The sequence below is a fragment of the Streptomyces sp. S4.7 genome (assembly GCF_010384365.1).
Lineage (GTDB): Bacteria > Actinomycetota > Actinomycetes > Streptomycetales > Streptomycetaceae > Streptomyces.
Window position 1 is genome coordinate 5,886,637 of sequence record NZ_CP048397.1, and the last position, 55,251, is coordinate 5,941,887.

At 70.4% G+C, this 55,251-nt stretch carries 58 protein-coding genes and 2 pseudogenes (1 of these 60 only partly in view); 27 read left to right on the forward strand and 33 right to left on the reverse strand.

The features are described from left to right. Positions 1-155: 155 nt before the first annotated feature. Both SSPS47_RS26215 and SSPS47_RS26220 read right to left on the reverse strand, forming a co-directional pair. Positions 156-827 (reverse strand): TrkA family potassium uptake protein, encoded by a 672-nt coding sequence (locus SSPS47_RS26215; RefSeq protein WP_164253106.1) that lies wholly within the window; start codon positions 825-827, stop codon positions 156-158. After that, positions 827-1,495, reverse strand: a complete 669-nt coding sequence (locus tag SSPS47_RS26220) for a TrkA family potassium uptake protein (RefSeq protein WP_164253107.1) — start codon at positions 1,493-1,495, stop codon at positions 827-829. Before SSPS47_RS26220 ends, SSPS47_RS26215 begins: the two co-directional genes overlap by 1 nt. 292 nt (positions 1,496-1,787) lie before the next feature. On the opposite strand from SSPS47_RS26220, the gene SSPS47_RS26225 reads away from it, so the two are divergent. The 8 genes and pseudogenes from SSPS47_RS26225 to SSPS47_RS35590 form a co-directional block, all read left to right on the forward strand. Continuing rightward, positions 1,788-2,129: a winged helix-turn-helix domain-containing protein gene (locus SSPS47_RS26225; RefSeq protein WP_164253108.1), complete on the forward strand. Its 342-nt coding sequence runs from the start codon at positions 1,788-1,790 to the stop codon at positions 2,127-2,129. Further along, positions 2,126-2,392, forward strand: coding sequence for a hypothetical protein (locus SSPS47_RS26230; RefSeq protein ID WP_147878707.1), 267 nt, complete (start codon positions 2,126-2,128; stop codon positions 2,390-2,392). The genes SSPS47_RS26225 and SSPS47_RS26230 overlap by 4 nt, the downstream gene beginning before the upstream one ends. A 169-nt stretch (positions 2,393-2,561) precedes the next feature. Beyond that, on the forward strand, positions 2,562-4,670 hold the full coding sequence (locus SSPS47_RS26235) for an MMPL family transporter (protein WP_164253109.1): 2,109 nt from the start codon (positions 2,562-2,564) through the stop codon (positions 4,668-4,670). Positions 4,671-4,804: 134 nt separating this feature from the next. Next, positions 4,805-6,856: an APC family permease gene (locus tag SSPS47_RS26240; RefSeq protein ID WP_164253110.1), complete on the forward strand. Its 2,052-nt coding sequence runs from the start codon at positions 4,805-4,807 to the stop codon at positions 6,854-6,856. Positions 6,857-6,967: 111 nt separating this feature from the next. Continuing rightward, positions 6,968-8,320, forward strand: coding sequence for a TRAM domain-containing protein (locus SSPS47_RS26245; RefSeq protein WP_164253111.1), 1,353 nt, complete (start codon positions 6,968-6,970; stop codon positions 8,318-8,320). A 305-nt stretch (positions 8,321-8,625) separates the two neighbouring features. Then, a complete protein-coding gene (locus tag SSPS47_RS26250; protein WP_031089472.1) occupies positions 8,626-8,820 on the forward strand; it encodes a ribbon-helix-helix protein, CopG family in 195 nt (64 codons plus the stop codon). Beyond that, a complete protein-coding gene (locus SSPS47_RS26255) occupies positions 8,817-9,209 on the forward strand; it encodes a Fic family protein (protein WP_164253112.1) in 393 nt (130 codons plus the stop codon). Before SSPS47_RS26250 ends, SSPS47_RS26255 begins: the two co-directional genes overlap by 4 nt. Positions 9,210-9,415: 206 nt before the next feature. Beyond that, a pseudogene (locus SSPS47_RS35590) lies at positions 9,416-9,670 on the forward strand (hypothetical protein); the annotation flags it as partial. 39 nt (positions 9,671-9,709) lie between these two features. Here the strand turns inward: SSPS47_RS35590 and SSPS47_RS26260 are convergent. Continuing rightward, positions 9,710-10,147, reverse strand: a complete 438-nt coding sequence (locus SSPS47_RS26260) for a hypothetical protein (RefSeq protein ID WP_164253113.1) — start codon at positions 10,145-10,147, stop codon at positions 9,710-9,712. A 10-nt stretch (positions 10,148-10,157) separates the two neighbouring features. After that, a complete protein-coding gene (locus tag SSPS47_RS26265) occupies positions 10,158-10,361 on the reverse strand; it encodes a hypothetical protein (protein ID WP_164253114.1) in 204 nt (67 codons plus the stop codon). Between the two features lie 1,171 nt (positions 10,362-11,532). On the opposite strand from SSPS47_RS26265, the gene SSPS47_RS26270 reads away from it, so the two are divergent. Beyond that, a complete protein-coding gene (locus tag SSPS47_RS26270; protein WP_164253115.1) occupies positions 11,533-11,940 on the forward strand; it encodes an SHOCT domain-containing protein in 408 nt (135 codons plus the stop codon). A gap of 16 nt (positions 11,941-11,956) precedes the next feature. On the opposite strand, the gene SSPS47_RS26275 is transcribed toward SSPS47_RS26270, so the two are convergent. Next, complete coding sequence (locus SSPS47_RS26275) at positions 11,957-12,640, reverse strand: pyridoxamine 5'-phosphate oxidase family protein (RefSeq protein ID WP_239065049.1); 684 nt, start codon at positions 12,638-12,640, stop codon at positions 11,957-11,959. Between the two features lie 143 nt (positions 12,641-12,783). Continuing rightward, positions 12,784-13,476, reverse strand: a complete 693-nt coding sequence (locus SSPS47_RS26280; protein WP_203558108.1) for a ScbR family autoregulator-binding transcription factor — start codon at positions 13,474-13,476, stop codon at positions 12,784-12,786. 123 nt (positions 13,477-13,599) lie between these two features. Here SSPS47_RS26280 and SSPS47_RS26285 point away from each other — a divergent pair, with 123 nt between their 5' ends. The 3 genes from SSPS47_RS26285 to SSPS47_RS26295 all read left to right on the forward strand — a co-directional run bounded on the left by SSPS47_RS26285 (position 13,600) and on the right by SSPS47_RS26295 (position 16,410). Then, positions 13,600-14,502, forward strand: a complete 903-nt coding sequence (locus SSPS47_RS26285; protein WP_239065050.1) for a ScbA/BarX family gamma-butyrolactone biosynthesis protein — start codon at positions 13,600-13,602, stop codon at positions 14,500-14,502. A gap of 231 nt (positions 14,503-14,733) precedes the next feature. Continuing rightward, positions 14,734-15,426, forward strand: a complete 693-nt coding sequence (locus tag SSPS47_RS26290) for an HAD family phosphatase (protein WP_164253118.1) — start codon at positions 14,734-14,736, stop codon at positions 15,424-15,426. A gap of 90 nt (positions 15,427-15,516) precedes the next feature. After that, positions 15,517-16,410, forward strand: a complete 894-nt coding sequence (locus tag SSPS47_RS26295; protein WP_164253119.1) for an oxygenase MpaB family protein — start codon at positions 15,517-15,519, stop codon at positions 16,408-16,410. A gap of 144 nt (positions 16,411-16,554) precedes the next feature. On the opposite strand, the gene SSPS47_RS26300 is transcribed toward SSPS47_RS26295, so the two are convergent. After that, on the reverse strand, positions 16,555-16,980 hold the full coding sequence (locus SSPS47_RS26300; RefSeq protein WP_164253120.1) for a hypothetical protein: 426 nt from the start codon (positions 16,978-16,980) through the stop codon (positions 16,555-16,557). A 150-nt stretch (positions 16,981-17,130) separates the two neighbouring features. Between SSPS47_RS26300 and SSPS47_RS26305 the strand changes: the two genes are divergently transcribed. From SSPS47_RS26305 to SSPS47_RS26315, 3 genes are all read left to right on the forward strand, one after another. Then, positions 17,131-17,811 carry a DUF998 domain-containing protein gene (locus SSPS47_RS26305; RefSeq protein ID WP_164253121.1) on the forward strand — a complete coding sequence of 227 codons (681 nt, stop codon included), beginning with the start codon at positions 17,131-17,133 and terminating at the stop codon, positions 17,809-17,811. Positions 17,812-17,854: 43 nt separating this feature from the next. Continuing rightward, on the forward strand, positions 17,855-18,226 hold the full coding sequence (locus SSPS47_RS26310) for a YciI family protein (RefSeq protein WP_164253122.1): 372 nt from the start codon (positions 17,855-17,857) through the stop codon (positions 18,224-18,226). Positions 18,227-18,314: 88 nt separating this feature from the next. Then, on the forward strand, positions 18,315-19,574 hold the full coding sequence (locus SSPS47_RS26315) for a sigma-70 family RNA polymerase sigma factor (protein ID WP_239065337.1): 1,260 nt from the start codon (positions 18,315-18,317) through the stop codon (positions 19,572-19,574). Positions 19,575-19,633: 59 nt separating this feature from the next. Here SSPS47_RS26315 and SSPS47_RS26320 read toward each other — a convergent pair whose 3' ends face one another. The 7 genes from SSPS47_RS26320 to SSPS47_RS26350 form a co-directional block, all read right to left on the reverse strand. Next, complete coding sequence (locus SSPS47_RS26320) at positions 19,634-20,083, reverse strand: hypothetical protein (RefSeq protein ID WP_164253123.1); 450 nt, start codon at positions 20,081-20,083, stop codon at positions 19,634-19,636. Positions 20,084-20,229: 146 nt separating this feature from the next. Then, on the reverse strand, positions 20,230-21,756 hold the full coding sequence (locus tag SSPS47_RS26325; protein ID WP_164253124.1) for a carboxylesterase family protein: 1,527 nt from the start codon (positions 21,754-21,756) through the stop codon (positions 20,230-20,232). A 62-nt stretch (positions 21,757-21,818) separates the two neighbouring features. Next, a complete protein-coding gene (locus tag SSPS47_RS26330; RefSeq protein ID WP_164253125.1) occupies positions 21,819-22,778 on the reverse strand; it encodes an MBL fold metallo-hydrolase in 960 nt (319 codons plus the stop codon). A gap of 69 nt (positions 22,779-22,847) precedes the next feature. After that, complete coding sequence (locus SSPS47_RS26335; RefSeq protein WP_239065051.1) at positions 22,848-23,909, reverse strand: hypothetical protein; 1,062 nt, start codon at positions 23,907-23,909, stop codon at positions 22,848-22,850. A gap of 99 nt (positions 23,910-24,008) precedes the next feature. Continuing rightward, positions 24,009-24,944, reverse strand: coding sequence for a helix-turn-helix transcriptional regulator (locus SSPS47_RS26340; RefSeq protein WP_164253126.1), 936 nt, complete (start codon positions 24,942-24,944; stop codon positions 24,009-24,011). 186 nt (positions 24,945-25,130) lie between these two features. Continuing rightward, entirely contained in the window at positions 25,131-25,853 is a 723-nt protein-coding gene (locus tag SSPS47_RS26345) for a cation transporter (RefSeq protein ID WP_164255025.1), read from the reverse strand. Beyond that, positions 25,853-26,188: a metalloregulator ArsR/SmtB family transcription factor gene (locus SSPS47_RS26350; RefSeq protein WP_164253127.1), complete on the reverse strand. Its 336-nt coding sequence runs from the start codon at positions 26,186-26,188 to the stop codon at positions 25,853-25,855. Before SSPS47_RS26350 ends, SSPS47_RS26345 begins: the two co-directional genes overlap by 1 nt. Positions 26,189-26,412: 224 nt before the next feature. On the opposite strand from SSPS47_RS26350, the gene SSPS47_RS26355 reads away from it, so the two are divergent. The 4 genes from SSPS47_RS26355 to SSPS47_RS26365 all read left to right on the forward strand — a co-directional run bounded on the left by SSPS47_RS26355 (position 26,413) and on the right by SSPS47_RS26365 (position 28,338). Beyond that, entirely contained in the window at positions 26,413-26,781 is a 369-nt protein-coding gene (locus tag SSPS47_RS26355; protein ID WP_147875249.1) for a BlaI/MecI/CopY family transcriptional regulator, read from the forward strand. Further along, a complete protein-coding gene (locus SSPS47_RS36290; RefSeq protein ID WP_343234905.1) occupies positions 26,778-27,245 on the forward strand; it encodes a hypothetical protein in 468 nt (155 codons plus the stop codon). Before SSPS47_RS26355 ends, SSPS47_RS36290 begins: the two co-directional genes overlap by 4 nt. Next, positions 27,182-27,682: a M56 family metallopeptidase gene (locus SSPS47_RS36295; protein WP_343234906.1), complete on the forward strand. Its 501-nt coding sequence runs from the start codon at positions 27,182-27,184 to the stop codon at positions 27,680-27,682. The genes SSPS47_RS36290 and SSPS47_RS36295 overlap by 64 nt, the downstream gene beginning before the upstream one ends. Before the next feature lie 209 nt (positions 27,683-27,891). Further along, entirely contained in the window at positions 27,892-28,338 is a 447-nt protein-coding gene (locus SSPS47_RS26365) for a hypothetical protein (protein WP_164253128.1), read from the forward strand. A 61-nt stretch (positions 28,339-28,399) separates the two neighbouring features. On the opposite strand, the pseudogene SSPS47_RS26370 reads toward SSPS47_RS26365, so the two are convergent. Next, a pseudogene (locus tag SSPS47_RS26370) lies at positions 28,400-29,003 on the reverse strand (NlpC/P60 family protein); the annotation flags it as partial. Between SSPS47_RS26370 and SSPS47_RS36040 the strand changes: the two are divergent. From SSPS47_RS36040 to SSPS47_RS26390, 5 genes are all read left to right on the forward strand, one after another. Continuing rightward, a complete protein-coding gene (locus SSPS47_RS36040; protein ID WP_275405173.1) occupies positions 28,999-29,121 on the forward strand; it encodes a hypothetical protein in 123 nt (40 codons plus the stop codon). The pseudogene SSPS47_RS26370 and the gene SSPS47_RS36040 overlap by 5 nt on opposite strands. Positions 29,122-29,391: 270 nt before the next feature. After that, positions 29,392-29,646, forward strand: coding sequence for a hypothetical protein (locus SSPS47_RS26375; RefSeq protein WP_164253129.1), 255 nt, complete (start codon positions 29,392-29,394; stop codon positions 29,644-29,646). Positions 29,647-29,824: 178 nt separating this feature from the next. Next, a complete protein-coding gene (locus SSPS47_RS26380) occupies positions 29,825-31,231 on the forward strand; it encodes a family 2B encapsulin nanocompartment shell protein (protein ID WP_164253130.1) in 1,407 nt (468 codons plus the stop codon). A gap of 105 nt (positions 31,232-31,336) precedes the next feature. Next, entirely contained in the window at positions 31,337-32,575 is a 1,239-nt protein-coding gene (locus tag SSPS47_RS26385; RefSeq protein WP_239065052.1) for a family 2 encapsulin nanocompartment cargo protein terpene cyclase, read from the forward strand. 81 nt (positions 32,576-32,656) lie between these two features. Continuing rightward, on the forward strand, positions 32,657-33,514 hold the full coding sequence (locus SSPS47_RS26390; RefSeq protein WP_203557931.1) for a geranyl diphosphate 2-C-methyltransferase: 858 nt from the start codon (positions 32,657-32,659) through the stop codon (positions 33,512-33,514). A 71-nt stretch (positions 33,515-33,585) separates the two neighbouring features. Here SSPS47_RS26390 and SSPS47_RS26395 read toward each other — a convergent pair whose 3' ends face one another. Beyond that, positions 33,586-34,101, reverse strand: coding sequence for a GNAT family N-acetyltransferase (locus SSPS47_RS26395; protein ID WP_164253132.1), 516 nt, complete (start codon positions 34,099-34,101; stop codon positions 33,586-33,588). 159 nt (positions 34,102-34,260) lie between these two features. Here SSPS47_RS26395 and SSPS47_RS26400 point away from each other — a divergent pair, with 159 nt between their 5' ends. Next, positions 34,261-34,584: a hypothetical protein gene (locus tag SSPS47_RS26400; protein ID WP_239065053.1), complete on the forward strand. Its 324-nt coding sequence runs from the start codon at positions 34,261-34,263 to the stop codon at positions 34,582-34,584. Between the two features lie 111 nt (positions 34,585-34,695). Here SSPS47_RS26400 and SSPS47_RS26405 read toward each other — a convergent pair whose 3' ends face one another. Next, positions 34,696-35,013 (reverse strand): hypothetical protein, encoded by a 318-nt coding sequence (locus SSPS47_RS26405; protein ID WP_164253133.1) that lies wholly within the window; start codon positions 35,011-35,013, stop codon positions 34,696-34,698. Between the two features lie 27 nt (positions 35,014-35,040). Here SSPS47_RS26405 and SSPS47_RS26410 point away from each other — a divergent pair, with 27 nt between their 5' ends. Beyond that, positions 35,041-35,286 carry a hypothetical protein gene (locus SSPS47_RS26410; protein ID WP_164253134.1) on the forward strand — a complete coding sequence of 82 codons (246 nt, stop codon included), beginning with the start codon at positions 35,041-35,043 and terminating at the stop codon, positions 35,284-35,286. Positions 35,287-35,352: 66 nt separating this feature from the next. On the opposite strand, the gene SSPS47_RS26415 is transcribed toward SSPS47_RS26410, so the two are convergent. The 16 genes from SSPS47_RS26415 to SSPS47_RS26485 all read right to left on the reverse strand — a co-directional run bounded on the left by SSPS47_RS26415 (position 35,353) and on the right by SSPS47_RS26485 (position 51,679). Next, the gene (locus SSPS47_RS26415) at positions 35,353-37,116 is read right to left on the reverse strand and encodes a protein kinase (RefSeq protein WP_239065054.1); all 1,764 of its coding nucleotides are present in this window, start codon (positions 37,114-37,116) and stop codon (positions 35,353-35,355) included. Between the two features lie 433 nt (positions 37,117-37,549). Beyond that, complete coding sequence (locus SSPS47_RS26420) at positions 37,550-38,482, reverse strand: NADP-dependent oxidoreductase (RefSeq protein WP_164253136.1); 933 nt, start codon at positions 38,480-38,482, stop codon at positions 37,550-37,552. 55 nt (positions 38,483-38,537) lie between these two features. Continuing rightward, positions 38,538-39,401 carry an oxidoreductase gene (locus tag SSPS47_RS26425; protein ID WP_164253137.1) on the reverse strand — a complete coding sequence of 288 codons (864 nt, stop codon included), beginning with the start codon at positions 39,399-39,401 and terminating at the stop codon, positions 38,538-38,540. Positions 39,402-39,550: 149 nt separating this feature from the next. Then, the gene (locus SSPS47_RS26430; RefSeq protein ID WP_239065055.1) at positions 39,551-40,075 is read right to left on the reverse strand and encodes a discoidin domain-containing protein; all 525 of its coding nucleotides are present in this window, start codon (positions 40,073-40,075) and stop codon (positions 39,551-39,553) included. Between the two features lie 572 nt (positions 40,076-40,647). Then, positions 40,648-41,256, reverse strand: coding sequence for a phage tail protein (locus SSPS47_RS26435; protein WP_164253139.1), 609 nt, complete (start codon positions 41,254-41,256; stop codon positions 40,648-40,650). Between the two features lie 4 nt (positions 41,257-41,260). Beyond that, complete coding sequence (locus SSPS47_RS26440; RefSeq protein WP_164253140.1) at positions 41,261-43,315, reverse strand: putative baseplate assembly protein; 2,055 nt, start codon at positions 43,313-43,315, stop codon at positions 41,261-41,263. Then, the gene (locus tag SSPS47_RS26445) at positions 43,312-43,743 is read right to left on the reverse strand and encodes a GPW/gp25 family protein (protein WP_147875236.1); all 432 of its coding nucleotides are present in this window, start codon (positions 43,741-43,743) and stop codon (positions 43,312-43,314) included. Before SSPS47_RS26445 ends, SSPS47_RS26440 begins: the two co-directional genes overlap by 4 nt. Positions 43,744-43,752: 9 nt before the next feature. Next, positions 43,753-44,037, reverse strand: a complete 285-nt coding sequence (locus SSPS47_RS26450; protein WP_147875235.1) for a PAAR domain-containing protein — start codon at positions 44,035-44,037, stop codon at positions 43,753-43,755. A 61-nt stretch (positions 44,038-44,098) separates the two neighbouring features. Continuing rightward, on the reverse strand, positions 44,099-46,099 hold the full coding sequence (locus tag SSPS47_RS26455; protein WP_164253141.1) for a VgrG-related protein: 2,001 nt from the start codon (positions 46,097-46,099) through the stop codon (positions 44,099-44,101). Beyond that, positions 46,096-46,938 (reverse strand): LysM peptidoglycan-binding domain-containing protein, encoded by an 843-nt coding sequence (locus tag SSPS47_RS26460; RefSeq protein WP_164253142.1) that lies wholly within the window; start codon positions 46,936-46,938, stop codon positions 46,096-46,098. Before SSPS47_RS26460 ends, SSPS47_RS26455 begins: the two co-directional genes overlap by 4 nt. A gap of 5 nt (positions 46,939-46,943) precedes the next feature. Next, entirely contained in the window at positions 46,944-47,381 is a 438-nt protein-coding gene (locus tag SSPS47_RS26465; RefSeq protein WP_147875232.1) for a phage tail protein, read from the reverse strand. A 52-nt stretch (positions 47,382-47,433) separates the two neighbouring features. Further along, positions 47,434-47,970, reverse strand: a complete 537-nt coding sequence (locus SSPS47_RS26470; RefSeq protein WP_164253143.1) for a hypothetical protein — start codon at positions 47,968-47,970, stop codon at positions 47,434-47,436. Positions 47,971-49,071: 1,101 nt separating this feature from the next. Next, complete coding sequence (locus SSPS47_RS34920) at positions 49,072-49,215, reverse strand: DUF6760 family protein (RefSeq protein ID WP_007457431.1); 144 nt, start codon at positions 49,213-49,215, stop codon at positions 49,072-49,074. After that, the gene (locus SSPS47_RS26475; RefSeq protein ID WP_164253144.1) at positions 49,212-49,646 is read right to left on the reverse strand and encodes a hypothetical protein; all 435 of its coding nucleotides are present in this window, start codon (positions 49,644-49,646) and stop codon (positions 49,212-49,214) included. Before SSPS47_RS26475 ends, SSPS47_RS34920 begins: the two co-directional genes overlap by 4 nt. Further along, a complete protein-coding gene (locus SSPS47_RS26480; RefSeq protein WP_078074591.1) occupies positions 49,646-50,089 on the reverse strand; it encodes a phage tail protein in 444 nt (147 codons plus the stop codon). The genes SSPS47_RS26475 and SSPS47_RS26480 overlap by 1 nt, the downstream gene beginning before the upstream one ends. A 42-nt stretch (positions 50,090-50,131) precedes the next feature. Continuing rightward, on the reverse strand, positions 50,132-51,679 hold the full coding sequence (locus SSPS47_RS26485) for a phage tail sheath subtilisin-like domain-containing protein (protein WP_164253145.1): 1,548 nt from the start codon (positions 51,677-51,679) through the stop codon (positions 50,132-50,134). A gap of 268 nt (positions 51,680-51,947) precedes the next feature. Here SSPS47_RS26485 and SSPS47_RS26490 point away from each other — a divergent pair, with 268 nt between their 5' ends. Next, positions 51,948-55,251, forward strand: the 5' portion of a protein-coding gene (locus SSPS47_RS26490) for a DNA/RNA non-specific endonuclease (protein ID WP_164253146.1). 647 nt of this gene lie beyond the right edge of the window; the window shows 3,304 of its 3,951 coding nt (coding positions 1-3,304); its start codon is at positions 51,948-51,950; its stop codon lies beyond the right edge, outside the window.

Below are 55,251 nucleotides of genomic sequence, written 5' to 3' on the forward strand. Positions count from 1 at the left end.
TGACCTCGGAGCGGCGCCCGGCCACCACCGCGACCACCCCGAGCCCGGCCGGCGATTGAGGCCAGAACCGGCCCGCACGGCCCGCACGGCGCGGACCCGGCAACCGAGCCCGGCCCGCAGGGCCGCCCCCCGCCGGGGACGGCGACCCCGCAGCGCTACGCGTCTTCCCGGCGCACCGACAGCAGGTCCTCCAACTGCTCCTCCCGCGCCTGCGCCGCCACGAACAGCAGCTCGTCCCCCGCCTCCAGCGTCTCCTCCGCGTGCGGCGTCAGCACCCGCGAGCCCCGGATGATCGTCACCAGCGACGTGTCCTCCGGCCAGTTCACGTCCCCGACCTGGGTCCCCGTCACCGCCGACTCCGGCGGCAGCGTCAGCTCCACGAGGTTCGCGTCGCCGTGGCTGAAGCGCAGCAGCCGTACGAGATCGCCGACGCTCACCGCCTCCTCCACCAGCGCCGACATCAGCCGCGGCGTCGACACCGCGACGTCCACGCCCCAGGACTCGTTGAACAGCCACTCGTTCTTGGGGTTGTTGACGCGGGCGACCACCCTCGGTACGCCGTACTCCGTCTTGGCCAGCAGCGAGACGACCAGGTTGACCTTGTCGTCGCCGGTCGCCGCGATCACGACGTTGCAGCGCTGGAGCGCCGCCTCGTCCAGCGAGGTGATCTCGCAAGCGTCGGCCAGCAGCCACTCCGCCATCGGGACCCGTTCGACCGAGATGGCGGTGGGCGCCTTGTCGATCAGCAGGATCTCGTGGCCGTTCTCCAGCAGTTCGCCCGCGATGGAACGACCCACCGCGCCTGCTCCGGCAATCGCGACGCGCATCAGTGACCGCCCTCCTCGGGGCCCTCGGCGAAAGCCGCCTCGACCTTCTGGATGTCGTCCGTACGCATCATCACGTGGACGAGGTCGCCCTCCTGGAGCACGGTCTGCGACGTGGGCAGTATGGCCTCGCCGAGCCGGGTGAGGAACGCGACCCGGACGCCCGTCTCCTCCTGGAGGGTGCTGATCTTGTGGCCGATCCAGCCGGCCGACGTGTGGACCTCGGCGAGCTGTACGCCGCCGCTCGGGTCGCGCCACAGCGTCTCCGCGCCGGACGGCAGCAGCCGCCGGAGCATCTGGTCGGCGGTCCAGCGGACGGTCGCCACGGTCGGGATGCCGAGCCGCTGGTAGACCTCCGCGCGCCGGGGGTCGTAGATGCGCGCGGCCACGTTCTCGATGCCGAACATCTCGCGGGCCACCCGGGCGGCGATGATGTTCGAGTTGTCGCCGCTGCTGACCGCGGCGAACGCGCCCGCGTCCTCGATGCCCGCGTCGCGCAAGGTGTCCTGGTCGAAGCCGACGCCGTTGACACGCCGCCCGCCGAAGCCGGAGCCGAGCCTGCGGAACGCCGTGGGGTCCTGGTCGATGACCGCGACCGTGTGCCCCTGCCGCTCCAGGCTGGTCGCGAGCGCGGCTCCCACTCGGCCGCAGCCCATGATGACGATGTGCACGTCCTCTTTACCCCGCAGTCCTGTTCGCCGAGCTGACCTGCGTAAACACCTGGTTCACTCTTCCTTCTCCGTGCGCCGGGCCACGGACGGGGACAACCGTACGGGGCGCCGCCCGGTGATGAGCTTATGCGTCCGTGTCCGCCGTGCCGTCACCCGTGTCGGGGAGGCGTCGGGGGGACCCTGAGACGACCCCGACTTCCCCTCAGTCCACCCTGATATGTGTCAGGTTTCTTTGACAGGTCCGGGAGCTACTGTCAGTCTTCTCTGACAGGTGCTGATGAAGGGCGCTGCGATGCAACAGGTCCCGACCGGCGACGAGCTGCTGAAAGTGCTCGGCGCGCTCGGCAATCCACACCGGATGCGGATCGTCGGCGCGCTCCTGGAGGGCCGGAACTACGTCAGCAGGCTCGCCCGCGAACTCGGCATCGGCCGTCCGCTGCTGCACATGCACCTCCAGCGGCTGGAGGCGGCCGGTCTGGTCGTCGGGACGCTGGAGCTGTCCGAGAGCGGCAAGGCGATGAAGTACTTCGAGCTGACGCCGTTCTGTTTCGCCCTGACCCCCCAGTCCGTCGCCACGGCGGCGCAGACGCTCACCCAGGAAGAGGGAACGACCATGAAGGAGTCCGCGAAATGAACGATTCGGGATGGACGGACCTGGCCGGGGCCATCGGCGCCGGCGGCGTCTTCCTGTTCCTCATCGTGGTCGTCTGGCAGGTCGCGGCGACCTGGCGCGCGCGCATGCTGGCCGCGCGTGAGGAGCAGTACAAGCAGCTCGCCATGAAGTACGCGCAACTGTTGGAGGACAACGTCGAACTGCACCGTCGCACGCTCGACGAGCTGACGCAGGCCCGCGGCTCGATCGCGTCGATGGAGAAGATGATGCGCGAGATCGAGTAGGACCGGCGCCAAGTGAAGTCGTACGGCCGGGAGTTCCAGCTCCCGGCCGTACTGATGGAGATCCGTCACCCGGGGCACCACCCCCACGCGCCGCGGCAGGTCGGCAAACCATCACGCCGCGGTGCGGGAGGAGTGTGCCCCTCACTCACTCCATACGAGGAGATTACTCATGACCACGTTGCCGAAGCGGCTCGCCGGGGCACCCGGCGGCAGCCGCGGGAAGTGGTTCGTCCTGGTCGCCTGGCTCATCCTCGTCGTCGCGCTCGGCCCGCTCGCGGGCAAGCTCGGCGAGGTCGAGGAGACGGGGCCGAACGCGTTCCTGCCCCGTGGCGCGGAATCGGCCCGGGTCAACACCGAGCTGGAGAGGTTCCGCACCGACACGCTGATGCCGGCGGTCGTCGTCTACACCGGCGAGGGGGCCGCGGCGAAGGCCGGCGCGGACCGCGAGCGCTTCGCGCCGTACGTCGCCGAGGGCGAGCAACTGCCGCCCGCCGTACGGTCCGAGGACGGCGAGGCCCTGATGGCCGTCGTGCCCCTGTCGTACGAGGACGAGATCACCGACACGGTCGACAGGCTCCGCGACATCGCCGGCGCCAACGCCCCACCCGGTGTCGAGGCCGAGGTCGGCGGCCCCGCCGCCTCCCTGACCGACTCCGTCGCCGTCTTCGGCACCCTCGACGCGACCCTGATGATCGCGACCGGGCTCGTCGTCGCCGTCCTGCTGCTGATCACCTACCGCAGCCCCCTGCTGTGGCTGTTCCCGTTGCTGTCCGTCGGCTTCGCCGCCGTACTCACCCAGGTCGGTACGTATCTGCTCGCCAAGTACGGCCATCTGCCGGTCGATCCGCAGAGCGCGGGCATCCTGATGGTGCTCGTCTTCGGCGTCGGCACGGACTACGCACTGCTGCTCATCGCCCGCTACCGCGAGGAACTGCACCGCCTGGAGGACCGGCACGAGGCGATGCGGACCGCGCTGCGCCGCTCCGGCCCGGCGATCCTCGCCTCGGCGGGCACCGTCGCGATCGGGCTGGTCACTCTGGCGTTCGCCGACATCAACTCCTCACGCTCCATGGGGCTGGTCGGCGCCGTCGGGGTGGTCTGCGCGTTCCTCGCGATGGTCACGGTGCTGCCCGCGCTGCTGGTGATCGCCGGCCGCTGGGTCTTCTGGCCGTTCGTCCCGCGCTTCGGCACCCCCGTCCGCAAGGAGGCCACCGTGTGGTCCCGGATCGGCGCCCTGGTCGCCCGGCGCCCGCGCTGGTCCTGGCTGATGTCGGTGGGCGTCACCGGAGTCCTCGCGCTCAGCGCGGTCGGCATCGACATGGGGCTGCGGCAGTCGGAGATGTTCCAGGAGAAGCCCGAATCGGTCGTGGCGCAGGAACTGATCTCCGCGCACTACCCGTCGGGCGCCTCCGATCCGGCGAAGGTCGTCACCCGCGCCGACCGCGCCGCCGACGTCGGGGCGGCCCTGCGGGACGTCGAGGGCGTCGCACGCGTGGAGGACGGCGACCGTACGCCCGACGGACGCCTCGCCACGCTGTCGGTGGTGCTGACCGACACCCCGGACAGCGCTGCGGCCAAGGCCACCGTCGACCGGCTCAGGGACGCCGTACGGACGGTGGACGGCGCCGACGCCCTCGTCGGCGGGGCGACCGCGCAGACCCTCGACACCCAGCGGGCCGCCGACCGCGATCTGCGCACGGTCATCCCCGTGGTGCTGGTGGTGGTGCTGGTCGTACTGATCCTGCTGCTGCGCGCCCTGGTCGCACCGGTGCTGCTGCTCGCGACGGTCGTCCTGTCGTACTTCGCCGCGCTCGGCGCGTCGAACCTCCTGTTCGAGCACGTCTTCGGCTTCGCCGGTGTCGACTGGTCGATCCCGCTGATGGGCTTCGTGTTCCTGGTCGCGCTCGGCATCGACTACAACATCTTCCTGATGCACCGGGTCCGCGAGGAGGCGCTGCGGATCGGCCACAGGCGCGGCGTACTGGAGGGCCTGACCAGCACCGGAGGTGTGATCACCTCGGCGGGCGTGGTGCTCGCCGCGACCTTCGCCGTCTTCGCGGCGCTGCCGCTGGTGACGATGGCGCAGATGGGGGTGATCGTCGGGATCGGAGTCCTGCTTGACACCTTCCTGGTCCGTACGGTGCTGGTGCCCGCCCTCGCGCTGGACCTGGGGCGCCGGTTCTGGTGGCCGGGGCTGCTCTTCGCCCGGGGCGCCCACGACGGTCCGGCGGGGCCGTCCGAGCGGCCGGCGGGGGAGCGCTCGCCCGAGCACGTCTGACGCCGTTCGCTCGGGCCGCGCCGCCCCGCTCGCCGGAGCCCCAACGCCCGCCGCGCGGGGCGGTGGGGCTCCGGCCCCGTCCGGGCGGGGTGGTGCTTGCGAGGGCCGAGCCCGTACGGCTTACGATCCTCATCGTGCCGAAACTGACCGACGTGCCCAAACGGATCCTGATCGGGAGGGCGCTGCGTAGCGACAGGTTGGGAGAAACGCTCCTTCCCAAACGCATCGCACTGCCCGTCTTCGCCTCCGACCCGCTCTCCTCGGTGGCCTACGCGCCGGGGGAAGTCCTCCTGGTGCTCTCCATCGCGGGCGCTTCGGCGTACCACTTCAGCCCGTGGATCGCACTGGCCGTGGTGGTCCTGATGTTCACCGTCGTCGCCTCCTACCGTCAGAACGTGCACGCCTATCCGAGCGGCGGCGGCGACTACGAGGTCGCCACCACCAACCTCGGGCCCAAGGCCGGTCTGACCGTCGCGAGCGCCCTGCTCGTCGACTACGTCCTGACCGTGGCCGTCTCGATCGCCTCCGGCGTCGAGAACCTCGGCTCGGCGGTCCCCTTCGTCATCGAGAACAAAGTCCCGTGCGCGATCGGGATAATCGTCATCCTGACGCTGATGAATCTGCGCGGCGTACGGGAGTCGGGCAAGCTCTTCGCCATCCCGACGTACATCTTCGTCACCGGCGTCTTCATCATGATCCTGTGGGGCGCCTACCGAGGGCTCGTACTCGACGACACCATGAGCGCGCCCACCGCCCACTTCGAGATCAAGGCGGAGGAGAGCGGACTGGCCGGGTTCGCGCTGGTCTTCCTCCTGCTGCGCGCGTTCTCCTCCGGCTGTGCGGCCCTCACCGGCGTCGAGGCCATCAGCAACGGCGTCCCCGCCTTCCGCAAGCCCAAGAGCAGGAACGCGGCCACCACGCTGGCGATGATGGGCACCCTCGCCGTCACCATGTTCTGCGGCATCATCGGCCTGGCCATGGCCACCGATGTGAAGATGGCCGAGTTCCCCGGCAAGGACCTGCTGCGCGACGGTGTGCCGGTCGGTGACGGCTACGTCCAGAACCCGGTCATCACCCAGGTCGCCGCCGCCGTCTTCGGGGCGGACACCTTCTTCTTCGTCCTGCTCGCCGGCGCCACCGCGCTCGTGCTGTTCCTGGCCGCCAACACCGCGTACAACGGCTTCCCGCTGCTCGGCTCGATCCTCGCGCAGGACCGCTATCTGCCGCGCCAGCTCCACACCCGCGGCGACCGCCTCGCCTTCTCCAACGGCATCGTGCTGCTGGCCGGCGCCGCCATCCTGCTGGTGTGGCTCTACGGGGCCGACTCGACCAAGCTGATCCAGCTCTACATCGTCGGTGTCTTCGTCTCGTTCACCCTCAGCCAGACGGGCATGGTCCGGCACTGGAACCGCCATCTGCGGACCGAACGCGACAAGGCCAAGCGCCGCCGCATGATCCGCTCACGCGCGATCAACGCCTTCGGCGCCACCTTCACCGGGCTCGTCCTGATCGTCGTGCTGGCCACCAAGTTCACGCACGGGGCATGGGTCGCCCTGCTGGGCATGGTGATCTTCTACGGGACGATGAGCGCGATCCGCCGGCACTACGACCGCGTGGCCGAGGAGATCGCCGCCGCCGAGGCCCCCGGCCCCGACAGCGTACGGCCCTCCCGCGTCCACACCATCGTGCTCGTCTCCAAGGTCCACAAGCCGACGCTGCGCGCGCTCGCCTTCGCGAAGCTGACACGCTCCGACCGGCTGGAGGCGCTCTCCATCAACGTCGACCCCGCCGAGACGAAGCAGTTGAGGGAGGAGTGGGAGCGGCGCGGCATCAATGTCCCGCTGAAGATCCTCGACTCCCCCTACCGCGAGATCACCCGGCCCGTGATCGAGTACGTGAAGGGCCTGCGCACCGAGAGTCCGCGCGACGTCGTCAGCATCTTCATTCCCGAGTACGTGGTCGGCCGCTGGTACGAGCAGGTGCTGCACAACCAGAGCGCGCTCCGGCTCAAGGGGCGGCTGCTCTTCTCCCCGGGCGTGATGGTGACCTCCGTGCCGTACCAGCTGGAGTCCTCCGAGGTCGCGAAGAAGAGGGCCAGACGGCGTGCGGAGTGGAGCGCGCCCGGCTCGGTGCGGCGGGGGCCGGTGGACACACGGCCGAAGAAGGAGCCCACGGGGAAGTCCTGAGGGACCGCGGGTGGCGGTGGGCGCTGCCGCCCGCACGTAGACTGATTGGCTTCCGCCGCCCCACCTTCCCGCCTTTGACCTCGTCTTTGACCTTTTGGAGCCCAGCCCCTCATGCAGACAGAACCGCAGCCTTCAGAGCAGGCTCCTGAGCAGGCTTCGCTGGTCGGGGAGGAGTACGAGGTCGAGGTCGGTCCCGTCGCGCACGGCGGCCACTGCGTCGCCCGCACCGACGGGGGCCGGGTGCTGTTCGTACGGCACGCGCTGCCCGGCGAGAGGATCGTCGCCCGTGTGACGGACGGCGACGAGGGCTCGCGCTATCTGCGGGCCGACGCGGTCACCGTCCTGGAGGCCTCCAAGGAACGCGTCGAGGCCCCCTGCCCGTACGCGGGCCCCGGCATGTGCGGCGGCTGCGACTGGCAGCACGCCAAGCCGGGCGCGCAGCGCCGCCTCAAGGGCGACGTCATCACCGAGCAGCTTCAGCGACTGGCCGGCCTCACCCCGGAGGAGGCGGGCTGGGACGGCACGGTCATGCCCGCGCCCGGCGACAAACTCCCCGCGGGCGAGGTGCCCCAGTGGCGTACCCGCGTGCAGTACGCCGTCGACGCCGACGGCCGCGCCGGACTGCGCAAGCACCGCTCGCACGACGTACAGCCCGTCGACCACTGCATGATCGCCTCCGAGGGCGTCAGCGAACTCGGCGTCGAGAAGCGCGAGTGGCCGCAGATGGCCTCGGTCGAGGCGATCGCGGCCTCCGGCTCCGGCGACCGCCAGGTGATCCTCGCCCCGCTCAAGGGCGGCCGGCTCCCGCTGGTCGAGCTGGACAGGCCGGTGTCGGTCCTGCGGATCGAGGAGCACGACGGGGGAGTGCACCGGGTCCACGGTCGCGCGTTCGTCCGCGAACGCGCCGACGACCGCACCTGGCGCATCGGCATGGGCGGCTTCTGGCAGGTCCACCCGAAGGCCCCCGAGGTCCTGGTGGAGGCCGTGATGCAGGGCCTGATGCCGCGCAAGGGCGAGACGGCCCTCGATCTCTACTGCGGGGTGGGCCTGTTCGCCGGGGCGATCGCCCAACGCGTGGGCGAGACGGGCGCGGTGCTCGGCATCGAATCCGGCAGGCGCGCGGCGGAGGACGCCCAGTACAACCTCCAGGACCTTCCCAGGGTCCGCATCGAACACGGCAAGGTCGACACGGTGCTGCCCCGCACCCAGATCACCGAGACGGACCTGATCGTCCTCGACCCCCCTCGCGCGGGCGCCGGCAAACAGGTCGTCAACCACCTCGCGGGCCTGGGCGCCCGCCGCATCGCCTACGTGGCCTGCGACCCGGCGGCACTGGCCCGCGACCTGGCCTACTTCCGCACGGCGGGCTACAAGCCACGGACGCTGCGGGCGTTCGACCTGTTCCCGATGACGCACCACGTGGAGTGCGTGGCGATCCTGGAGCCTGCCGAGAAGGGCCGCTGACCCGCTGCTTTGTTGCAGGCGGTCACTTCGGCTTATTCGCGCTCGCGGAATGCGTCGGCTGAGGTTCGCTTGTGCGGAACGTTCCGAGCTGCGGCTTCAAGGGCTGGCGCGGGTCTCGCGGGCGACGTGGCGATGCGGAACGCAGAGCAAGGATTCCGGGTTCGAGGGTCGACTGCACCTCGCCAGCGGCGGGCGTGCCGATACCTCGTGGCCGATCGGGCCACAAAGGACGGCACCGTGGTCCGCGGTCCTTGAGTGGCTGGTATCACCTCGCCGCCTAGATACCAGTCCGGTATCATCGCTGTATGGCGATGACACTCCGACTTCCCGACGACCTTGACGCGAAGCTCACCGAGCGGGCTCGTCGGGAGCGCCGCAGCAAGCAGGAGCTTGCCATTGAGGCCATCCGTGACGCGCAGGATCGGGCCGAGCTGAAGGTCGATGACGTCCTGGCGGAGCTCATGGACAGCGATGCGGAGATCCTGGACTATCTGAAGTGACCGAAGTGCGCTATATCCAGATCGACGAGATTCTGGCCATCGCTCGCGCGGTCAATGGTACCGAGCACAGCGTGCGGGACATGGGACTCTTGGTGTCCGCGATCGAACGGCCCCGGACGAACGTGTTCGGGGCCGAGCTGTATCCCACGCTGCACGAGAAAGCGGCGGCATCGCTGCACTCTGTTGCCCGCAATCACGCGCTGATCGACGGCAACAAACGCACCGCCTGGCTCGCGATGCGCGCCTTCCTGCGGCTGAACGGCCTCAGCGCCAGTACCGTCCCGCCACACGTCTCCGTTGCCGGCCCGTTCGTCGAGGAAGTCGCACAGGACAACATCGATGTACCGGCCATTGCCAAGCGCCTCTCGGCCTGGTTCCCCGTTTCCTGACGTTCGACGACGTGAGGGCAGGGCACGCGCGTGCCCTGCCCTCACACGCGGTCCGGCCCTGCCCAGGTCACGCCGGAATGGGACGCTGTGTGCTGGAAGGCATGGCTCCCTTTGGACGCGGCATACCGGACAGCGGCCGCAGGCTTTCCGCTCGAGTTCTTGGCTCGGGTCACCGGGTGACGCTGGGTTCCTTACCCCGGCGTCACGTACCCGGCGCCGATGCGATCGATGCCCCCTGCGCCAACGCGGCGACGGGGGACACCTGAGTCGACGCACACCTCTTGCCGGTCCCCGCCCCGTCGCTCGACGCGATGTCGACGATGACGGCGACCTCGCCGAATGGATTCCAGGGTGCCGTGACCATCGGGCGCGCGGAGCTATGCGGCGCGGCTGCCCTCGGGCGCCCGACTCGCATTGCCCACGACACCCGTATCATCCGCGCCGGGGTGGGAACGGGTTGACAGAGCACAGGAGTGCGCGGTGCTCTCCCCGCACTGGCGCTACTGGCGATCGACGTGATCCACGTGGAAGGTCAGCCCGGCAACGGTGCCCGACTGGATGACAGGACCGTGCTGGACTCCGCCGCTGATGCGGTTGTCCACCATGCGCCAGCTGTCTGTCGCGGACGCCGAGAGTTGCAGTAACGAGGTCAGCAGAGCGCGCAGGGCTTCGTCGCTGCCGTCGGCTTCCGCGAGTCGGCGTAGACGGGCACCGTATCGTCGGCTGATCTCGCGGGCGGTCCGTTCACGTTCCGTGGCATCGGCGGCCAGGAGCAGGGCCCTCGCGTCCTGCAGGTCGTCGAACGTGCCGGGGTCCGCGCCTGTGCGGGTCAGGTACCGCCCGACGAGTTCCCGGGCGTGTGTCCAGGAGTCGGTGACCATGAGAGAGACCAGCGTGGTGGCGCCCGATGCCACGAGTACGGCCAATTCGCTGTCCATGCTTCTTCTCCTAGGCGAGGGGGGAGCCGGAGGCAGGTGCCTCGTCGTCGTCCGGGGCGAGGGACGCCGGCGGATCGAAGTGGTGCTGGATCTCGTCGGCGGTCTCGTGGCGGTTCTGCTCTTTGATGAGGCCGGCGATCTGTGCGGCGAGCATCGGGCGGCGTACATCTCCGTCGGTGAAACCGATGCTGTTCAGGAAGCTGGACAGATGCATCGTGGCCGTCTCCCGTCCCTGTGGCGCTGAGGGAGGCTCCTCCCTGGGAAAGTCCGACGTCGTCGGCTCGGCGGCCTGCTGAGAGATCAGATCCTGAAGCCGTTCGGGAATGTCGGTGTCATTGGCCGCCGAAGTGAGCTGAGCGAGCAGGGCTAGGTCCAGACCACGGCGCTGCCGGTGTTTTTGAGGACGTCCTCGACCAAGTACCGGCGCCTGCTCTGCTCGTACTTGCGCTGGTGCACCCAGACTTCCTCCGACCTGCCTGGTTGGCGCACTGGTTGGAGTCGGTGCGTTTGCCGGCACGGCCATCGACGAGAGGATGTGGCTGGAGTTGATGCACCTCGGCGCCGCGGATTCTCCGGCCTTTACGGACGCTGACTTCGTCACCGAACACACCCCCGTCCGCCCCAGCCACGGGGACGTCCTGCCGCTCGTCAACCGTGACGCTCGTTTGACGCTCCAGGAGCTCACACGCAGGACGGCGAGTTGAAGCAACCGCTCTGACCTGGGGTTGTCCATGACGTGCGCAGGCTGACATCCTTCCGATGGCGCATCATGTGGAGTGTGTCGCGATCCTGGAGCCGGTGAAGAAGGACGACTGACCTGACGGTCGGCGCCGTCCTGGTCCCGGTCGCGGTGAGGGCTGGGGCCGAAGGTGTGCGGGCGGGGCAGGGACTGCTCATCGAGGCCATCGCGTGGAGCAGCTCGTTGAGCGCCACCCGGTCGCCTTGCTGGCCCGTGGCCGCATCATGGGCTTGAGGCGGCCTGCGAGGGGCGGCAGAACTCGCCCTGCGTCCCGGACCACTTGACGGACGCAGTTGTCGGGGTGGGCGGCGGAGGCAGGGTCGTCGACCGGGAGGTACTAACTAGCCGCCGCTCTCGCCCTCGATCGTCCGGCGCGGCGAGCGGGGGCGGGGTGTCGGGTCGAGGGTGGGCAGGGGCGGGGAGGCCAGACCGCCCAGGGGCCGAGCAGACGTTGCAGGCGGTCCCCGCGGCGTTGCGTGGCGCCGGGCGAGCCGTAGCCGGGTGGCAGGTGGTGGCTCGAAGCCGCACCATGACGGTGAGGTTCCCGCATCCGCGGCATCGTGCGGCCGCCGACTCCGGAAGACGCGTAGCGCGGGACCGGAGGGCGAGGACGTATCCACCACCCCCTACGAGCGGAGAAGGAACCATGACCGGAGAGATGAACCTGGCGAACGACTATCCGATCCTGGGCGCGTTCTGGACGGTCCTCTTCTTCGTCCTGAGCGTGCTGTGGCTGATTCTGCTTTTCCGAATCATCGCGGACATACTCAGGGACGACATGGCCGGAGGAGTCAAGGCCGGCTGGCTGCTGTTCGTGATCCTCCTCCCCTTCCTCGGGGTCTTCGTCTATGTCGCCGTCCGAGGCCGCGGCATGGGAGAACGTGAACAGCGCCAAACGCGGGCCCGGCAGCAGGATTTCGACTCCTACATCCGCGCGACCGCCGGAGCCGGCACCAGTCAGGCGGAACAACTGGCGAAGCTGGTCGAGATGCACGACAGGGGTGCCATCAGCGATCACGAATTCCAGAAGGCGAAGACCAAGGTGCTCCACTGATGCCCTGAGAGCCACATCAGTGTGTGTCGATCACCCGGCCGCTGATCTGCTCCGGCAGCAGCCGGATCCACAGGGGCCGCGACCCGCCCGCCCAGGGACGTGAGCCCGCCCGGTCCGCGAGTGCGCCCGTTGCCCCGGGATCCGTGATGTGCTCGGCCGTCCCTGTCAGCAGCACGCTCCAGCCGCTCATCCGCGCTTCGTCGAGGTGGTCGGCCTCGAAGGAGAGTGACGTGCCCGCGTCGACGGCGGGGACGCTGCCGGGCTCGCTCCGGTACACGACGCTCAGCCCGTCCACGAGATAGTTGACCGGTACGACCACGGGCGCGGTGTCTCCGCGTAGCCCCAGGCGCCCGACCCCATGGGTGTCCAGCCGGTCCCAGCACTCGTGCTCCGTGAGCCGCCTCAGACGCGGATGGGCCGCGGCGCCTGGCTGGCCCGGCGGCGGGTCGGCGCGTCCGTGGAGCAGTTCGACGGATGTCATGTCCAGGGCGTTGGCCAGTCGGGTCAGCCCCTCGGGATCGAAGTCGCCGTGCAGCGAAGCCAGCTCCCGCAGGTAGGACAGGGACATCTGGGCGCGGTGCGCCAACTCGTCCGGCGAGAGCCCCAACTGGATCCGGCGCAGTTCCACCCGGTCGGCCACGTTCTCCGGCGCCCCGGGCCCGCCCCCGGCCGCTCCGTCCGATGATGTGCGCTTCTCCACCACCCTCGCCTCCTTCACCGGGGCTCTCGATACCGTTCCCAGAGGAACACAGGGTTTCGGAGTCCCGCGAGCGGGGACCGGCGCTTCGTCGGCCGACCGCCTGTACGTGGAGGGGGGCCGGGCCCGCGCATCACCGTCGGCGCTCAGCGGCGCGCCGTCCCGGTTCCCTTCCGCACCTGCGGGCCGGCCGGGGCCGGCGTCCCCGAGGCTTCGGTGAGGTGGGCGTACGCCCGGTCGAGCAGTGAGGTGGCCCCGGGACGCGCCTGGAGCGCGGGCAGCAGGAGGAGCCACAGGTCGTGCAGCCTCTCCTCGATGTGTTCCCGGCCGTCCAGCGCGTCGGAGACGGTGTGCAGGCCGAAGAACGCGGACACCACGGCGTTCCCCGCCTTCCGGGGGATCACGGACGGGGTGAGTACGCCCTCGCGACCGGCCTCCTCCAGCAGGCCGACCACCGTCTCGATCCAGCCCTCGAACGGAGAGGGAAGGGACGTGTCGACGGACTTGCGTTCGGCCCAGAGCCGTGAGCCGCCTCGTACCACGACATCGTCCCGGAAGGCGCGGGCGACCGAGAAACTCAGCGCGACGAGCTTCTCCAGGGCCGGGATGTCCGCCTCACGGTGGCGTCTGACCAGCGTGGGCCAGGTGTCGAACACCTCCTCCATCACCGCGAGGGCGAGATTCTCCTTGCACGCGTAATGGAAGTAGATCGCACCGCTCGTCCGGCCGGAGAGCGCGCTGATGTCACTGATACTCGTGCCCGCGTAGCCCCGCTCCTCGAACAGTTGCGCGGCCGCCTCCAGAAGAGAACGCCGTGTTGCCTTCGCCCGTCCCTGCACATGCACCCCGATGCCGCGCCTTCCCGTTTCAGCACGGAAATCTAGTCCATGAAGCCGTCGTGATCGAAAGGACGGAGTGCGGACCTGAAGGGGATGAGTTCTTCTGTTCATATGGAGAATTCGGTGGGTGTATTCACCGGTGAATCCCGGCTGAGCTGGTCACGGACCGTGCCTCGTGAACTGGTGCACCGCAGGTCGGCGGCGGAGGTGCTGCTCACCGACGTACGTCCCGGCAGGCAGAGGGGCGTGTTCGACGCGGCGGCCTCCTGGTCGAGATCACATCCCACGTTTCCCCGGGACGGTGCCGACCTGCACAGTCCGCTGATCGTCATCGAGACGATGCGCCAGCTCGGTATCTATCTGCCGCTGCGTCATTACGCGGTGCCGCCCGAATCCCGGCTGCTGATCACCGACCTGTTCTTCCGGATCGATCCGGAACGCGAACCCCGCGCCACCTCGAATTCCACGGACGTGACCTGCCGCGCGCGAGTGACCGACATACGCAACGGGGCGGACGGCCATGTCGCCGGACTGCGGATGGAGATCTCCGTCCGAACCGGCTCCGGGATATTCGCACGGGCCGGCGGCGGGGCGCGTTTCCTGGGCCCGGAGCAGTACGCCGCCGTACGCGGCGCCGGGGCGACCGCGCTTCCGCCCGCGCCCACCGGCCCCCGTGACCGGCCGGACATCGGACGGATCGCGGTGGCCGACCCGCGCGATGTGATGATCGCGCTCGACGACGGCGCCGTACGACTGCGGCCGGCCGATCCGCGGCACCCCTTCTTCTTCGACCACCCCTCGGACCATGTGCCGGGCATGGTCCTGCTGGAAGCGGCGCGGCAGGCCGGCGCGCTCGCGAGCGAGGGCCGGTGTGTGCGCCCTACCGCCGGTCGGCTGAAAGCCCTGAGCTTCGCCGAGTTCGCGCCGGCCGCCCGCGTGCTGGCTGTGCCGCACCACCGGACCTGCGGTTTCCGTGTTCTGCAAGGGGGCCGGTATGTCGCCTATGGGGCCCTGGAGTACCGGTAGGCACATTTTCATACCTATGTGTCCCTCCTTGACTACTTTTCGTAATGCTTCATAACGTAGTGATCGTTATGTTCTTGGGTGGACAAGCCCGGAGAAACCTTCCTTCGTCATGTGCGTCCACCCGGAACCGATCCCGCCCCCGGATCCGGCGGCCTACGCGTCGACCGTGCCCTGACGGCACCGTGCTCGGCGTTCTGTCCTCCGCGGGCACTGCGGAACGGAACAACTCGCATGACCTCTGAACGAGTCCTCTCCTGGACCCCCTCGGCCATCGTCTTCGACTGTGACGGCACCCTCATGGACACCGAAAGACACTGGCAGAACGCTCGAGAACACGCGCTCGGCGAGTTCGGCCTCGCCCCGGCTCCGGGCTTCGCGGACCGTGCCAAGGGACTGCACTACACCCAGTGCGGCCTGCTCATGGCCGAGGAGGCCGGACGGCCCGACCTCGCGGCGGACATGACCGGCAGCCTGCTCCGGATCTTCCGCGACCTGGTCGCCGAGAACCCCCTGACCATGCCCGGAGCCCGTGAACTGGTCGTGTCCGCGGCCACGTTCGCCCCGCTGGCCGTGGCGAGCAACTGCCCGCGCGAGGTCGTCGAGTCCTGCCTGGACACGGCGGGCCTGCGTGACTACTTCGGCCACATCGTGGTCCCCGACACCGGAATCCGGCCCAAGCCGCAGCCGGACGTCTACCTGGCCGCGGCACGCCACTGCGGGACGGACCCGGCCGACACGCTCGCCGTGGAGGACTCCCTGTGCGGTGTCGAAGCCGCGTCACGGGCCGGTATGCGGGTGCTCGGGGTCGGCCCCTGGCCCGGAGAGCGGACCACGGCGATGGTCGACCTGTGGGTCAGCTCGCTCGCCGAACCGGACCTCTCGCGGTGGGCCGCCGCACGCATCCCCCGGCAGGCCACGCGCTGACGCCCTGCCCAGGGCCGCGCCCCCTGCCCCGAGTGGGGGGCCCGAACGGCGCCCGTCCCGCCACGGGCCGACAGGCGCGAGAATAGTCATATGAGCCCTTTCGGGAAATCTGCTCCGGATTTGCGCGGCCGGGTCGGCGGCGCTCTCTTCGCCCGGGTCGCGGGCCCGGCGGGACAAGAGAACCGGGCGCGTATCCATGACACTCCGGGGCCGCGGTGGTTCGAGGCCGACAGGCCGGTCCGAACCGTCCACGGCGACGCCTCGATGTTCATCGGCGGCCTCAGAGCGCTGCTCCTGCAGTCCCTCCACCCGCTGGCGATGGCGGCGGTGGCCGCTCACTCCGGCTACCGCGGCGACCCGTGGGGCAGACTCCAGCGCACGAGTACGTTCCTGGCCATGACGACGTACGGAACCGCCGACGACGCACAGGCGGCCGTCGACCGGGTGCGGGCCGTGCACGAGGGCATACGGGGACGGACCGCCTCGGGGGAGGCCTACCACGCGGCCGACCCCCATCTGCTGGGCTGGGTCCACGCCGCGGAGGTGGACAGCTTCCTCATGGCCCACCAGCGGTACGGAGCGGATCCCCTGGACGGGGCGGGCCTCGACGGCTACGTCGCCGACACCGCTCACGTCGCGGAGGCGCTCGGAGTCGTGGACCCTCCGCGTACCCGCGAGGAGTTGACCGCGGTGCTCACGGCGTACCGCCCCGAACTGCGCCCCACCCGCGAGGCGCTTGAGGCCGCCCACTTCATCCTCCACCACCCGCCCCTGCCCCTCGTGGCCCGGCCGCCCTACGCGGTCCTCGCCGCGAACGCGATCGTCACGCTTCCCCCGTGGGCCCGTACCGCACTGCGGGTGCGGCCTCCGCCGCTGCTGCCGGAGGGTTGTGTGGAACCGGCCGGTCGCCTGCTCACCCGCACCATTCGCTGGGCCATGCCGCCGGCCCCGCCGCTCACCACCTCCGGGGCGAACGCCGGGTGACGGCGGGCGGCCGGGCATCCGGGTCGGGTGGCCCGGGTGGAGGGCCGGTCGGGTCGGCCGTGCCCGCTCGATCCCGGCGGCCCCCGCCCCGTCCGGTCGGCGCACGGATCCGGACAGGGCGCAGACCGCACCGCGGGCCGAGTCTCAGATCCGGGTCATGGTCGAGGTGTAACCCCCTCCGCCGGGGTAGACCCAGTCGCCGGTCGCCGTGGTGCCGTCGGCGCTGAACGTGCCTTCGTAGTAGGCCGGGCTGCCCTTCGCGCCGGCCCAGATCGTCAGCTTGTCGCCGGCCAGTTCGTAGACGTAGTCGAAGGTGTTGCCGTTCGAGTCGTAGTACCGCGACACCACGTCCGTGCCGACCGGCTCGCCGAACGGGCGGAGATTCCCGATCAGTTCCATGCCGGTGACCGGCTCGCCGGACTGGGTGAGTTCGACGTGCTGGATCAGGAAGAACCGGCCGGGCATCCACTCGTACCGCACGGTTCCCTCGGCTCCTCCGGTCACCGCCCAGGTGCCGACCAGGCGGTCCAGGGCTCTCAGTTCGGCGCTCGGCAGGTTGGTCTCGGACATTTCTTCCTCCTTGAAGGGTTCTCGCGGCTACCTCGGAGCTGTCCGCCCGTTCTTGACACCCGTCTCATGTGGTGTGGGTCACATTGCCGACGCGTCGAGATCCCGGACCCGGCAACGAGGTAGCCGCGAGAACCCCTCAAGGAGGAAGAAATGACCGTTCCCGCCGTTCCCGCCGCCCCCGCTGTTTCCACCACCGGCGTCGTTTCCACGGCCCGCTCCACGGCCCGCTCCTCGGGCCGCCTGCTGGCCGCCGGGGCCCTCGCCGGACCGGTCTTCGCCGCTTCGGCCGTCATCCAGATGTTCACCCGTACGGGCTTCGACATCGCCCGGCACCCGATCAGCCAGCTCTCCACCGGCGGCCTCGGCTGGATCCAGATCACGACATTCGTGCTCGCGGGTCTCGGCGCACTCGCACTGGCCGCCGGTATCGGGCGCACTCTCCGCGAGGGATACGGACGGCGGGTGCTGCCGGTCTGTGTCGGGATCTTCGGCGTCGGGCTGATCGCCGCCGGTCTGTTCCCCATGGATCCGGAGAACGGCTTCCCGGTCGGCACCCCCGACCGGCCGGTCGCCGAGATGTCCTGGCACGGCGTCGCGCACTCCGCGTCGGCCGCCATCGCCTTCACGGCACTGGCCGTCGCCGCCATCGTCCTGACCGTACGGTGTGTGCGCCGCCACGCGGTGCTCCCGGCCGTACTGAACGGCGCCGCCGCGCTCGTCCTGGTCCTGCCCATGGCGCCGGACCACATGAGTATCCAGATCGCCGTGAACGGTCTGGTCGCCTTCACCTGGACGACCGTCGTCGCGATGTCACTGCGGCGCACCCGCTGAACCGCCCTACCATCACCCGAACAGGATCCAAGGGGAAACCGCGATGAAGTATCTGCTGCTCGGCTACACATCGGCCGCCGCCTGGGACGCCGCGACCGCCGATTCCCCGTCCCCGGAGGCGCTGGCCGCGTTCGCCGTCTACCAGAGGTTCGAGCGGGAGCTGATCGACACCGGTGAGCTCGTCACCACCGAGGGCCTGGGCCACCCGGCGGTCAGCACCACGGTCCACCGGACACCGGACGGCATGATGGCGACCGACGGACCGTTCGCCGAACTGAAGGAGGTTCTGGCGAGCTTCGCCGTGATCGACGTGGCCGACCGGGAGCGGGCGGTGGAGATCGCCTCGCGGATCGTGGAGGTGCTCGGGGAGCCGATCGAGATCCGGCCGATCATGAGCGAGGACTTCACCGCATGACCGGCGGACCCCCACGAGGCCCGGTGTGCGCGGCGCGCCACGCGCTTCGGTGCGGGACGGGCCGGTGAACGGCGGGCCGGACGCGGACATCGACACGGCCACGGCCACGGCCACGGACATCGAGAATCTGCTGCGTGCCGAAGCACCGCAGGTGCTCGGCGCGTTGGTGCGGCGCTTCGGCCGCTTCGACACCGCCGAGGACGCGGTACAAGAAGCGCTGCTGGTGGCGAGCAGGACATGGCAGGCCGAGGGCATACCGGAGGACCCACGCAGCTGGCTCATCCGGATCGGCTACCGGCGGATGGTCGACCTGCTCCGCTCCGACCGGGCCCGGCGCCGGCGTGAGCGGGAGGTCGGAATGACCGAACTGGCCATGGGGGAAACGGATCGCCGGGCCGGACCCCCGCAGGAGACCGACGACAGCCTCACCCTGCTGCTCCTGTGCTGCCACCCGGCGCTGAGCCACGCCTCACAAGTGGCGCTCACACTGCGCGCGGTCGGCGGTCTGACGACAGCCGAGATCGCGCACGCCTACGGAACGTCCGAAACCACCATGGGCACGCGGATCAGCCGCGCCAAACAGCAACTCATCCGCGCCGGCGCCCACTTCACCGCGCCCACCGCCGCCGACCGGCCCGGCCGGATGACGGCCGCCATGCGGGTGCTGTATCTGATCTTCAACGAGGGCTATACGGCCACCACCGGCGACGAACTCGCCCGTGTCGACCTGACCGGTGAGGCGATCCGGCTGACCCGGACTCTCGCCGACACCATGCCGGACGACGGAGAGGTGACCGGCCTGCTGGCGCTGATGCTGCTCACCGAGTCGCGGCGCGCGGCCCGCACCGGTGACGACGGCGGTCTGCTGCCACTGGACGAGCAGGACCGCACGCGATGGAACGGCCATCTCATCCGCGAGGGAACCGAGTTGATCGACAGGGTCTGGAACGGGAGCGGGACGGGCCCCTACCAACTCCAGGCGGCGATCGCGGCGTTGCACGCCGCCGCCACGACTCCTCAGCACACGGACTGGCCGCAGATCGCCATGCTGTACCTGTGGCTCGAACGCCTCACCCCGACCCCGCCGGTACGGCTGAGCCGGGTGGTCGCCGTGGCCCAAGCCTTCGGACCGGCCCGGGGGTTGACGCTGCTCGACGACCTCAACCGCCGCCACGGACTGGACCGGGCCCCTCTCACCCGGCAACGCGAACGCGCGGTGCGCGCCCACCTGGTCCAGATGACCGGCGACACGGCGGGCGCCACGACGCTGTATCGCGAGGCGGCCGCCCTGACCGACAACCAGGTCGAGCGCCGCTACCTGCTCGACGAGGCCGACCGCCTCACCTGACGGGCCCTCGCGGGGCGCCCAACGGCCAAGGCGACGAGGGCGCCCGCCGGGGGAGATCCTCAGGCGGCCTGCTGATCCGTGTGTTTCGTGGGGGAGAAGTACGTGTTCGCCGTTGGGAGGAACATCAGCAGGACGGCGCCGGCCACCAGGAAGACCGGGCTGACGCTGACGAAGACGTCGTAGATGACGTCAGCCGTGCTCGCCCCGTCGAATTCGTTCATGCTCACGCTGTTCATCAGGAAGAACGCGACGAGAGCCGCGACGGCGGCAAGTGTGTTGCGTGCCCAGTTCCGGCCCTGGCGCATCTGGAAGACGAAGAACAGGAACAGGCCGCTGGTCAGGATCAGGAATCCGGCGGACACGGCGACCTGCTGGATCGCTCCGCTCCCGCTCGTCTCGGTGCGCATTTCGTCGAGCCCGGAGGGAGCGATGACGAATGTGTCCAGCGTCCAGACCACGGCGTCCACGGCGATGGCGGCCAGGAGCAGCAGGAAGGCGGTCTCCACCACCCTTGGGCGCGGCCTTCGTTGGTCTGGTCCCGGGGGTGTCGTCACTTCTGTCTCCTCTGGTGATCAGGTACTTCCCGAAGAGACGACCAACTCGGCCAAGCGGTTGCCGGCAGCGGTACGGGCGGGGCGGGGCCGTGGTGGGGCGGTCAGTTCCAGGCTCGGCGCTCTTGGGCGCGAGGGTCGTCGAGTTGGCTCCACTCGTTGTCGATCCGCATCGTGGCCCGGCGTTCGGTGTCGTACGGGTCCCAGCCCGGGGCGCCGGTCCTGGCGAACCGGACCCAGGTCTCGTGGACCCGGACGGCCAGGTCAGCCGGGGGTCCGCCGGGGCCGAGCAGGGCGTTGGGACCGTGCAGGCGGGGCAGGTGGGTGAGGTCGAAGACGAAGGGCAGCTCCGTGGTGTGGGTGGCGCCGAGTTGTCCGTCCAGGGCCTGCGAGCGCCAGGCGAACTCGTAGCAGAAGGTGGCCGACAGGGCCGACGGGGCCGCTTGGGCGGCGTGCGCGGTGGCCAGGGCCCAACTGCCCGCTCCGAACAACGAGTCGCCCATGACGGCCGAACGCAGCGCGCCGAAGTCCGCGCCCGGCCGGGCGGTCCGGTACGCCGCCACGAGCTGCTTCGGGTCCGGATGCGAGCGGGCGGCGAGCGCGTCGACGTCGGCCGCGGTCGAGCGCGCGTACTCACCGGTGGGGACCAGATAGAGGTTGCCCTCCTCGGAGTTGGTGCCGATGAGCAGGTCGACATCGGCTCCCTGACCCCTGGCGACGGCCTGGGCGGGCTGGGTGTCCAGGACGAGGCTGAAGGGGCTGATCCCGACCAGCGGGTCGAAATGAGTCTCGGTCCGCAGGTCGATGCCCGTGAGCCGGGAGGCGACCTGGACCAGGAGTTCGTCGGGGACCGCGGCGAAGGCGTCGGCCCGGGGCTCGATACCGAGAGCCCCGGCGGCGGCCTTCGTGACCCTGGCCGCCTGCTCGGTCGTGAACGCGCCGAGTCCACTGCCGCTTTGGACGATCGCCCGCCGGAACAGGCCGGTGGCCTCGGGGCTCGCGAGTACGCCGCCGACGACGGTGGCCCCGGCCGACTGGCCGAAGAGGGTCACGCTGTCCGGGTCACCCCCGAAGGCGGCGATGTTCGCGCGGACCCAGCGCAGCGCGGCCACGACATCGAGCAGTCCACGGTTGGCGGGCGCCCCGGGGATGTCCAGGAAACCCCCGATGCCGAGCCGGTAGTTGAGGGTCACGAGGACGACGCCGTCGCGGGCGAAGCCCGTACCGTCGTACAGCGCCGAACGCGTCGAGCCCGCGACGAAGCCGCCACCGTGCACGAAAACCATCACCGGCAGGCCGCCGCCCGCCTCCTCCGGTGTCCAGAGGCTCACCGTGAGGAAGTCCTCCCCACGGCTCCAACCGGCCCCGAAGTAGGGGGACATGTCCACACCGCCGAGTCGGCGTCCGGACTGAGGGGCGTTCGGCCCCGGCACGGTCGCGTCCCTCACCTCGTGCCACGAGTCGTGCGGCCGGGGCGCCTCGAACCGGCCGGCCCCGGTGGGAGGAGCGGCGTACGGGATGTTCAGGAAGGAGAGGACTCCGTCCCGACGACGGCCGCGGACAGCGCCCTGCGCCGTGGTGGCGACGGGATCGGCCCGACGGTTCGCGGGGGTGGTGGGGTGATGGGGCACTGCCTCGGCCTCTCTGTCGTGGCGGTCCGTGAGTGGGGGTTCGCGGGTGTCAGGCGTGAGTGTCAGGCGTGGGTGTACGGCGTGAACGGGGCCCAGCCCTCGATGGCGAACTTCCGTCCCTCGCGCCGCACTTCGGCCGCACCGTGGCCACTCAGGTGCGCGGGGATCAGCAGCGCGTTGTTGTCGGCCGCCCAGCCCAGAATCCTGCGGCGGGTCACGCGGGAGCCGACGGGGTCCTCGCAGAAGCAGCTGTTGTGCTCGGGCTCCATGATCTGGAGCGGGGTGTGCAGCAGGTCGCCGGCGAACACCGCGCGGTCCGCCCCTGAGGTCAGGGTGATCACGCTGGAACCGGGCGTGTGTCCGGGCGCCGCGTCCAGACGCAGATTGGCGTCGATACGGTGGCTGCCTTCCCACAACAGGGTCAGACCCGCGGCGTGGACGGGGGCGACGCTGTCCTCGAAGACGTTCTCGTTGACACCACCGGTGATGTTCGGATTGTTCGCCGGGTTCCAGAACTCGAGGTCGGCCCGGGGCATCAGGTAGTCGGCGTTGGGGAACGTGGGTATCCATGTGCCGTCGCTCAGCCGGGTGTTCCAGCCGACGTGGTCGACGTGCAGATGGGTGTTGATCACGAGGTCGACATCCTCGGGCCGTACACCGGCACGGGCGAGATTGCCGAGGTAGTCGAGGCTCAGCCGGTCCCAGGAGGCCACGGCGGGGCGGGACTTGTCGTTGCCGACGCCGGTGTCGACGAGGATGATCCTGCCCTCGCTGCGCAGCACCCAGGTCTGCATCGCGGCGTGGACCATGGTGTCCTCGGCGCCCAGATGGTCGGGAACGAGTGTCTCGCGGTGGTCCTTCCACGCCTGCTCGGGCAGGTCCGGGAAGAATTGGTCCGCCGGCATGATCGGGCCGTGCGTCTCTTCGACGCGGGTGATGGTGACATCGCCCAAGGTGATCTCTTGAGTCTGCTGAGTGTGCTGCGTCTGCTGCGCGTGCCGAGTGGGCTGGGTGTGCGGCATGGTTGTTCCGTTCCGGGGTTGCTGACGCGGACGTACGTATGTACGGATGGACGGTCGGACCGTGCGGTCTCAGTCCTTCAGATGGGCGAGGACGAGGTTGGGGTCTTCGGCAGTGGTGTAGGCGGCGCTCAGGACGTAGACCCTGTCGCCGCGCAGCGCCACCGAGGTGGGGCTCCGGAGCCCGTCGGCGGCGGTCAGGACCGTGGAGTGGGTGCCGTCGCGTCGTACGAGCGCCACCTCGCTCGGGCCGTTGAGGGTGGCCAGGACATGGTCGCCGCGGCCGGTGAAGTCGAAGTCGTCGATGCCGGCCAGGCCGGTGGCCCGGGTCTGCACGCGGCCGGCGCGTCCGCCGGGGAGGACGGGGATGCGCAGGAGGGTGCCCTTGTCGAGGTTGGTGGCCCACACCGCGCCCCGGTGGATCTTCAGGCCGTTGGCGCCGAGGGATCCGGTGGAGGCCAGTTCGGGGCCGGTGGACCAGGCGCTGGGGGTGCCGCCCGTGGTGGGGACGGTCCAGATGACGCCGAGGACGGAGTCCGTGATGTAGAGGGTGCGGGTACGGGGGTCGAGGGCCAGGCCGTTGGGGAGGCCGCCTGCGGGCAGCGGCGCGATGCGGCGCGGTTCGCCGCCGGGGCGCAGGCGCCACAGACCCGTGAGGACGTCGGTGCCGGTGGCGTACAGCACGTAAAGCGTGCCGTCGTGGGCCCGGACGATGCCGGTGGTCAGGGCGAAGCCCAGGACCGGGGTGTGGATTCCGCCGTCGGCCGGCTCGGGCAGTGTGGCCAGGATCCGGGTGGTGCCGCTGGGGGTGACCCGGGCGATCTGACGGGCGGCGGCGAAGGTGACGTACGCGGTGCCACCGGGGGACAGCGCGACGTTCTCCGGCAACTGCCCCTTGGCGAGGTCGAAGTGCGCGACGGTCCGGGCGTTGTCCACGGTGCCTGTCGCGGACGTGGTTCCTGCGGACGCGGCCCCCGCGGACTGGGCCGCTCTCGCGGACGTGCCTGTCTCGGACGTGGTGGAAGTGGCTGTCGCGGGAGCGAGGCCGGCCACCGACACCGTGAGGGTGACCGCGGTGGTGACGGCGGCCGTGGAGAGCTTCTTCAACATGATGCCTTCGCTGTTTTCGGGCATGCGGCAGCGGTACGCAGACGCGTGAGGGGTGTTGGGCGGCTCCCGCCCGGGAGTGGGCGGGGCGTGGCCGGGGTTGGGACCGGTGCTTCGGGTAGGAGGTCAGCTGTCGCTGACGCGGTTCCCCGGTCGCGACGAGGCGGCCGGGGCGGCTGCGGTGGCCGGGGCGGCCGTGGCGGCCGTAGCGCCGGCCTCGGTGGCGACCTCGGCGAGCAGGGCCAGGGTCGTACGGGAAGGGGAGCCGGCCCTGGTGGTGGCGACCACGACGGTGGGGCCCGGCCCGACGTTCAGGGTCTGCTGGGTGACGGTCAGCGCTCCGACGAGCGGGTGCCGCATCTCGTAGTCGGCGACGGTGCACGCCTTGACGCGGTGGTCGGCCCACAGCGAGGCGAAGTCCTCGCTCTTCGCGCTCAGTTCACCCACCAGCGCGTGCAGTGCGGAGTCCTCCGGGTACTGCCCCGCCACCATCCGCAGGTTCCCCACCACCGCCCTGGCCTTGCTCGGCCAGTGCGTGTACAGCTCGCGGGTGTGGGCATCGAGGAACACCAGCCTTGCCATGTTGGGGCGTTGGTCCGGCAGGTCCGGGGCCCCGGGGTCCAGATGTCCGGCGAACAGCGCGTGGCCGAGCCGGTTCCACGCCAGTACGTCCGAGCGCCTGCCGACCACGATCGCGGGAACGTCGGCCAGCGCGTCCAGCAGCTGACCGGTCGCCTCCGTCACCCGCTCCGGCGCGGGCCGCCGGCCCCTGCCACGGGGCTTGGCGGACCGGGCCAGGTCGAGCAGATGCAGACGCTCGGACTCGTCGAGCCGCAGAGCCCGCGCGATCGCGTCCAGCACCTCCGGCGAGGCGTTCATCGAATGCCCCTGTTCGAGCCGGGCGTAGTACGAAGCACTCACCCCCGCCAGCAGCGCCAGTTCCTCCCGCCGCAACCCCGGCACCCGGCGGCGCTCCCCGTAGGTGGGCACCTCCGCCTCGTCGGGGCTCAGTTGGGAGCGCCGTGTCCGGAGAAACTCCCCGAGCCGCGATTTTCCGTTCATGGGCCCGAGTATGTGCCGCCCCGAAAACCCCCGCCTCTCCCTGCCGGGGATAGGTACGGGCGGGAGTGGCTGCCCCCCCGGGACCGGCGGACCGGGAGCGGGAGGGCCGACCGTCGACACCGCCTGCCGGGCGTCGCGAACTCCCGCCTGTCGGGTGTCGCGCACTCCCGCCTCGCTGGCGGAGGTTCAGCAGGCGCACCCCTGCGCGCAGCCGCAGGCGTCCTCGGACCGCGCAGGTGGGTTGCCGTCCGCCTTCGGGCTGCTCGGACCGGCCGGTGCGCAGCAGTTGTCGCCGCGCCACGCCTCGCGGCCCTCCTTGACCGCGATCGCGGCTATGACGAGTGCGGCGACGGGGTCGGCCCAGGACCAGCCGAGGGCGGCGTTGGCCACCAGGCCCGCCAGGAGTACGGCCGACAGATAGGTGCACAGCAGCGTCTGCTTCGAGTCCGCGACCGCGGACGCCGACCCCAACTCCCGGCCGGCCCGCCTCTGCGCGGCGGACAGGAACGGCATGATCGCCAGCGACAGCGCCGCCAGCACGATGCCCGGGACGGACGACTCCGCCTCGCCGCCGCCCGCCAGTGCCCGGACCGCGTCCGCCGTCACGAACGTCGCGAGCGCGAAGAACGACACCGCGATGACCCGCAGCGCCTTCTTCTCGCGCGCTTCGCGCACGGCGTGCTCACGGGCCGAGAACTGCCAGGCCACCGCCGCCGCCGAGGAGACCTCGACGATGGAGTCCAGGCCGAATCCCACCAGTGCGGAGGACGATGCCATCGACCCCGCCGTGAGGGCGACGATCGCCTCGATCACGTTGTAGCCGATGGTTGCCCCGACCAGCAGCCGTACGCGCCGGGCCAGCGCCTCACGGCGCGAAGGCGCCGGGCCGAGCGATATCTCCCCGGCCATCAGCAGCAGCCCTTCTCCTCGGCGTCCGCGCACGTGACGTCCTCGGCGACGGCCACCACGGCCGTACGCAGGTCGTCGAGCGCGTGCCCCAGGCGGGGGTCCGCGAGTTCGTACCGGGTACGGCGCCCCTCGGGCACCGCCACCACCAGCCCGCAGTCGCGCAGGCACGCCAGATGGTTCGACAGGCGTGTCCGGGAGACGCCGATGGCGTCGGCCAGGTCGGACGGGTACGCGGGAGCCGCCCGCAGGGCGAGCAGCAACTGGCACCGGATCGGATCGGCGAGGGCGCGGCCGAACCGGGCCAGCACCTCGATTTCGGACGCGAGATTCAGCACGGTGACGACGGTACATGGAATCCTGAATTCATGAAACCATGGACAATGAGTGGACCCGTGCGACGGTCTGGGCCTCCGCGTCCAGGGCGCTCCGACCTTCCTCGTGGACGGGGCCGGCCGCGAGCCATCGGTCGTGCCGGTTGCGCACCGGGGCACGCCTACGATGGTCCGGCGGGCCACGGCGCGGAAGACGGGCGCGGCAGACGGCGGAAGGAACTGCGGAAGTGCGGCGGTTGGGGGACCTGGAGGCCGAGATCATGGACTGTCTGTGGAAGTGGGGAAGGCCCGCCACCGTTCGTGAGGTGGTCGACGACATCAACACACGCCGCCCCGCCGCCTACACGACTGTCATGACGGTGGCTTCGATTCTCCACGGCAAGGGGTGGCTGACCAGGCAGAAGCAGGGCCAGGCATGGCTCTACACCCCGGTGCGCAGCCGGGAGGCGTACTCGGCCGCACTGATGGAGGACGCGCTGGGAGCGAGCCAGGACCGCCCGGCCGCCCTGGCGCACTTCGTGGAACGCATGTCGGACGACGAAGTGGCCGCGCTGCGCCAGGCGTTGCGGGCCGTCGGCCGCGACGTCGAACCGTGAACGCGGCTCCGGCGCTGCTCGGATACGCCGCTGCCGTGGGCGTACTCGCGCCGCGCGTGATGCTGCGTTCCGCGTGGCCGCACCGGGCGCCGGTGCCGGCCGCCACCGTGTGGTTCGCGCTCGCCCTCTCCTTCTCCGTGTGTGCCGCCCTCGGCGCACTGCACCTCGCGACGCCCGGCGCTCATCTGCACGGCATCCTCTATTCGTGCGGCGCGGCACTGGGGGTCGGGCCGCCCGACGCCGGCGCGGTGCGGAGCCTGGACGTCGCCGTCTCGGTGGCCGTGCCGGCGGCTCAGGTGGCCGCCTTCACGTATCACGTACTGCGCGCCCGCGCGGCTCGTGCCCGGCACCGCGAGATCTCGACAGGGTGGGCCGGCCGTCGGCGCGGCTGGGCGCCACGGTGCTGGAGCACGCGCCCCCGGCCGCCTACTGCCTGCCGGGCCGCCGTTTTAGGATCGTGGTGAGCAGCGGCGCCGTCGAACTGCTCTCCGACGCCGAGATCGCAGCCGTCGTGGCGCACGAACGGGTCCACATCGCCGGCCGTCACCATCTTCTGCTCGCGGCGGCACGGTCCTTCGCCGTCGTGTTCCCGGGAGTGCCGCTGGCCCGGCACGCGGGGCAGCAGATTCCCCTGCTGCTGGAGATGGCGGCCGACGACGGCGCCCTGCACCTCCATCCCCAACGGACCCTGGCCACCGCGATGTTCGAGATGGCCTCGGCGGGCGCGGTCCCGAAGGGCGCGCTCTCGGCTGGGGGGCACACGGTGCACGTACGGCTGCGCCGGATACTGGCGCCCGCACGCCGTACGCACCCGGCGTTCCGGATCACGGTGGCCGGGGTTGCCGCGCTGTTGCCGCTGCTGCCCCTGCTGGTCGCCTGCCCGCCGGAACCGGCGGCTTAGGACGTGTCTGGCGAAGGTTGAGCGTTCTGGCTGGAACTCTGGTCCCGTGTCGCGTTTTCAGCTCTCGACAAGTCCGTCCGCGACCGCAGACGGCGACCCCATCGGGACGGGGCGATGCGACGGTGGTCGGGAATGGCCGCGCCGTACAATCGCGGTGAGGGCGAAGCGCCAGGCCGAGATTCCGGCACCGGTGTGAGGGAGGGGTCCGGATGTTCGGTCGGAAGAAGAAGCCCAACGATCTGAACGATCTGATGGCGCAGCTCAGGCCCGACCTGAGTCGGGAATCGCTCGGCGTCGGGCCCGACTTCCCGGGCGTCGCCCCGAACCCGCTCCTGAGCAGTGATGCACGCAAGCGCAATGCGGAACTGCGTACGGGGGCGCTTGCGCTCGGCGTTCTCGTCGACTGGCGGGAGGTCAAGGGCAATCCACGCGTGGTCCTGATGTTCGACGTGGAGACCGCCGGCGGCATCTCGTTCCGCGGTATCGCAGACGAAGACCTCACGATCACCGAGCTCACCCGACTCGCCCCAGGACAGACGTTGCCCGTGCGCTGCCGGCCGGCCGTCATGGACCACTGCGTCGCCCTTGCCCGGGACGCGGACCCCGCCCACGTGCAGCAGCTCTCTGACGAGATCGCGAGCCGCAAGCGGACCTGACCCGAAGCCATCGGCCGGATCCCTGGGCCCTGCCCGGCGGATCTTCGCGGCCCGACACACCCTAGAGGCGTACGCCCCACATGAACGGCGTGCCGCTGCGCGCGATCGACTCGTAGCGCACCTGGGCGCCGGGCTTCGGGGAGTGGAGGATCTGGCCGTTCCCGGGTAGAAGCCGACATGGCTCAGATCGCTGCGCATGATGACGAGGTCGCCCGGCTTGAGCGCGCTCCGGGAGTTGATCCGGGTGCCGACATTCGCCTGGGCCTGGGACGTACGGGGTATGGAGACGCCGGCCTGCTGGAACGCCCAGGACGTCAGTCCGGAGCAGTCGAACGAGTTCGGGCCGGTGGCTCCCCATACGTACGCATGCCGACCCGGCTCTTCGCCGCCGCGAAGGCCGCCGCGCCGCGCTGTGACGCGCTGGCCTCGTTGCCGAGGTCGACACGGTCGCTGTCGCGGTTCACCCGCTCCTCCTTCGCCGCCCGCTCGTCACGCTCCTCGGCGCTCAGCGAGTTGAGGAGCGACTGGGCCTTCGCCAGCTTGCCCTGGATCTCCTTCTTCTTGCTCCCCAGCTCCTTACGGGTCTCCTGGAGCGCCGTCAACTGCTCGCCGGCCCGCGCCCGCTGCTGCTGAAGCGCACGCTGCTGGGACAGGTACTGCTTGAGCGTCGCCTACGACGGCAACAGGTACAGCTTCTCGGCCGTCCCGGAAGGCAAGTACTCCTTCCGGGACGGAGACAACAAGTGGCGGGTCGCGGGCTACAAATACCGCACCTGCGGCTGACGCCTGTCCGACCCTGCGCGCCTGACCGACTCGGTGCGCGCCGCCCCGGTGGCGGCTGACCCGCCGATGGTGTGCCAAGTACGGGGGAGCGGCCCGGGGGTGAATCCCCCGGGCCGGCCGCGTTGGTCACGCGGACCGCCGCGGACGCGCGGGCTCGGCCCGTACTCCCGTCCTCGGTGTGGTTCGAAGGTCACTTCGTTCGAGTCCTCGGCACGCTCGAACGCGCCGGTGAAGCCCCGGTTCTGCCGGCCGCCGTCACCCTTGTCGGTGATGGCTCCCTCGTCGACGGCGAACACGTCGACACCGCCACCACCGTCGACCGACGACCGCCCCGGCCACGAGGGCGACGACGCCCGGCGTCATTCGCCGTTCGCAGCGTCGCGACCCCGCGCACCTGGGAGACGGAGCAAGGGCGTCCTGGTCCCGGTCAACGCCTTGCTGGACGCGCCGACCCCGACAAAGACGTACGGCGAGGTGCCGGGGACCACGGCCAGGAAGGTCCACGACAAGGCCCAGAACAGCTGACCGGGCGTTCGGGCCGTCCCGGGGCGTTGCCGCTGTGGACATTTGTGCGGGGAAACGTCACTGCTGGCCGGGTACCCCACTCGCCGTCAGCGCATTCACGTCCTTTCGTGTGATGACAGGTGAAGTAGGCACGAGGGAGGGTGATTCGGCGTACCTACAGGAGGGCCGAGGATCACCTATGACCGTTGAAGCCGACCGGGAATCCGTACTGGCGCGGGCGTCCGGGCAGCAGAGTCTGGCGACGGCAGCCGCGCGGAATCTGGCGACGATCGCGAAGTCCGTTCCGCAGATGCAGGAGACCTCGTCGCGGTGGCTGATGAGGATGCTGCCGTGGGTGGATGTGCGGGGTGGCACCTACCGGGTGAACCGGCGGTTGAGTCACACGGTGGGCGACGGGCGTGTGCCGTTCGTGCAGACCGGCGGGCGGGTCGCGGTCGTCCCCGCCGGGCTGCGGGAGCTGCCCGCGCTCAGGGAGTACGGCGACGAGGCGGTGCTGGACGAGCTGGCCGGCCGCTGTGAGCAGGTCGAGTTCGCACCGGGCGCGGTGCTGGCCCGGGCCGGTGACGTGCGGGACCGTGTCTTCCTGCTGGCGCACGGCCGCGTCGACAAGGTCGGCACCGGGCCCTACGGCGAGGACACCGGTCTGGACGTCCTGGCCGACGGCGCCTACTTCGGCGACGAGTCCCTCACCGTCGCGGACGCGGTCTGGGACTGCACCTTCCGAGCCACCACCGCCTGCACGGTGCTGGTGCTCTCCCGCAGGGACGTCGACAACGTCGCCGCACGCGACGACTCCCTGCGCGGCCATCTCGGCGCGGCGCTCCCGAGGCAGCGCACCAACGCGTACGGCGAGGCCGCGATCGACCTCTCGGCCGGACATGTGGGTGAGCCACAGGTCCCGCACACCTACGTGGACTACGAGCTGAGGCCGCGCGAGTACGGGCTCTCCATCGCGCAGACGGTCCTGAAGGTCCACAGCCGTGTCGCGGACCTCTTCAACGATCCGATGAACCAGACCGAGCAGCAACTCCGGCTCACCCTTGAGGCGTTGCGCGAGCGCCAGGAGTACGAACTCGTCAACAACAAGGAGTTCGGGCTGCTCAGCAACTGCGACCACGCGCAGCGCCTCCAGCCCCACGACGGGGCTCCCACCCCCGACGACATGGACGAACTCCTCTCGCGTCGGCGCGGCAGCAAGTTCTTCCTCGCCCACCCGCGTGCCATCGCCGCGTTCGGCCGTGAGTGCAGCAGACGCGGCCTGCTCATGGAGCCGGTGGACGTCAACGGCCATCACGTGCCCTCCTGGCGCGGCGTGCCGATCTATCCGTGCGGGAAGATCCCCGTCAGCGAGGCCCGTACGACCTCGATCATGTGTATGCGTACGGGGGAGGACGACCAGGGTGTGATCGGGCTGCGGCAGACGGGCATCCCGGACGAGATCGAGCCGAGCCTGTCGGTGCGGTTCACCGGCATCGACGAGCAGGCGATCATCTCCTACCTCGTCACCGCCCACTACTCCGCGGCGGTTCTCGTTCCCGACGCTCTCGGCATCCTGGAGAACGTCGAAGTCGGCCGCCGGCACTGACACCTGCCCCCTGCGCCCCATCCTGCCCCGCGTCGGCCCGGCCCGCGAACCCCCGGGCCGTCAGCGGGCGCGTCAACCTGCCCCCGTCCGAAAGGTTCCTCACGCATGACCCGAACCAGCGGGGCCGACGGCCCTCAGTCGGCGTGGCATGGACCACCGCCCGCACGTCCACCGGTCCTCCCCACGGCCCAGGCCCTGCCGGCTCCGCCCCCTTCCCCGGCGCTCGAAAGACTGCTGGCCGGCCCCGCCGGGCTGGGCACGGCCGCGGCCCGTGCCTTTCACCCCCTCGGCCCGTCGGAGGAGAAGGATCAGCCGACCGACCGGGACACGGCCGGACGCACGGACGCGGGTACGGGCACCGACTCGGGTAGCGACACCAGTGGCGACACGGCGGTGCGCATCCCGCCCCTGTACTGCCCCGACGCCCTGCGGGACGACCCCGCCCTCGGGGAGGAGGTCAACAACCGCCTGGTCGACTGGGCCGAGGAGATCGGGATCTTCACCGGGCGCCTCGAACGCCTGCGCTCACACCAGTTCGGGCGCCTGTTCATGCTCGCCCATCCCGACTGCGACGACCCCGACCGCCTGATGGCCGCCGCCCGCTGCGGACTCGCTGAGTGGTCCGTGGACGACCACTGGGTCGACGAAGGCGACGACACGGAGCCCGAACTCCTCGGTTCCCGCCTGGCGATGACCCACGCGGTGGTCGACCCCGTCCGCCTCCCCGCCCGCTATCTCGCGCAGTTCGAGGAGGTCGTGAGTCAACAACCCGTCCTGCGCGCCTTCCGGTCCAGCCTCGCCCATCTCTCCGGGATCGCCAGCACCACTCAAATGGCGCGCCTGCGACACGAGTTGGCCGTCATGTTCGTCGGATACGGACAGGAAGCCGAATGGCGCAACAGCGGTCGCAGGCCCGCGGTGTGGGAGTACCTGCTGCACCGCTACGAGAACGCCTTCTACCCCTGCATGGTGCTGATCGACCCGGTCGGTGGTTACGAACTGCCCGCCCGGGAGTTCGCCGATCCCACCGTGCGGCGCACCTACCTCTACGCGGGCATGGCAAACGTCCTGCTCAACGACGTCTATTCGATGGCCAAGGAAGATCCCGGAGACACCAACCTGCCCAACCTCATCGCCACCGAGGACAACTGCTCGCTGCAAGAAGCCGTCGACCGCACGGCGGCCATCCACGACGAACTCATGCACACCGTCGAGGCGGACTGCGCCGTTCTGGCGGCGGCAGGCTCCCCCCAACTGCGCCGGTATCTGGCGGGCCTGTGGGCGTGGATGGGCGGCAGCAAACAGTGGCACGCGACCAGCCCCCGGTATCGGACAGCTTCGTGACGGCGCCCGATGACCCGTAGCCGGGCAGACCCGCGAAGCCGTGAACCCGCATTCCCTTAACCCCTTATGAAAGAGATGTCCATGACCATTCAGAACACCACCGCCCACCCCCTGCGCAGCCTCTACCAGAAGTCCGTGGCCAATTACTGGAACCAGGAGCGGAACCCCGTCAACCTCCGCCTCGGCGAGGTCGACGGCATCTACCACCACCACTACGGCATCGGTGACGTGGACCGGTCCGCCCTCGACGGCCCCGAGGAGACCCGGCAGGAGCGCCTCACGGCCGAACTCCACCGCCTCGAATGCGCGCAGGCCGATCTGCTGATGAGCCACCTCGGCGACATCACCCCGGCCGACCGCCTCATGGACTCCGGCTCGGGGCGCGGCGGCAGCAGTTTCGTCGCCCACAGCCGCTTCGGCTGCCAGGTCGACGGCGTTTCCATCTCCGAGACCCAGGTCGCCTTCGCCAACGGCCAGGCCGAGGAACGCGGCGTCGACGACAATGTCCGCTTCCACCTCAAGAACATGCTGCACACCGGCTTCGAGAGCGACACCTTCCAGGCCATCTGGAACAACGAGAGCACCATGTACGTGGACCTGGCCCTCCTGTTCCCCGAGTACGCCAGGCTCCTCAAGCACGGTGGCCGCTACGTCACCATCACCGGCTGCTACAACGACGCGTACGGACTGCCGTCCCGCGCCGTCAGCGAGATCAACGCCCACTACATCTGCAGCATTCATCCGCGCAGCAAGTACTTCAAGGAGATGGCCGCCAACCGCCTCGTCCCCGTCAGCGTCGTCGACCTGACCGCGGCGACCATCCCGTACTGGGAACTGCGCGCCGAGTCCCCCCTGGCCACCGGTATCGAGCAGGCCTTCCTGGACGCCTACAAGGACGGCAGCTTCCAGTATCTGCTGATCGCGGCGGACAAGGTCTGACCGCCGGCCACAGGTAGCCGGAGAGCGACAGCCATCGTCGCAAGGAGGGGTACGAGCGGCAGGGGCGGGCTCTACGCCGGGAATGCCGTCGAAGTGCCCGTCTGCGAAAGGTCGTTGAACGGACGAGTGCGCGGGCAGAGGTAGAAGAGTTCGGGGTCTCCTTCGTCGAGACCGTGGAGAATCCCCGTCCGTTGCCAGCCCGCGTGGCTCAGTAGCCGGCGCATGGCGTGGTTCGAGGCGTTCGTCGAGGTGAACAGCTTCGGGGTTGCGCACGTGGTCTCGGCGGCCCGGAGGAGTTGGGTTCCCACGCCTCGCCGGCGGGCGTTCGGCGCGGCCATCAGGAGGGTGAGGAAGCCCTGCTCGAAGAAGGTGTACTCCAGCACCGCGTAGCCCAGAGGGCTCGACGGGCCGTGCGGCGCGGACGGGGCCTGGGCCATCAGGACCGCGCCGCGTTCGCACCAGCGCCGGATGCTGTCCCGCCGTGCGCCGTCGCCCGTCGCCGCGAGGGAGTCGATCCCGGCCAGCGCCGGCCAGTCCGAGGCGGTCGCGCGTCTCACCCGGGGTTCATCGAGGTTGTCGGGATCCATGCGACCCATCGTGGCAGCGGGTACGGAGTGCGCACGAGCGTGTCGGAGCCGTCGCCGCGCAGTTGACCGGGTGCGGCCGGACGAATCGAGTCCGGCACGCTCTGTGGCAGGTGACCGGGACCGTGTGTCCCCTGGTGATGCCGGGACGAAGGAGGAGCGATGGGCGTGGAGTTGCGGGCGGTGAGCGGCGGCGTCGGCGGCGGTGTGGGCAAGGCGGGCGTGCGGGTCGCCGTGGTGGGTGCGGTGGCCGGGGCGGCGCTCCTTCCGGCGGGTGCCGCGCAGGCGAACGTCGTCGGGATCGGGAACGCGGTGTTCGGCAACACCTGCGTCCAGGACGGGGTGGGCGCGCGGTCCGAGGGCGCCACGGTGGCCGGCAGCGGACTCGGGGGCGGCAACCAGGCCGGACCGCCGCTGAGCCTGCCGCGCAACCACTGCGGCACCAGCGGCATCGTATGCACCGCCCTGTTCAGGGCGTCCGTCTGATCCGAAAGTCCGAAGGGCGGTGCGGGCGGCGGGAGTTCAGCAGGATGGTGGTGAGCGGACCGGCCCCGGTGGCCGGGGTCGAGGCACAGGCGGTCACGGAGCTGCTGGCCCTCAGCGGGCGGGCGTTGCCGCTGCTGGATCAGCTGCTGGTACGTCACCGGCCTGGATCTCCACAACGCCGACGCGGACCTCCTCCGCACCTGGCACACCCGGTCCCAGCCGCCGATCGTCTACCACCACCGTGACATCCGGGACCGGATCATCAGCCAGATCCGCGCCCTCTCCCAGCCCGCGGACCGCGTCGGCTCCCTTCCCGAACACCTCGTCTACCGCGACATCCTCGCCACCCTGCCCACCCTGGACGCCAAGATCACGCTCGCGCTGACCGACCGCGGCTTCCCCGGCATACGAGAAGCCCGTCACGGCCACTGGCTGCTCCACCACCCGGCGGTCTGCGTGATCATCCACGAGGAACTCGCAGGTCCCGCTCTCGGCGGCACCACCGAGGCCAGGGAAGGGGCCCTCACCCGGCTGCTGCGCGCCACAGGCGGTCCCGCCCCCTCCGTGGCGGCGGGCATCCCCCCGCCCCGTACGGAGGGCGCTGTCGACGATCTCGCGGTGGGCATCGGGCGTGAGTTGTTCACTCCCGCACACGAACGACTCCTCCGCCACCACAGCGCCCTGCTGCACGATCGCGCATGACACCACGCAACGTGCACGGAGGTGCTGTTCGACATGAGGACACCGGCCGGCGCGTGGACGTGAGAGCTACGCGTGGAAGCCGTTGCACACGATGGACGTGTACTTCGTGGGTCCGCCCTCGACGTGGTAAAGCACCACGGTCCAGTCGCCCGGATCGTCACTCACCGGGATCGCGTCGACGGTCCGCGCGCCGAAGTGGGCCTGGAAGTCGTCGGGGTACTGGAACTTGATCGTGCCGCCCGAGGACCACTTGGAGTAGAGATCGACGGGTTTGGTGGTGAAGCCGACACCCTTCCCCACCGACTTGAGGGGACGCCCGGTGGCGCGGTCGGTCTCGTGCGGAGGACGTATCCCGACGGAGACGTAGTACGGCGCGGGGCGCTTTCCCTTTCCGGCGTTCTTGCGGCGGAAGGCCGCCGTGGCGGTGCCCGAGCCGGTGGTGTGCGAGACGGAGGACTGCATGTCCGTCGGCGGTGAGGAGTCGGCGGTACTGCCCAGGTCGCAGAAGCCGATGCCCTGGGACGCCTGTTGCGGATCGTCCGACAGGGCCCAACGGTCCTGCGAGACACGGTCGTTCACGATGTGGTCCGGTGGGCCCTGCGCCGGATCGTCCTTCGCGTCATCCTTCGCGTCGGTCTTCGTACCCTTCTCTGTGTCGTTCTTGGCGGTCGGCCCGGATGTGGTGGCGACGGTCGTGCTGCCCGCCTCGGTGTCCTTGCCGTCGTCCTCCCGGGGGAACAGCCAGAGCCCCAACGGCACGACGAGCCCCAGCGCGCACACCGCGAGCCAGCCCTTGCGACGTCTCGGCCGGGTGGCGGGGGGCGGCTGACGGTCCGGCGAGGGGTGCGGGGTGGTCTCGTCGTATCCCCAGCGCGCCGGCGCGGGCTCGGCTTCGGGCCCGTGACCGGGAGTTGGCTCCGCTTCGGGCTCAACCGCGGTTCCGGGCTCCGGCGCGTCCTCGGGTACGCCCTTGGGTACGGCTTCGGCGTCGCGGGCCACCGACCGGTAGTGCGCGTCCGCCGCCAGCGCGGAGTCCACCGCGCATCCCGCGATCACGGCGGCCAACCCGGGCCGTTCAGCGGGGTCCTTGGCGACGCAGCACCGGATCAGCGCGGCCAGGTCGTCCCGTACGCCCGCCAGGTTGATGTCCTCGTGAACGGTCCGGTAGCTCACCGCCGAGGCCTCTCCGCCACCGTAGGGAGGCCGTCCGGTCGCGGCGAAGGCGATCGTCGCTCCCAGAGCGAAGACGTCCGCCGCCGGGCCGACCTCGTTACGGAGGAGAACCTCGGGCGCTGCGTACCCGGGGGTTCCCGGTGCCATCCCGACCTGGGTGAGGAGCGTCTGCTCAAGTCCCCGGGCGATGCCGAAGTCGATCAGCTGCGGTCCCTGCGGCGCGAGGATGACGTTCTGCGGTTTCAGGTCCCGGTGCGTGACGCCGTGGACATGGACCGTGGCCAGCCCCTCGGCGAGCGCGGCGAACAGCCGCAGCGCGCTCTCGGGCGGGAACGGGCCGCTCCCGGTGACGGCGCCGCGCAGTGTGGGTCCCGGCACGTACTCGGTGGCCAGCCAGTACGGGGAGGCGTCGAGCGACGCCTCGATCAACTGGGCGGTGTAGGGACTGCGTACGGTCTCCATGGTCGCGGCTTCCCGCCGGAACCGGGCCAGTGACTCCGGATGGTCACTGATCTCGTCGTGGATCACCTTCACCGCCACCAGCCGGCCGCCCGGCGAACGGCCGAGATACACCTGTCCCATGCCGCCCGCGCCGAGCCGGGCGAGTATCTGCCATACGCCTATTCGCGCGGGATCTTGGGGTCGCAGCTCATCCACGGCACGACTTTGCCACATCCGGGCCTCCGGCGGACGGCGAGGAATGTACCAGGAACGTACTAACGCCCTTCGCTGGTGGAGGTGTTGGGGCCCGAGCGGGACGGCGACGCCGGGCACCCGGCCGAACGTGCCGAGTCGGGTACGGCGCGGGTGCGCGTGGTGAGCGAGCCGTGCGCGACCGCCGGCGGCGGCGGCGCGGCGGCGGGGAGGTGCGGTGCGTCTCCGACGACCTTCCCGGTCGCTACGGCCGCGCGACGGCCCGGCCTCCTGATCGCACGCCCCGCACCGGCTGACCAGATGCGCTGGCTGGAGTTGACCCACCGGTTGGTGAGGGCGGCTGATACCGGCAGGAGCGCGCCGGACCTCCGACCCCGCGCGGCGGGCGGCACCGACGCAGGGCCTGCGCGGCGACACCAGCCGCCCCGCCGCCCGGTCAGCGCATCCGTAGGACGATCTTCCCCCGGCTGTGCGGCCGGGCGAGCTCCGCGTACGCCTCCCGGACCTGCTCGACGGGGTACGTGGCGCTGACGGCGACGCTGATCGCGCCCTCGGCGACCAGCGCCGCGAGCTCGGCCAGGACGTCCGCGCGGGCCGCGGCCATGTTCCCGTCGCTCTTGGTGCCGAACTTCTTCGCGGCGGGGAAGTCGATGATCGTGTTGATGCGTACGGGGGCGACGCCCAGCCTCATGGCGAGTTCGACGTGGCCGCTTCCGTAGGTGTCGATGAACGCGTCCACGCCTTCGGGCGCCGCCGCACGAAGCTGCTCCTCGACACCCTCGATGCCCTCGCCGTACCCGATCGGCATCGCGCCGAGGGAGGCGAGCCACTCGTGATTGGCCTCGCCCGCGACAGCGAGGACCCGCACGCCCTGACGGCGGAGGAGCTGGACGGCGAGGGAGCCCACCCCGCCCGCGGCGGCGCTGAGCGCGACCGTCTCGCCGGGCTCGGCCCCGACCGCCCGGACGGCGGCGTACGCGGTGGTGCCCGCCACGAACAGGGACCCCGCCACGTCCCAGCCGACAGCGGCGGGCTTGGGCGTCACCTGGTCCGCGGGGACGGCGACGTAATCCGCCTGCGCCGCGCGCCGGTTGGTGAACCCGATCACCTGCGCGCCGATCGTGGGTGTGGACACGGCGCTGCCCACGGCGACGACCTCGCCCGCGAGGTCACTGCCCTGACCGGAGGGAAAAGTGGCAGGCCAGATGGCGTGCGCGAGCCCCTCGCGTACCCCGATCTCGCCGGGGTTGAGCCCCGCCGCCACCACTTCGACGACGACTTCGTCGGCGGCCGGGGCGGGTCTGGCTACGTCGGCGACGTACAGGACGTCGACCGCGCCGTACCGGTCGTAGCGGACGGCTCTGGGCATGCGAGTACTCCTTCGGGCTGGTCGGGACGGCCGGGCGGGACTCTGCGGAAACGGCCTAGCCGGCGATGGCGTCGAGTTCGGCGACCGCGTCGGCCGGCAGGCGCAGCTCGGCCGCGGCGATGTTCTCCCGCAGGTGGCCGACGGAAGAGGTGCCCGGGATCAGGACGGTGGTGGCCGAGCGCCGGAGCAGCCAGGCGAGCGCGACCTGCTGCGGTGAGGCGTTCAGGCGCGCGGCGACCGACGTCAGGGTCTCGGACTGCAACGGGCTGAAACCGCCGAGGGGAAAGAACGCGGCGAAGGCGATGTTCTCGGCCGCGCAGCGGTCCACCAGGGCGTCGTCCGACCGGTTGGCGAGGTTGTATAGGTTCTGGACGGTCACGACAGGCGCGATGGACTCCGCCTCGGTCAGCTGGGCGTCGGAGACGCCGCTGAGGCCGAGGTGGCGGATCAGGCCCTGCTCGCGCAGCTCGGCCAGCGCGCCGAACGGCTCGGCGAGGGAGTCGGTGGAGGCACCCTCGGCGTCCATGCGGAGGTTGACCACATCGAGGACGTCCAGGCCCAGGTGGAGCAGATTCTCCTGGACCTGGACCTTCAGGTCGGCGGGCTCCAGCGACGAGAACCAGCCGCCGTCGGCGCTGCGGCGCCCGCCGACCTTGGTGACGATGTGCAGGTCGGCGGGGTAGGGGTGCAGGGCTTCCCTGATCAGTTCGTTGACGACGGTGGGACCGTAGAAGTCGCTGGTGTCGATGTGCGTGACCCCGAGCGCGACCGCCTCGCGCAGTACGGCGACAGCCTGTCCGGGGTCCTTCGGCGGTCCGAAGACACAGGGGCCCGCCAGTTGCATGGCTCCGTAACCCATCCGGCTGATCGTGAGACCCTCCGCCGGGGTGAGGGTTCCGCCGGAAACGGTGGTGGTCATGTCGCGCCTTCCTTCTTCTCTCTCGCCTGCCGGACAGATCATCCAGGGCATACAGGATGACTTGCCCATTTCTCAGCTTTCCTCCCCGCGTGATGATCTCGGCTGTAGGCCGATCCGGCGCGATTCCGCAGCCGCCGGGCGGCGGTCCGTCACGGTCGGCGGCCGAAGAACTCGACCTCCGCCACGGCGATCCGGCGGCCCTCCCCGGTGCCGTACGCCGAGTTGACGGTGAACCTGGCCCGTACGGTCTCCGAGCCGCGCAGATCGAAGGTCTGCTCACCCGCCTGGTCCCGCAGCCGGACCGTACGGGTGGTCAGCTCGCCGTCCCGCGAGGTCAGCAGCACGGTGATCCCGGCCGGGCGGGCCTGTGTGAGGAACTCGTCCTTGCGTGCGGAGGTCCCCGAGAACACGATCAGCTTCGTCAGCCGCACCGGCTGCGCGAAGTCGCACTCCAGGAACTCCCCGATACCGTCCCCGGTCTCCTTCGGCGCCCAGTAACGGTTGTTGAACCCGTCGACGGCCGCGCCCGCCGGATGGCCTTTCGCGGCGCCGGAGGCGCGGCACTCGGCGGGCGGTACCGACTCGGGCTTCCCCGTCTCCTCCTTCGCGACGCCGAACAGCCCCGCCAGATGGGGGAGCGCGAACCAGATCCCCACCGCCAGCAGGATCAGCACGATCGGCAGACCGATCCGGGGCCTCTGCCATCCGCGTCGTGGGCGTGTCCCCGCCACGGGGGACTGCCGGGGGCCGCGAGTGAGGAGCCGGCGCCACCACGGCGGGCGGATCGCGGGGGGCGGACCCGGGTCCAGGAGGAGTGCGCAGCGGACGCAGAGCGTGCGGTCGGGGGTGTTCTCCGTACGGCAGTGGGGGCAGACGACCGGAGTCCCGGCGCCGGCGGGCGGCGTCGGCGGCTCCGCGACAGCGGGGCGGGTATCCGGGTCCGACCACGCGTCGGGGCCGGGCGCGGCCCGGTCCGCGCTCTCGCCGGGGCGTCTGGGCGCGCCGACCGTGGAGGGCGGGGGAGCGGAGTCCGGAGGTGTGGTCGGGGGCGGGGGTACGGACGGTCCCCCAGCCGCAGCGGATGGCTCCGCCACACGCGGCGCCGGGTCGGGCGCGGCCCCGGCCTCCGCCGCCGGAGCCGGGGGCGCAGTCGAAGACCCCTCGTCCGGCTCCCACGCGAGGAACGCCTCGCACGACGCACAGAACTCCCGCCCCGGCGCGTTCCGGTGCCCGCACGTCTCGCAGATCACCCCTCCGCACCCCCCACGCCGGTGTCCCCGTCCCCGTTTCCGTTCCTGTTTCCGTCTCCGTCCCTGTCCGGCGGCAGGAGTTCCAGCGAGAACCCGACGTGTGCCGGGACCTCCGTGTCGATCAGCTCCTCCAGCCGCACCCGGTCCAGGGGTCGGCCTTCGGCGGCCCTGACCCGGATCGTCACCCAGGGGACGGGCCGACCCGGCAGCGGCGTGTTCGGGCTCGTCGACCAGGCGGTGCCGCCGCTCTCGGCGATCTCCGGCTCCGTGCCCGTCTCCAGCCGGACCGCTTCGGCCAGTCCGCCCAGCGTTCCGCGCCGCGCGTGCCGGGCCACGGCCCCGCGTACGGCGGTCCTGCGATGGTCCGTGGGGCTGTCCTCGTGCGGCTCGACCGCGACCCAGCCGGCCAGCCAGTCGAGGAAGTCGTCCGGGGCGGTGCGGTGGTCCAGATACGCGGGCACGTTGTCGATCGTCAGCAGGAGCGGGGCCAGGACTTCGTCCAGCGCGTCGAGGAAGCGCCGCAGGAAGTCCTGTTCCAGGTAGACGGCGGGCAGTTGGTCGATCAGGGGGTGCGGCGTCGGCAGGCCGGGGACGGCGGCACGCATCGGATCAGGCTCCTCTCACCCGGAGTTGGTGTTCGTAGCTGAAGACCAGCGCGTGCCGGTCCAGCGGGATCTTCGTGGTCGCGTCGGTACGTTCACCGGTCTCCGGATCGGCGCGGTAGAGCCGTACGTCCTCCACCAGGTCCACGCCCGGCACCCGTTGCAGCACGGCGAACGCCTCACCCGACTGGACCGGCCGACCGAACGGCCACCCCTGACCGGCCGGGCCGCCGGTGAGCGGGTTGAAGTACCCGTACAGTGCGGACAGCGCCGTCTCCCGCACCCTCTCGACCACGGCTCCGCGCTCCGCCTGCACCGACGCGACGACGGTGACGCCCTGGTAGAACGGCGGCCCGACCGCCAGCCGGGTACCGATGGGCCGCCGTGCGTTCAGATGCTCCGAGATCAGGGCGAGCGTCTGCGCGGGCGGGACGAGTTCGCCGAACTCGATCCGGCCCCGCACGTCGCCGCGTCCGGCGGGCACGATGAGCAGCCGCACCCCGCCCGCGTCGCTCCCGCTCCCCTCACTGCCGCCCGTGCCGCCTCCACCCGCCTTGCCTTCGCCCGCACTTCGGCCACCGGCCGCCGCCGCGGCGCCGTCCCCGGTCCTGTCGTCCTTCGCGTCCGCCCGGATGCAGTGCACGCGCGCCGCGTCCGGGGCGATCTCGCGCGCCAGCAGTTCGTAGTCGTGCGGGACGACCGCCCGGTGCAGCGTCCGCAGCGTCATCGGCCCGCGCACCCGGGCGCTGTCGACGCTCTCGCCGTCGACCCCGCCGAGCGCGGGCCGCCGGTTCTCCACCCGCGCCACGTACGGGATCGCGCCCCGCAGGACCCGCAGCGTGGACCGCGCGACATTGCCGCGCAGCCCGCCGCCCGTGCGGTACGACCGCACGCGGACGGTGGCGCCCTTCACCGGCACCCGGCCGTAGTAGCGGATGCCGCCGTCCCGTTCCCGTACCGCGGGGCCGAACTCCACCCGCCCGGAGTTCGCGTCCAGCGTGACATGCCGGTCCTCGGGCCCGGAGTGTGCGAAGTCGTCCACGCGGGTCCACCGTTCGGCGTCCGCCCCCGCCCCGGGACCGGTCACCTCGACCACGAACTCACCGGGCACCACGGGCGGCCGGGCCAGCCCGAAGGCCTGGCCCGGCACTCCCTCGGCCTGCCCCAGCACCTCGTCGGTGACGGTCTCGGCGTGCTCGGCCGGGACGGTCGCGCCGACCGTGAACGCGGTGACCCCGCGGACCACCGGCGGTGCCACGTACGTCGGCTGGCCCGGCTCCGCCTCGATCAGCCGGCAGCGCAGCCAGCCCCCGGTCCGCCGCACCACGGTCGCGGTCGCATGGGTCCTCGGCAGATGCAGGATCAGCTCGCCGGACCGGTTGAAGCCGCCGGTGTCGTCCTTCTCGATCTCGCAGACCGTCCAGGCGCCGCCGTCCCACGCCTCCCAGAGGACCGGTGGACGCAGCGGGTCGACACCGACACCCTCCACCGTGCAGTCCAGCCGCAGCGCGAGGACGCCCGCCGGTACGGGGGCGGACAGACCCACGTACAGACAGTCGTCGACGGCGGGCGCAGCCCCGAAACAGGGCACGTCCCGGCCGAGCGCCAGCTCCTCCGTCCGGTCGGCCGCCTCACCGCCCGAGGGCCGGGTGGCGAGATGGGCGAAGTCGCACGGCACGATCGACAGGGCCTCGGAGGTGGTGAAGACGACCGCCTCCTCCGTCTCCGTACGGATGGTGGCGACCTCTGTTCCGGCGCGCACCACCACCGGTTCCGGCCGGGGCGCGGACAGCCGGAACGTCACATCGGTGTGCGCGGCCGTGGGCGGATGGAGCTGTACGCCGATCAGGTCGAGGAAGGTGAGATAGCTCTTCTCCGGGACGCGGTTCACCCGGTAGACGAGCTGGTCGACCATGCTCGCGAACGCCTCGATCAGGGTGACTCCGGGATCCGACACGTTGTGGTCGGTCCACTCCGGACAGCGCTGCTGTACCCGGCGTTTGGCCTCGTCCACCAGGCCCTGGAAGGTGCGGTCGTCCAGTCGCGGACGGGGCAGCGTCACGCGCCCGCCTCCTCGTCGTCGGCCGATTCCTCGGCGTGCTGCGGGATCACGTAGAAGGGGAAGACGAGGTTGCGCGGGTCGTTGGAGCCGCGCACCGTGTAGCCGATGTCGATGTAGAGCACCCCGGTGTCGGCCTCGTCGAACCGGACGACGACCTCGGTGACCTCGATCCGGGGCTCCCAGCGCTCCAGCGCCAGCCTTACCTCGTAGGCGAGTTGACCGGCCGTGCCCGCGTCGGCCGGGGCGAACACGTAGTCGTTGACGGCGCAGCCGAACTCCGGTCGCATCGGCCGCTCGCCCGGCGACGTCGCGAGGATCAGCCGGATCGACTCCTCCAGGGCGTGTTCGCCGCGCACGAGGGCGATGGACCCGGTCGCGTCCGTACGCGGTGGGAACGCCCAGCCCGCGCCGATGAACTGCTGTCCCATGCGCCCCCGTCACCCACCGATCAGTACGGTCGGGCAGCCCGACACGACCGGTGAGCCGCAGCCCGCCAGGTCGCCGGCGCGGGCGGCCGGACTGCCGCCGATCAGCACGCTCGAACTGCCGGGCGGCGCGATCACGGACGGCGGGTGGGCGGCGGGGGAGGTGCAGTGGTGCGGGGTGCCGACCGTCGCGGCGGGCTTGCCGCCGATCAGCACGGACGGCACACCGGGCGGTCCCACGGTGCCGGGGTGCCCTGTGGGGTCGCCGACCCGGGCGGCTGCGGCTGCTGCCGACATGCGGTCCACTCCTGTCCGTGGTTGTCCGGGCTCTCTTCTCCCGTGAGTTGCTGACTCGGTGTCAATTGAGCTTGATCATGGGGGCGTTGACCGACACCGAGCCTCCGCTCCTGACGTCCGTACGCCGTGTGCCGTCGACCGTGACCTGGCCGCCGCGCACCTCCACCGAACCGCCGCTGGAGAGCACGACTCTGCCGCTCCCGCCGTCCACGGAGACACCGCTGCGGGACGTCAACGTGACGCTGCCACCGGCGAGTTCGAGTGCTCCGCTCCCGGCGTCCAGCGCCACCCCGTCGGCCGCCTTGATGGAGACCCGCTCTTTGGCCTCGATCGTCACGCTGCCGTCGCTGTTGATGACGATCGCGGTGCCCTTGCGGTCCAGATCGATGGTGAGTTTCCCGTCGCCCGTGCGGAGCCGTACGCCTTGCGGACCGTTCGCCGCGTCGAGCAGCTCCAGTTGATTCCCGCTCCTGGACGCGAAGGCGCGGCGGTTCACGGCGCCGCTGGTCGGGTCGACGAGTTCAGCGCCGGTGCCGCCGCCCGGAGCGCCCGCACCGGCACCCGCAGCACCAGCGGCACCACCAGCGGCACCACCAGCGGCACCACCGGCGGAGCCACCCGCGGTCGGACCGGCCACCGCTCCGCCGCCGCCCGCGTTCCCGCCGCCCGGCCGGTCCTGCCCGTTGTACAGCCCCGCCAAGACGAACGGCCGGTCCAGGTGCCCGTGCTCGAAACCGACCAGCACCTCGTCCCCGACCTCCGGGATGAACGCCTCGCCGCCGCCCGTACCGCCCGACTGCGCCGTGCGCGCCCAGTCGCTCGCGTACTCGTCCGACAGCCAAGGGAAGCGGACCTTCACCCGCCCCGACCCCTCCGGATCCTGGGTGTCCGTCACCGTCCCGCTGACCAGCCCCGCACACCTTCCACCCCCGCCGGAACCGCCGGAGCCGCCCGATCCCGCGCCGCCACCGGTCAGACCGAACAGCGAACGCTCCTGCTGCCCGGAGACCGTGATCCACGTCTCGTACCCGCGTACGGCGTCGAAGACATGGCGCGACGACGTCACCGTGTACCGGCCCTCGAACGGCGCGCCCACCGCGTTCAGCGCCACCGCGCTGCCCGCCCGGACCGCCGGATTCCCCCGGATGACCGCCTCCAGCTCCGCGAACGAGCCGGCGATCCGTTCCGCCAGGGCCTTGGCCGCCTGGTCCACCTGCGCCTGCGCGCCGTACGCCGCGTCGGTCACGACGAAACGCGCCTCACCGAAGGGCGCGGACACCTCCGCCGCCGTCACCCCCAGCTCCAGCGTCGACGACGTCCCCGCCGGAGCCTTGCCCACCAGCGGCTGCTTCGCCTGGACGTCCCAGCCGCGCACCTCCACCTCGGAGACCTGCTCGGCGGCGGACACCCCGGCCCGGCAGCGGAGCAGATTGCTGCCGAGCTCCAGCACGAGCGGATCGCGGTCGGCCCGCGCCGACCCGTCCGGCGCCGAACTCGCCTCCGCCGGCCGGGTGATGTGCACCTGCCCCTCCCGCACGTATGCCTGGGCACCCGCCTCCTCGGCGAGCCCGCGCACGAACTCCCAGTCGGTGATGTTGGGTTGGGCGATGTGCTCCAGTACGGGCCCCGCGACGTCCACCGTGCCGGGTTTCAGGCCCGCGCGCTGGGCGACCTGGCCGCAGATGTCGGCGAGCGTCATGTTCTGGTAACTGGCCACCCGGCGCCCCCGGAACAGCCGGTGCGACTCGTCCAGACCCCGTACGACCGTGAAGGTGCCCGTCTCGTCCAGCTCCACCTCCAGCGCCGTGACCACGCCGTCCAGCAGCGGCTTCGGCGCGGTGTCGCCACCCGCGCGGGCCAGCAGCCGCGCCTCGCTGCCGATCTTCAGCCCGGTCTGCTCCAGCAAAACCCGGTCGGGGTCCCGGAACCGCAGCAGGAAGAGGTCCGGGAGCGTACGGCTGTCGTCCACGTATCCCTCGACCAGGGTGTTCACGAACTTCGCCGACAGCGCCGTGCCGCCGAACTCGACCACCAGCGCGGTCGCGACGCCCTGCCCGGTCATCGGCCCCGCCTCCCGGCGACACCGGTCACGGCACCGTCGTACCCACCCGGGTCCCGGTCCGAGCCGTCCCGCAGGCGGCTCAGCTCGTCCAGGGCCGGCAGCAGGAGCTGCGTACCCGGGGCGAGGCGCATCGGGTCGTCGATGTCGTTCGCCTCGGCGATCACCCGCCACGCGCCGGCGTCGCCGTACTCCCGGTGGGCCAGCGACGGCAGCGAGTCCCCGGCGGCGACCCGGTGCACGCGACGCGCGGTCAGCGCGCCCGAGGTCGGGTTCTGCCCCGGCGTCTCGCCGCTGATCTCCTCCATCGTGACCTGGCAGACCGCCCGGATCGGCACCCCGGAGGTGGTGAACAGCGTGTATTTCGCGGCGACTTGGCTGACGTATCCCGGGAACCCCGTCAACCCTCCCCAGTGGAAGACCACCCATGGCGGCGAGGACCGCTGCTGCTGCCGAGTCTCGTTCGTCGGCACACAGCACGCGAACAACTGCTCCACCGAGTTCACGACGCGGGTGTCCTGGGTGTCGCTCGCGTCGAAGAACATCTCGACGGTCAACTTGCTCGGCTGCGACCCCTGATACTCCGGCGGGCCGGAACTCTTCGCCCCCTTGGCAGGAGTCCGCTTCCACGACGCCGCCTTGGTGAGGCTCAACTCCTTCGGGTTGAACTGGAAGTCGATCCGGCCGCACGGTCCGCCGGGCGTGAGACCTCCGCCGGTCGGTGGTGTCCGAAGCTCCAGATAGGCGTGCTCCAGCTTGGGCCGGGCCGAACCGCCCTTCCCGGCCGAGGCCACCCCCGACGTACCGGCGGCGCTGAAGGCGATGGGTCCCGCCGTGCTCATGGCGCTCAGCCCTCCATCACATAGCCGTGATGGGCGATCTCGATCGTCTCCATCGCGACCTTCGGCGACTCGGGCGTGAACGAAGGCCCCGTCCAGCGCACGGGCACGACCTCCAGCAGCCCCCACTGGGCGACCTTCCGCCCGTCACCGGTCCGCGCCTCGATGTGCGCCGTCTTGCGGCTGAAGCCGGTCGTCATCGTGGCGAACCAGCGCGCCACCTTCTCCGTCTCGCTCGTGAGCGGCCGGGACAGTTTCACGTTCGAGTACTTCAGCCGGGTCGGCAGCTGCCACAGATGCCCGTTGTTGCCGCCCTCTTCCCTTGTTTCGAGGACGACTTCGCACCCCAGGCCGTCACATGTGTTGAACGACCCGAGTTCGATGTCGTCGATCGTCACGACGAAACAGACGCTGACGGCGGGATCGCTGTCCTGGGCGGTGGCCATGACACGTACCTCTCGGTGGCGGGGCGGCGGCCGGCAGTGGCGGGGGCATCGGTCAGTGACGGGTGTTGATCAGGAATCCGGCGCGTTCGCGTTCCAGTCGGAGGTCGGCCTTGAACAGTCGGCTGAGCGGCGCGTACAGCGCGCGGACGAGTTCGTCGGTCACCACGGGTGTGCCCGCCTTCTCCGGCACGGCGCCGGCGGGGGGCGCGGGAGCGTCGCTCTCGCCGACGGGCTCCGGTTCGGCGTTCGGTACAGGGTCGGAGGCGGATGTGGAGTCAGGGTCGGGTGGTGGCGGCTCCTCGGTGAGTTCGGCATCACGCTGGACGACCGGCCGCGAGGTGCCGGACGGAGGCCCAGCGGCCGAACCGAAGACGACACTCCCGTCGGGCATCCGCTGCGCCACCCCGGCGGCCGCGGCGAAGGCGCCGGCCGTGGGAAGCCTGGCGCCACCGTCGTTACGAGGCAGGGAGCCCGGTACGGGCGGTCCGCCGCCGCTCGTGCGCCGCTGAACGGGGACGGCGGCGGGCGCGGGTGCGGGCCGCGTCGATGCGAGGGGGACAACCGCCGAGCGCTGCAGGGGCACTGGCACGGGCGCCGACGAGTGCGGAGGCGGTGGCAGGCCCGGACGGGCAGGGATGTCCGGCCGGGACGTCATCGTCCACCGCACGGGCACGGTCTGCGCAGGTCCGCCTTCACCCTCCACGTCACGCTGGACGGACGCCGCCGGACCGCCGCTCGACGTTGCCTCAACGCCTGCCGTACGAAGGGGCAGTGGCCGGTCGCCGAGCAGGGGGACGGTGGGCATCGCCGGCACCGGCCCTGAGACATCAAGAGAGCGTTGTACGGCAGCACTTGGGGACGGCGCCTCGTCCCCGCCCTCCCCCTCCCCGGACACGGCACCCACGAGCGGATCGTCGCCGGGCAACGGAGCGACGACGGGCGGGCCCACCGGATCCGACGGTGTCTCCGGTGCGCCCCTCCCCGGTACGGAGGCGGCTGCCTGCCGCTGAGCCGTGGGAGGCAACCCAGGGAGTGGCGCGCCGAGTCCGGGTGCTCTCCGGGGGCGCGGGTCGGCAGGGGGCTCGGGCGCGCGTTGTACGGCCGACTCCTTCGGGGGAGCGGAGACGGGTAAGTGGGCCTGCTCGCCAATAAGTTGACGTACCGGCAGATCGGCCGCGGCAGACGTACCGGCGGTGGTCATGGAGGCGGACGCGCGCTGTACGGGCACGGGTGCGGGGACGGAAACGAGCGCGGGCACGGACGCGGGCACTTCGGCAGAAGCCACCACGGCTTCAGGCATCCCGGCGCCCACGTCGACACGCTTCCCGCCCTCCGCCGCCCTCCGCATGGGCATCTCCACCGACCGCTGGGCCGACGGCCCGGGGTGCGGGGGAGCGGGAGCGGCGAGTCCGTGCACCACTCCCACGGGCGCGTCAGGGCTGACCAGATGCCCCAGCGGTGAACCGAGCGCGGTCTGCTGTCTGGTGGACAGCGCGCCTTGGAACCCGGCGGGGTCGATGACGAGATCCTGCCCGAGGACGGTGCGCTGCATCGGCGCCGGCCGCCGCACGTCGACCTGATCTCCCCGTTCTTGTGCGGCCCCTGACGTGGCGTCAGCGACGTGCGCCGCCGAACGATCGCCGCGCAGCCAGGACATCAGCCCCATTGATCTCCCACCCTCCCCGTGCCGTCAGTGCCCGTTGAGGCGGGCGACCTGCGCGACGAACTTCAGACGCTCCGGATGTTCCAGGTCCAGCAGATCGTCGAGCGGCCAGTGGAAGTGATAGGCGAGGTACGCGACCTCCTCGTACAGCAGGTCGGCCGCGTACGTCACGATTCCCCCAGGCGGCCACCGGCGAGATCCACCGCGAACTCCTCCTGGCAGGACGGACAGGTGACTGCGGCGCGGGTGTGGCCCTCCGCGTTGATCCGGCGGTAGAAGTCCTGGAGGAATGCCAGGTCGGAGGCGAACAGGTCCTCGATGACGCCCGGATGGATGTCGTCGACGGTGCCGATCCTGGTCACGACGCGTGAGATCAGGACGACGGACAGATAGGCGGAGTTCTCGCGCACCCGGTCGTCCCGCAGCGGCACCAGTTCGTCCCTGGCGGTCGCGAGCCGCATCACGCCGGTACGGTGCACGGTTCCCGAGTCGTCCACGTACCCGCGCGGCAGCTCGAAACCGAACTCGGTACGCAGCGGCTCGGGTTGATGCCCCCTCTGCGAGGTCCGGTCGGGGGCCTGGAACGATACGGTGCGGCGCATCAGCCGAGTTCCATGCTCTCGTACGTGATCGCCAGCTTCTCCGTCAGGACCGAGGTGTCACCGGCCTTGAGCGTCCCGATCTCCAGCGACTTCGGCCAGGCGTTGATGAGCGTGTAGCGCTTGATGGGCAGGCCCTCGTAGTCGTACACGATGACGGCGCCGTTGCGCCGGGCGTCCGTCATGCGCCCGAACCGCGAGTCCTTGATCCAGCGTTCGAAGCTGTTGTCCTCCGTGAGGCCGCGGGTCACGGTCACCTCTCCGGCCTTGGGCCGGCCGGGCAGCTTCTTGATGGCGTACTTGCCGTCGGCGGTGTTCTGTTTCAGCTCGATGACGTCCTGCTCCATCTTCAGGCCGCTGACCTCGGTGATCTGTTTGATGACGACGCTGTCGAATTCGAGGCCGAAGGAATGCCCGACGGAACTGTCGAGATCGGGAAGTGGCACAACTGACTCCTTACTCCGTCTTCTCCGCTACTTCCTGGCAGGTCATTCGTCGATGCCGCCGCTGCCGCCGGTCAGTTGGGCGAGCCGGAACACCACGAACTCGGCCGGTTTGACCGGTGCGACCCCGATCTCGCAGACGACCTGGCCCGCGTCGATGCTCTCGGGCGGATTCGTCTCGCGGTCGCACTTCACGTAGAACGCCTCGTCCGGAGTCAGCCCGAACAGCGACCCCTTTCGCCACTCGTTGACCAGGAACGCCGAGACGGTGCGCCGGACACGCGCCCACAGCGCGTCGTCGTTCGGCTCGAAGACGACCCACTGCGTGCCCGCGAGGATCGACTCCTCCAGGTAGTTGAAGAGCCGCCGGACATTGAGGTACCGCCAGGCCGGGTCCGACGCGAGCGTCCGCGCGCCCCACACCCGGATTCCCCGGCCGGGGAAGGCGCGGATGCAGTTCAGCCCGATCGGGTTGAGCAGATCGTGCTCGCCCTTGGTGAGCTGGGTCTGGAGCGCGACCGCGCCCCGTACGACCTCGTTCGCGGGCGCCTTGTGCACCCCGCGCGTGTCGTCGTTGCGCGCCCAGACACCGGCGACGTGCCCACTCGGCGGTACGAGGCCGGGGCGGCCGGACGCCGGGTCGGCGACGCTGATCCACGGGTAGTAGAGCGTGGCGTACTTGGAGTCGAAGTTCGCCCGGTCCGTACGCCAACTCCTGGCCTGCTGCGCGGAGAGGCCCGGCGGCGGATCCAGGATCGCCACCCGGTCGCCCATCAACTCGCAGTGAGATATGACCCCTTGCTGGACGGCGATCACCGACTCAAGGTCCAGCAGTCCGCGTTGGTAGGCGCTCATCAGGTCGGGCACGGCGATCATCGTGATGTCCTCGACCGCCTCCAGCCCGCCAAGGCCCGTACGGCTGTCGGCGTCACCGACGTACACCTCCGGGGCGAGCGCACCGGCACCGCCGGCCGCGGGATCGGCGGGGGCGGCCGGCGCGAGGGTGACCGTCTGCGGCTCTGGCCGGGCGGGGGCGGCGCCGCGTCCCGGTTCGCGTACCTCGATCAGCTCCGACTTGGCGTTGACGCGGGTGGCGACGTTCTCCTTGCTGCGCTTCGTCGTCACGGAGGGGTACGTCTCCGCGACCTGCCCGTCTCGCCGCACGATGAGCTGGAAGGTGTCGGAGGGCGGGTCGTCGCCCTCGGCCGCGGTCACTTCGACGCTGATCTCACCTGCCACACCCGGGCGGGGCTTCACGGCGTAGGGCCCGACCTGCACCTCCGCGCCCGGAGTCGGCTCGCCGGTCTCCCCGTCGCCGCTCGCGGAGGAGCCGTCTCCGATCCGTACGACGTAGCAGACGCCGCCGCCGTTGGAGAAGAATCCGTAGACGGAGGCGGCGAGGTACGTACCGTCGACGAAGTCGCCGAAGGTGCTGACGTACTGGCTCCAGTTCGTGATCAGCGTCGGCTCGTCGAACGGCCCCTTGTGTGCGAAGCCGACGAAGGCGGCAACGGAGGTGCCCACCCCTTCGATCGGCCGGGAACCGGAATCGACCTCTTCGACGTAGACGCCCGGGGACAGGTACGACGGCATAAGGGCCTCTCCTTGACGCTCTCCTCGACAGGAACCGGACCGGGGAACGCCGGTCATTCTCGCCACTGGGCCGATCTTCGGGAACGGATGCCCGGCCGCCCTGCCGTGCACCGACGAGTGCCCGATCAGGCAACGCGGTCACCCGCCCAACCGCCGGGCGCTGCACTCGACTTGGTGCGTGCGCTCTGCGCGCCGCGCTTCGCCGCCGCGCACGCTGACAAGTCACGTCCGAGAACGCGGCCGACGGCCGATGGGGAGGGGCGAGCGGATGAAGGCGGTCCCGGAGAAGGGCGACAGCCCCACCCGGCCCGGCCCGGTCGCCGTCGCCCGTACGGAGCCGGCGCAGGCGCGCCCGGACCGCCGCCCGGACCGCCGCAACCTCCAACTGCTGCAGAGTGCGGCGGGAAACCGGGCGGTCTCCCGCCTCGTGGCGCAACGCTATACGGCCCCGGTGAAGCCCTCCCCGGCGCAGGCGGCGGGATTCCGCAAGGTCAAGGCGGACGTGGCGGCGAAGAAGACCCGCCTTGCCGCGCATCCGCCGGCGGTGGGTGAGGCGAAGGCGTCCCAGGACGCGGCGGTGGCTCCGCCGGACGACAGGGAAGCCCAGGGCAAGGCCGCGAACGCCGAGAAGATGGACGCGGCGAAGCCCGGTGAGTTCGACAAGGCGGCCTTCATCGAGGCGGTCAACAAGGCGATCGACGCGCAGGCGCCGAAGAATCTGGACGAGGCCGACAAGTTCTCCAAGTCAGGCAAGGCGGACCAGGTCAAGGCGGAGGTCGACGGGAAGGTCACGGACGGCAAGGAGTCGTCGGCCAAGGACATCGACACCGCGACCAAGGCTCCGCCGGACACCTCGGCGGCCAAGGACAAAGAGGTCACCCCGCTCGCCCCGGATCAGCCCCCCGGCAACCCCGGCGCCCCCTCCGCCGCGGACGCCGTCCCGGCGAAACAACCCCCTGCCGTCACGGACTTCTCCGAGGGCCCGGCGCAGAACGACCAGGCGATGGCGGACGCGGAGGTCACCGAGGAGCAGCTGGCGAAGGGCAACGAGCCCGAGTTCAACGAGGCGCTGTCCGCGAAGAAGACCTCGGAGGCGGATGCGGCGAAGGCCCCGGCGAAGGGGAAGGCGGCGGAGGACCAGCATCTGGCCGCCGCGAAGGAGGGCGCGGCGGCGTCCGGCGCCCAGGCGATGTCGGCCCTGACGGCGACGCGCGGCGCGGCCGGGAAGGAGGTGGACGGCGGAAAGGGCGAGACCAAGAGCAAGGACGAGAAGAAACGCGCCGAGGTCACGGCGAAGCTCCAGAAGGTCTACGACGGGACGAAGAAGGACGTCGAGGAGACGCTGTCCGGCCTCGACAAGAAGGTCGACACGGCGTTCACGTCGGGCGAGAAGGCGGCGCGGGACGCGTTCACGGCGGACCACAAGCGACGGATGAAGAAGTACAAGGACAAGCGGTACTCGGGCCTGAGGGGCAAGGGCCGCTGGGCCAAGGACAAGTTCGCCGGCCTCCCGAAGGAGGCGAACAACCTCTACCAGGAAGCGCGCAAGCTCTACGTCTCGAAGATGCAGACGGTCATCGCGTCGGTGGCGGACATCATCGGCATCGAGTTGGGCCGGGCCAAGGCGCGTATCGCCAAGGGCCGAGCCGAGTTGAAGGCGGAGGTCGACAAACTTCCCGCGGATCTCAAGGCGTTCGGCGAGGAGGCGGCGAAGGACTTCGCGGGGAAGTTCGACGACCTGGAAGCGACAGTCGACGAGAAGTCCGAACAACTGGTCCAGGACCTGGCCACGAAGTACACGTCGGCGCTGAACAAGATCGACGAGGAGATCAAGAAGCTCCAGGAGGCGAACAAGGGCCTGATCGACAAGGCGAAGGACGCGATCGTCGGCGCGATCAAGACGATCAACGAGCTGAAGAACCTGCTGCTCGGCATTCTCGCGAAGGCCGCCTCGGCGATTATGAAGATCATCAAGGACCCGATCGGTTTCCTGGGCAATTTGGTCAGGGCAGTCGGCGCGGGCCTGAACCTCTTCATTACGAACATCGCCGACCACCTCAAGACCGGCGTCGTGTCCTGGCTGCTCGGCACGGCGGTCAAGGCGGGCCTGGAGCTCCCCGCGAGGTTCGACCTCAAGGGCATCATCCAGATCATCGGCTCCCTACTGGGCCTGACCTGGGACAACATCCGCGCCCGCGTGACCCGCAAGGGCGTCCCGGACGAGGCGATGTCCAAGGTCGAATCCTCGGTCCCGGTGGCCCAGAGCCTCGCCCGCGAGGGCCCGGCCGGCGCGGTGAAGGAAATCCAGGCGGAGACGGGCGACCTGAAGGCCACGATCCTCTCCAAACTGACGACCTACCTGATCCCGACGGTCCTCATCGCCGGCATCACCTGGATCCTCTCCCTGCTGAACCCGGCGTCGGCCTTTGTCCGGGCGGTCAAGGGAATCATCGACATCGTCACGTTCATCGTGACGCAGGGCGCCCAGATCGCGGACTTCGTCAACGCGGTCCTCGACGCGGTGATCCAAATCGCGAACGGCGGCCAGGCGGGCGTCCCAAAGCTGGTAGAAGCCGCCCTCGCCGCCAGCGTCCCCCTCCTGATCGGCTTCCTCGCGGCCCTACTAGGTATTGGCGGCCTGGCGAACAAGGTCAAGTCGGTCTTCCAATCGGTCTCGCGCCCGGTCAACCGTGCGATCGACAAAATCGTCGACTTCATAGCCAAGAAGGGCAAGGCCCTCTGGAGCGGAAGAAAAGGAAAGGATGAGACGGGTGGCCATGATGCGGATTCCGGAAAGAAAAACGGTTCAGTCGAAGCACTGCAAGAGGCGACCGCCCTCGTTAAACCCGGAGCAACGACTAAAAGTATAGGAAGTGCACTACCGCAGTTGCGGCGTAAGTATTCATTGAAGTCACTGAAACTCATCACCGATGAAACAGTGTCAGGAAAGACCATAGTTCACTTCAGAGCCGTGAACAGTCCCTCGAGGGAGAGCGCACCGCAGGAGCTACCAACTGATCCGGACATTCTGAAAAAAATTGAGAACGCGATGCCCGAACATGCCCAAAAATACGCTATGGCCGTGCACGATCACTGGTGGTCGAAATATGTCTCCAAAGTGCGGCGTGACGACAGGCGTGATTCGACGTCCACCCTCTGGCAAAGGCGTGATGTATCTGGAACCGAGGCGCGGGCGCTGGCTGTTTCCAATTCGACCGAATTCCAGAATCCGCTGGCTGCCTACTTCAGATCCAATCCTCAGAAGGAGGCAACCACCAAAGCATTCTATGAGTACACGTTCATCAAGGAAGGGGGTGTCGGGAAGTTGAAATTCCTCAAAGAACTCGGCGAAGCCGTGCCCCAGGAATTGAAAACTACAGGGCTCCGAAATATAGAGAACCCGCCGAATTTGAGCGAGGAACGCAAGAAGCGCCTGAGTGATGAACTGTCCAAGATGGGGGCTGATTCGTATGATATAAAAACTTCACCCTACGGGCGATTTGAACTCCCGGGACAGGATACACCCGAGCATACTGATTTCAAGCCGGTGCCCGAGTCTATATCCTTCACAG

Excerpts from the sequence above, each read along its gene's own strand:
- SSPS47_RS26215 (WP_164253106.1), bottom strand. The coding sequence starts at position 827 with ATGCGCGTCGCGATTGCCGGAGCAGGCGCGGTGGGTCGTTCCATCGCG.
- SSPS47_RS26225 (WP_164253108.1), top strand. The coding sequence starts at position 1,788 with ATGCAACAGGTCCCGACCGGCGACGAGCTGCTGAAAGTGCTCGGCGCG.
- SSPS47_RS26230 (WP_147878707.1), top strand. The coding sequence starts at position 2,126 with ATGAACGATTCGGGATGGACGGACCTGGCCGGGGCCATCGGCGCCGGC.
- SSPS47_RS26235 (WP_164253109.1), top strand. The coding sequence starts at position 2,562 with ATGACCACGTTGCCGAAGCGGCTCGCCGGGGCACCCGGCGGCAGCCGC.
- SSPS47_RS26245 (WP_164253111.1), top strand. The coding sequence starts at position 6,968 with ATGCAGACAGAACCGCAGCCTTCAGAGCAGGCTCCTGAGCAGGCTTCG.
- SSPS47_RS26250 (WP_031089472.1), top strand. The coding sequence starts at position 8,626 with ATGGCGATGACACTCCGACTTCCCGACGACCTTGACGCGAAGCTCACC.
- SSPS47_RS26260 (WP_164253113.1), bottom strand. The coding sequence starts at position 10,147 with ATGGACAGCGAATTGGCCGTACTCGTGGCATCGGGCGCCACCACGCTG.
- SSPS47_RS26265 (WP_164253114.1), bottom strand. The coding sequence starts at position 10,361 with ATGCATCTGTCCAGCTTCCTGAACAGCATCGGTTTCACCGACGGAGAT.
- SSPS47_RS26270 (WP_164253115.1), top strand. The coding sequence starts at position 11,533 with ATGACCGGAGAGATGAACCTGGCGAACGACTATCCGATCCTGGGCGCG.
- SSPS47_RS26290 (WP_164253118.1), top strand. The coding sequence starts at position 14,734 with ATGACCTCTGAACGAGTCCTCTCCTGGACCCCCTCGGCCATCGTCTTC.
- SSPS47_RS26295 (WP_164253119.1), top strand. The coding sequence starts at position 15,517 with ATGAGCCCTTTCGGGAAATCTGCTCCGGATTTGCGCGGCCGGGTCGGC.
- SSPS47_RS26300 (WP_164253120.1), bottom strand. The coding sequence starts at position 16,980 with ATGTCCGAGACCAACCTGCCGAGCGCCGAACTGAGAGCCCTGGACCGC.
- SSPS47_RS26305 (WP_164253121.1), top strand. The coding sequence starts at position 17,131 with ATGACCGTTCCCGCCGTTCCCGCCGCCCCCGCTGTTTCCACCACCGGC.
- SSPS47_RS26310 (WP_164253122.1), top strand. The coding sequence starts at position 17,855 with ATGAAGTATCTGCTGCTCGGCTACACATCGGCCGCCGCCTGGGACGCC.
- SSPS47_RS26330 (WP_164253125.1), bottom strand. The coding sequence starts at position 22,778 with ATGCCGCACACCCAGCCCACTCGGCACGCGCAGCAGACGCAGCACACT.
- SSPS47_RS26335 (WP_239065051.1), bottom strand. The coding sequence starts at position 23,909 with ATGCCCGAAAACAGCGAAGGCATCATGTTGAAGAAGCTCTCCACGGCC.
- SSPS47_RS26340 (WP_164253126.1), bottom strand. The coding sequence starts at position 24,944 with ATGAACGGAAAATCGCGGCTCGGGGAGTTTCTCCGGACACGGCGCTCC.
- SSPS47_RS26345 (WP_164255025.1), bottom strand. The coding sequence starts at position 25,853 with ATGGCCGGGGAGATATCGCTCGGCCCGGCGCCTTCGCGCCGTGAGGCG.
- SSPS47_RS26365 (WP_164253128.1), top strand. The coding sequence starts at position 27,892 with ATGTTCGGTCGGAAGAAGAAGCCCAACGATCTGAACGATCTGATGGCG.
- SSPS47_RS26375 (WP_164253129.1), top strand. The coding sequence starts at position 29,392 with ATGGCTCCCTCGTCGACGGCGAACACGTCGACACCGCCACCACCGTCG.
- SSPS47_RS26380 (WP_164253130.1), top strand. The coding sequence starts at position 29,825 with ATGACCGTTGAAGCCGACCGGGAATCCGTACTGGCGCGGGCGTCCGGG.
- SSPS47_RS26385 (WP_239065052.1), top strand. The coding sequence starts at position 31,337 with ATGACCCGAACCAGCGGGGCCGACGGCCCTCAGTCGGCGTGGCATGGA.
- SSPS47_RS26390 (WP_203557931.1), top strand. The coding sequence starts at position 32,657 with ATGACCATTCAGAACACCACCGCCCACCCCCTGCGCAGCCTCTACCAG.
- SSPS47_RS26395 (WP_164253132.1), bottom strand. The coding sequence starts at position 34,101 with ATGGATCCCGACAACCTCGATGAACCCCGGGTGAGACGCGCGACCGCC.
- SSPS47_RS26400 (WP_239065053.1), top strand. The coding sequence starts at position 34,261 with ATGGGCGTGGAGTTGCGGGCGGTGAGCGGCGGCGTCGGCGGCGGTGTG.
- SSPS47_RS26420 (WP_164253136.1), bottom strand. The coding sequence starts at position 38,482 with ATGCCCAGAGCCGTCCGCTACGACCGGTACGGCGCGGTCGACGTCCTG.
- SSPS47_RS26425 (WP_164253137.1), bottom strand. The coding sequence starts at position 39,401 with ATGACCACCACCGTTTCCGGCGGAACCCTCACCCCGGCGGAGGGTCTC.
- SSPS47_RS26435 (WP_164253139.1), bottom strand. The coding sequence starts at position 41,256 with ATGCGTGCCGCCGTCCCCGGCCTGCCGACGCCGCACCCCCTGATCGAC.
- SSPS47_RS26445 (WP_147875236.1), bottom strand. The coding sequence starts at position 43,743 with ATGGGACAGCAGTTCATCGGCGCGGGCTGGGCGTTCCCACCGCGTACG.
- SSPS47_RS26450 (WP_147875235.1), bottom strand. The coding sequence starts at position 44,037 with ATGTCGGCAGCAGCCGCAGCCGCCCGGGTCGGCGACCCCACAGGGCAC.
- SSPS47_RS26455 (WP_164253141.1), bottom strand. The coding sequence starts at position 46,099 with ATGACCGGGCAGGGCGTCGCGACCGCGCTGGTGGTCGAGTTCGGCGGC.
- SSPS47_RS26460 (WP_164253142.1), bottom strand. The coding sequence starts at position 46,938 with ATGAGCACGGCGGGACCCATCGCCTTCAGCGCCGCCGGTACGTCGGGG.
- SSPS47_RS26465 (WP_147875232.1), bottom strand. The coding sequence starts at position 47,381 with ATGGCCACCGCCCAGGACAGCGATCCCGCCGTCAGCGTCTGTTTCGTC.
- SSPS47_RS26475 (WP_164253144.1), bottom strand. The coding sequence starts at position 49,646 with ATGCGCCGCACCGTATCGTTCCAGGCCCCCGACCGGACCTCGCAGAGG.
- SSPS47_RS26485 (WP_164253145.1), bottom strand. The coding sequence starts at position 51,679 with ATGCCGTCGTACCTGTCCCCGGGCGTCTACGTCGAAGAGGTCGATTCC.